Below are 57671 nucleotides of genomic sequence, written 5' to 3'. Positions count from 1 at the left end.
CCGACTTCACCGTCCAGGGTGGCGAGTCCGCGACGGCCAACCTGCTCCAGGCCGCGCCGGAGATCGACGCCATCTGGAACCACGACGACGACCAGGGTGTCGGCGTCATGCAGGCCATCGAGAACGCCGGCCGTGACGAGTTCTTCGTCGTCGGTGGCGCCGGTTCGGCCAACGTCATGCGGGACATCCAGTCCGGCGAGTCGCTCGTCGAGGCCACGGTCGTCTACCCGTCGACCCAGGCTGCGGACGGCATCCGCCTCGCCCGCCTGCTGGCCCAGGGCAAGGCCATGTCCGACCTGGTCGAGGTCGAGGTCCCGCGCCTCGTCCAGCTCTACGCCCCCGTCGTGACGGCGGACAACGTCGACCAGTACATCGACTCGGCCTTCGAGTCCTGAGTCACCCCAGGATCCGGGGGCGCCGGCTGGTCCGGCGCCCCCGGTCCCACATCTGAAGGAGCATGATGAGCGAGGACAAGCCACGGATCGGTGTGGCGATGATCGGGTACGCCTTCATGGGGCGCGCCCACTCCCAGGCGTGGCGCAACGCGCACCGCTTCTTCGACCTGCCGCTGGAGCCGCACATGGCGGTCCTCGTGGGGCGGGACGAGCAGCGTGCGACGAGCGCCGCCCGCCAGCTCGGGTGGGACGCCGTGGAGACCGACTGGCGTCGGGTCATCGAACGTGAGGACGTCGACGTCGTCGACATCTGCACACCGGGGGACACACACGCCGAGATCGCGGTGGCCGCGCTCGAGGCCGGCAAGCACGTGCTGGTCGAGAAGCCCATGGCCAACACCGTCGCCGAGGCCGAGACCATGGCCGCGGCCGCGAACGCCGCCCGTGGCCGTGGTGTCCACTCGATGGTGGGCTTCACCTATCGCCGGGTGCCCGCCATCAAGCTGGCGCAGCAGATGGTCGCCGAGGGACGGATCGGCGAGGTCCGCCAGGTCCGCGCCCAGTACCTCCAGGACTGGCTCGCCGACGCCGACGCGCCGCTGTCCTGGCGCCTGGACAAGGAGAAGGCCGGCTCGGGCGCGCTGGGCGACATCGGCGCCCACATCATCGACCTCACGCAGTTCGTCACCGGCCAGCGGATCGCCGGGGTGTCGGGCATGCTCGACACCTTCGTCGCCGAGCGCCCCGTCGCCGAGAGCTTCAGCGGCCTGCACGGCACCGGCGGCACCGAGCGTGGCCCGGTCACCGTCGACGACGCCGCGATGTTCCTCGGCCGGCTCTCGAGCGGTGCGCCCGCGGTCTTCGAGGCGACGCGCTTCGCCTGGGGCCGCAAGAACGCCATCCGCATCGAGGTCAACGGGTCGACGGGCTCCCTCGCCTTCGACTTCGAGGACATGAACGTCCTCCACTACTACGACGCCACCGAGTCGACCGAGACCGCCGGGTTCCGGCGGATCCTCGTCACCGAGCCGGACCACCCCTACATCGAGGCCTGGTGGCCCGCCGGACACGGCCTGGGCTACGAGCACGGCTTCGTCCACCAGGCCGTGGACCTCGTCCGGGCCCTCGGCGCCGGGGAGGACCCGACGCCGTCCTTCGAGGACGGCCTGCACGTCCAGCGTGTGCTCGACGCGATCGAGCGGTCCAGCGCGCAGCACAGCACCTACACGGAGATTGGAGACTGACATGGCACGACCGATCACTCTCTTCACCGGCCAGTGGGCCGACCTGCCCTTCGAGGAGGTGGCCCGGCTCGCCGGCGAGTGGGGCTACGACGGCCTCGAGATCGCCTCGTGGGGCGACCACCTCGACCCGTGGCAGGCCGCCGAGGACGACGCCTACGTCCAGAACCGGCTCGACATCCTCGAGAAGAACGGGCTGAAGGTCTACGCGATCTCCAACCACCTCAAGGGCCAGGCGGTCTGCGACGACCCGATCGACCAGCGCCACCGCGACATCCTCCCGGACCGCATCTGGGGCGACGGCGAGCCCGAGGGTGTGCGCCAGCGCGCCGCCGAGGAGATGAAGGTGACGGCTCGTGCGGCCGCTCGCCTGGGCGTCAAGACGGTCACCGGCTTCACCGGCTCGTCCATCTGGAAGTACGTGGCGATGTTCCCGCCCGCCTCCGAGGAGCTCGTCGAGGCCGGCTACCGGGACTTCGCCGACCGGTGGAACCCGATCCTCGACGTCTTCGACGAGGTCGGCGTGCGCTTCGCGCTCGAGCCGCACCCCTCGGAGATCGCCTACGACTACTGGACCACCCAGCGCACCCTCGAGGCGATCGGTCACCGGGACGCCTTCGGCCTCAACTGGGACCCGAGCCACTTCACCTGGCAGGACCTGGACCCGGTCTCCTTCCTCCTCGACTTCAGGGACAAGATCTTCCACGTCCACTGCAAGGACTCCAAGCGTCGGCTCAACGGCCGCAACGGTCGCCTGGGGTCCCACCTGCCGTGGGCGGACCCGCGCCGTGGCTGGGACTTCATCAGCACCGGCCGCGGCGACGTGCCGTGGGAGGACGCCTTCCGGATGCTCAACCACATCGGCTACGAGGGTCCGCTCTCGGTCGAGTGGGAGGACGCCGGGATGGACCGCCTCATCGGTGCGCCCGAGGCCCTTGAGTTCGTCCGCAAGCTCTCGTTCAAGCCCAGCGAGGCGGCGTTCGACGCGGCCTTCTCCACGCGCTGAGCCCGACCCCCACGGCGGCAGCCCGCACCGACTCGGTGCGGGCTGCCGCGTCGGCGTGTGTGGCGAACGTCAAATTGTCACGGTTCGATCACGCTCTTATCGTAGACAGCCGACGATCACAACCTCAGGGGGACCGACCATGACGGTACGACGCACGCTTGCTGCCGGGCTCACGCTCGGCCTGCTCCTCGTGGCGGCTCCTGCCGCCGGCAAGGGCGGAGACCTCGACGGCGAGGGCGACCGCTACCACCTGACGAACGGCTGGGCGGGAGTCACGCACCTGTCCTTCTCCTACGGCCGCGCCACCGACATTGTGTACGTCGGCAACTGGAACGGGCGGGGGACGGACTCCCTGGCCGTCCGCCGCGACGCGACCTACCACTTCCGCAACAGCCTCTCCGGCGGGGCCGCCGACACGGTCGTCACCTACGGCCGCGCCGGGGACGTCGTCCTCATGGGCGACTGGGACGGCGACGGCGTCGACACCCCCGTCGTGCGTCGTGGCGCGCAGTACCACGTGAAGAACAGCCTGCGCGGGGGTGACGCCGACGAGGTCATCACCTACGGCCGCCCCGACGACGTCGTCCTCATCGGAGACTGGGACGGCGACGGCACCGACACCCTCGGGGTGCGCCGCGAGAACGTCTACCACCTGAAGAACTCCATCAGTGGCGGGGACGCCGACTCCGTCGTCACCTACGGCCGCGCCGACGACGAGGTGCTCGTCGGCGACTGGGACGGCCGGCGCGGGGACTCCCTCGGCATCCGCCGCGGCGACGTCTTCCACATCAAGAACTCCATCAGCGGCGGCAACGCCGACATCGTCATGGCCTACGGCAACGAGGGCGACGCCGCGTTCGTCGGGGACTGGGACGGCAACGGCACCGACTCCATCGGCCTGCGCAGCCCCGAGAGGTACCCCGCCGCCCCGCCCGTGGGCAGCATGCGGGAGTACGACGAGCGGATGATCGAGATGATCAACGCCGAACGCCTCTCCCGGGGCATCGGTCCCGTCCGCGCCTGGCCCGAGCTGCGGGCCGCCGCCGTGCGCCAGTCGCAGGCCATGGTGGAGCTGGGCCGCATCCAGCACGCCGCCTGGGACACGATCAGCTCCGAGGCGCGTGCCGCCGGCTGCTCCCCGGCGTCGGAGCACATCGTGCGGACCTGGCAGCAGCGCGGGGAGACCCCCGACCCGCGCGCCGCGATGGACTGGTACATGAACTCCGAGGTCCACCGCAGCGGGATCCTCAACCCCGAGTACCGGTACGTCGCCACCGGCTCGGTGGAGGCCGGGAACTACGCCTACAACACCCAGCGCTTCTCCCGCGCCTGCTCCTGACGTCGCGCCCCTGAGCGGGGGCGTGGCCCGGCGCGGCTAGGGTGGGGACCGTGGAGGGAGCGCGCGAGGGCAGACCGTTGCACGTCGTCGTCGCCACCCGGATCTTCGCCCCCGAGCCCGCCGCCGCCTCCCTGCGGCTCGGCGCGCTCGTCCGCGAGCTGGCGGCCGCGGGCCACCGCGTCACCGTCCTCACGACAACGACCCCCGACGACGCCGGCTACGTGCCTCCTCCGGGCGTGCGGGTGCTGCGCCGGCCGGTGCTGCGGGACAGCGACGGGTACGTCCGCGGCTACGTCCAGTACCTCAGCTTCGACCTCCCGCTCGCGCTGCGACTGCTCACCACCCGGCGCCCCGACGTCGTCGTCGTCGAGCCCCCGCCGACGACGGGACTCGTGTGCACGGTCGTCTCCCGGCTGCGGCGGGTCCCGGTCGTCTACTACGCGGCCGACGTGTGGTCCGACGCCGTCGTGACGGCGGGCATGCCCCGGGTCGTCGCCACGGTGCTGCGCGGGCTCGAACGCGTCGTCCTGCGTTCGGCGCGCGCCGTCCTCGCGACGTCCACCGGCGTCGTCGAGCGGGTCCGAGCCCTCGGGGCGCAGGCCACCGTCGTCGGCAACGGCGTGGACACGACCGTCTTCCACCCCGGCGGCCCGGCCGTCGAGGGCGAGCGCCCCTACCTCGTCTACACCGGTACCGCCTCGGAGGTGCACGGCGCCGACGTCTTCACCCGTGCCATGGGCCGGGTGGTCGCCGCGCGACCGGACGCCTTGCTCGTCTTCATCGGGCAGGGCAGCGACGTCGCGGCCATGCGCCGTCAGGCCGAGGAGCTGGCGCCCGGCGCGGTGACCTTCCTGCCGCGGATGCCGCCCGAGGAGGTCGCGCGCTGGATCCGCGGTGCTCGGGCGTCCCTCGCCTCGGTGCTGGCCGGGGCCTACGCCTTCGCCTTCCCGTCCAAGCTCTACGCCGCGGCCGCCTGCGGGACGCCGGTGCTCTTCGCCGGCGTCGGGCCCGCGCGCGAGCTCGTCAGCGAGGGGCGCCTCGGGCAGGTGGTCGAGCACGACGTCGAGGCCGTCGCCGCCGCCATGGTTGCCGCCCTGGACGACGTCGACGGTGCCTCCGCACCGGCGTCCCCCGAGCGCCGCCGGCGGGCTGCCTGGGCCGCCGCCCACGTCTCCGCCGCGGCCGCTGCCCGCCGCGCCGTCGACGTCGTCGAACGGGCAGCGAGGAGTGCGCGGTGACCGACCTTCCCCGGCCCGACGGGCGCGCCACCCGGGTGGCGATGCTCGTCTACAACGACGCCCATGCCGACTCGCGCGTCCTCAAGACCGCGCACTCCCTGCGCGAGGCCGGCGCGGAGGTGACGATCCTCGCCGTCTCCCGCGCCCACCTGGGCTACCCGGCCACCGCCGAGCGGCTGCCCGACGGCGTCGAGCTCGTCCGCGTGCCCGAGCCTGCCTTCATCACCTGGGTGCCGCGCCTCAAGCGCACCCTGGCCCGAGTAAGAACTCAGCTCTCGGCGCGAAAGGGAGGCGGCGCCCGACCTACCGCCGACAGCGCACTTACCGCCGACAGCGCACTTACCGCCGACAGCGCACTTACCGCCGACAGTGCACTTACCGTCATGGCCTCGCCGCGGCCGGCGGTGCGGGGCGCCGTCCTCGCGAGGGTCCTCGACCCGGTCGACCGGCTCGCCCGCACCGCGATCCTCGTCCACTACTGGGTGATGGCCGTGCGGGAAGGTCGCCGCCGCCTGCCCGACGTCGTCCACGCCAACGACGGCAACACCCTCGTGCCGGGCCGTCTCATCGCCCGGCGCACCGGCGCCCGCCTCGTCTACGACTCCCACGAGCTGTGGCGCCACCGCAACGTCCGCGACCGGCCGGTCGGCAAGCACGTCGAGGCTCTCGTCGAGCGCGTGGTCGTCCGCCGCGCCGACGGCGTCATCACGGTCTCCCCGTCCATCGCCCGCTGGCTGCAGCGCACCTACCGGCTGCGTGAGCTGCCCACCCTGGTGCGCAACATCCCGGCCGCCGGGGAGCCGACCGACCCGGCGCACGGCCGGCTGCGCCAGCTCGCGGGTCTCGCGCCGAGCGACCAGGTCATCGCCTACGGCGGGCGCATCACGACGAGCCGCGGGCTGGAGGAGACGATCCAGGCACTCGCCCTGCTGCCCACTCACGTCCACCTCGTCGTCCTCGGCTACGGGGACCCCGGCTACCTCGCCCAGCTGGACCGCCGCATCGAGCAGGCCGGCGTGCGCGACCGGGTCCACATGGTCGGCAAGGTCGCCCCGCACGAGGTCGCGGGCGCGCTCGCGGACGCCGACCTCTCGATCGTCTTCGTGCGCCCCACGTGCCTGTCCTACGAGTACTCCCTGCCGAACAAGCTCTTCGAGGCGATCCACGCGGGCCTGCCCGTCGCCGCCGCGGACCTGCCCGACACCCGCGAGGTCGTCGAGCGCTACGGCGTCGGGGAGATCTTCGGCCTCGTCCGCCCCGACGACGACGGCGAGGTGCCGCCGTCGTCCACCGACGCCGAGGCCGCCGCGATGGCCGCCACGATGACCCGCATCCTCACCGACCCGGACGCCTACCGGCGCGCGGCCCGCACCGCGGCGACCGAGCTGACGTGGCAGCACGAGGAGGAGTCGCTCCTCGCCCTGTACCGCCGCGTCCTCCGCGCCGGGCCCGCCCGCCCGTAGACTCCCAGCGTGAGGAACGTCCTGAGCATCGTCCGCCCGCTGCTCAGGGTGCTCCCGGACGGGAGCCGGCGCTTCCTCCTCACCTACGGGATCCTCACCGCCGCGCTCGCGCTGCTCGACCTCGTCGCGCTCGGTCTCGTGGCCACCATGCTCCAGGCGGTCGTCGGTGACGGCGCTGCCTCCCTGCCGCTCATCGGTGACCTCACGACGACCGCCGGTCAGGTGACGGCGCTGGTCACCGTGTGCGCCGTCATCGTCCTCAAGGGCGTCTTCGCCGTCGCCCTGCTGCGCGTGGCCACGCGTCGCTTCGCCAGCCACGAGGTCGCCATCGGTGACCGGCTCTTCGCCGCCTACCTCGCCTCGCCGTGGGGCGACCGGCTGTCGAAGAACACCTCCGAGCTCGTCCGCACCGTCGACGTGGGCGTCGGTGTCACGGTCGCCGGTGTCCTCATCCCGACGATGACGCTCTTCGGCGAGGTCGGCACGATGCTCGCCGTCGTCGTGGCCATCGTCGTCTTCGACCCGCTCATCGCCGCCGTGACGATCGTCTACCTCGCGCTCGTCGCGCTGCTGCTCGCCGGGATCATCTCCCCGCGCGCCGTCGCGGCCGGACGGGAGAACCGGAACTGGTCCCAGCGCACCGTCCGGGTGCTGTCCGAGGCGCTCGGGGCGCTCAAGGAGGTGACCCTCGCCGGGCGCACGCCCGACGTCCAGGCGCGGGTCCACGAGACCCGCGGCCACTCCTCCCGGGCGCGCGCCGAGGCCAACTTCCTCGGCCAGGTGCCGCGCTACGTCCTGGAGACGGCCCTCATCATCGGCTTCGCGCTCATCGCCGGCGTCGGCTACCTCACGGGCGGGGCGGAGGGTGCCGTCGCCGCCATCGGCATGTTCGGCATCGCCGGCTTCCGCCTCGTGCCCTCCCTCACCCGCATGCAGACCGTCCAGTCCACGGTGAACTCCAACGCCGCCTACGCGCGCCAGGTGGTCGCCGACATCGACAGCTCCGAGGCGCTGCTCGACCGCCGCGCCGCCGACCGGCCGCAGCACGAGCTCGCCGTCGAGCACCCCGACATCGTGCTGGACGGCGTCACCTTCGCCTACCCCGGCGCCGAGACCCCCGCGCTCGACGGTGTGAGCCTGCGCATCCCCGCCGGCGCGCACGTCGCCTTCGTCGGGTCCTCCGGCGCGGGCAAGTCGACGATGGTCGACATCCTCCTCGGGCTGCTCGAGCCCACGGCCGGTCACCTCGAGGTGGGCGGGGAGCGTCTCGAGCTCGTCCTGGACTCCTGGCGCCGCCGCATCGGCTACGTCCCCCAGGACGTCTCGCTCTTCGACGCGACGGTGGCCGAGAACGTCGCGCTCACGTGGGAGCGGGAGAAGGTCGACGACGACAAGGTGCGCCGCGCCCTGCAGCGCGCCCAGCTCATCGACACCGTCGAGGCCCGCGAGGGTGGCATCGACGCCCGCATCGGGGAGCGTGGCCTGGCCTTCTCCGGAGGGCAGCGCCAGCGTCTGGGCATCGCCCGCGGCCTGTACAACGACCCGCGCGTGCTCGTCATGGACGAGGCGACCAGTGCCCTGGACACCGCCACCGAGGCGGCCGTCACCCGGGCCGTCCGCGACCTGCACGGGGAGGTCACGGTCATCACCGTCGCCCACCGGCTGGCGACGATCCGCGACTCCGACATCGTCTTCTTCCTGCGCGACGGCCGGCTGGTGGCGCAGGGCAGCTTCGCCGAGGTCGTCGCCCAGGTGCCCGACTTCGCCGAGCAGGCAGCGCTCGCGGGCCTCAGCTGACCCCACCGCCTCCCCCCACCGCCTCCCGCCGGGTACGCACATACGGTCAGGCTGGGGGCGGCGGCAAGCGCTTGCCCCTGACTGTCGGTGCGTACTCGGCGGAGAGGGTCAACGCAGGCCGCGGAGCACGCCGGCGACGGGGCGCTGCTGCTCGCCCTGCTGAGCCGACAGGACGACGATCGTCCCGGTCAGCGCGGGGATCGCCCACTGCGTCAGACGCAGCCGGCGCTGGGCCTTCTTGAGCTTGCGCGAGGCGCCGGGTCGGGGCTCTGTCGCGCCCGCGCCGCCCTCGTCGGCGTGCTTGGCGACCTTCGCGCCGAGCACACCGCTGTAGGCGGTGGCGAGCATGGCGGCGAGCGTCACCGCGGTCTTCACGGTGGTGTTGGCCTGCACCTCCGGCTGCTTGGCGAGCCGGGCCTTGTTGCCCTCGAGGAGGATGATGCCGCCCACGGCGTGCGCGCCGATGGCGAGCGCGTTGACCGGCGCCCACCGGCCCCAGCCTGCCGAGGACAGCTCGAGCCGTTCGCGCGGGTCGCGGGCCTCGGCCGCGGCACCGTTGAGGCCGATCGCGCCCATGAGGGAGCCACCGAACCAGGCCGCGAGGCCGACGTCGTGAAGGCTGCGGGCGAGGGTGTTGCGCTCAGACATGAGGGGTCCTGTCGTCGTCGGGTCGCTGGGACGTCGTCCAGTGTGCGTCACGTCACAGGCTCGCGCGCGTGGAGAGGACGTCAGCCGAGGAGCCGGTCCAGCACGCCGTCGGCGACCGCGGCCTCCGTCGCGAAGCTCAGCTCCCGGCTCGCCGCGTGCGCCGCGTCCTTGAACCCGGCCACGCGCTCGCGCGAGAGCCGGGCGAGGGACGCGGCGGCCGCCTCCGCCGAGAAGTCCTCCGCCACGACCCCGAGCCCGTGCTCGGTGACCACCCGGGCCATCTCCGGGCTCGGACCGACCGCGACGGCGAGGCGCGCCTGCACGAAGTCGAAGAGCTTGTTGGGCAGCGTCCGGGCGGCGTTGGCGTTGAAGGGCGGGATCCAGAAGACGCCGACGTCGTAGCGGTTGAGCGTGGCCGGCAGCGCCTCGGGGGCGACGGGGTCGTGGAACGTCACCGCCGGCAGGCCGGCCGCGCGCTCCTGCAGGCTACGGAGGTAGCGCCCGCCGTCACCCCCCGGCACGAGGTAGAGGTCCAGGGACCAGCCCTCGCCGAGCTGCCCGACGACGTCGAGCATCGTCTCGAGGCTGCGGCCCGGGATGGCCCCGCCGGAGTGGACGAGCCGCACGGTGGAGCCGGCGACGGCGGTGGGGGACAGGTCCGCCCACGGGGCCGCGTTGCGCATGACCTGCGGACGCACGCCGTAGCGCTCGGCGTAGAGGTCGGCGATGGAGGCGGCGACCGTCGTCGTCGCCGCGCAGCGTGGCAGGTAGGTGCGGCAGAGGTGGTCCATGAGCGGGGCGACGAGCAGCCGCCAGGACGTGACGTGGCTGCGCTCCTGCGGCGCCCACTCGTGCAGGTCCGCCCACACGGGTGCGCCGGCAGCGAGGCGGTGCGCCACCGGCAGGGCGCGTGCGTCGTTCGCGACGACGGCGTCCCACCGGCCGCCCGCCGCCAGCCGCAGCGCCTGCTGGGAGGCCGGGGCAGTGAGCTCGGCGGCACGCCAGCGTCGCGCCGCCAGCAGCGCCACCCCGCGGGGTGTCTGGGGCAGGGAGGCGGCGCCGTCGGGAAGCCGGAGGTGCTCGTCGGAGCCGGCCGGGCGCGGCCCGTACCCGATCGTCGTCACGTGGGCCCGGCGGGCGACGACGGACAGCTGGCGCAGCACGCGGGCGTCGGAGTGGATCGGGGAGAAGGAGACCACGAGGACGCGGGGACGATCGGGCACCGCCTGAGGCTATCCGGTGACACGATGGTCCGGTCGCCCGGACGGAAGGACTGCGGTGGACCCTCGGATCAGCGTCGTCACCCTGGCGGTGCACGACCTCGCCGCGAGCCGTCGCTTCTACCTCGAGGGCCTGGGGTGGACGGCCGTCGTCGACGTGCCGGGCGAGGTCGTCATGGTGCAGGTCGGTGAGCACGTCGTGCTCTCGCTGTGGGACGAGGCCGCCTTCGAGGCGGAGGTCGGCCCGGTCTCCCGCGGCGACGGCGTCCCGCCGGTCACCCTCGCCCACAACGTCGCCACCGTCGAGGAGGTCGATGCCGTCCTCGCGGCTGCCGGGGCCGCCGGTGCGTCGCGGGTGAGCCGCGGTGAGCGCCGCGAGTGGGGCGGGTACTCGGGCTACTTCGCCGACCCGGACGGCTTCCGGTGGGAGGTCGCCTACAACCCCGGGCCCGTGGGGCGGCTGCTCCTGCCCTGAGGTCCTCGGCCGGGGTCAGTCCCCGGCCAGCTCCTCGACGACGGGCACGAGCTCGCGGGCGAGCACCGGCGTCAGGGAGCGGACGTAGGTGTCGGTGAGGTGGGAGCCCTGCCGGTAGACGAGGACGTCACCGATGACGGGCACGCACTCCTCGGCGGGGCACACGTGCTCGGTGAGGTCGACGACGCGTGCCGTGTCCACCCGCTCGGCGGCCGCGCGCTGCGTGAGGGCGGCGCTCTCCGCGATCCCGGTCTCCCGGTCGAAGGCGCACTCCTCGAGGGACTGGAGGTTCTCGGCCACGCACTCGTAGACGCTGAGGTCGGGCGGAGCGGGGTTGTCGAGAAGGACGGCGACGGGGATGCCGAGCTCGGCGAGCTCCTCCCACCGCTCGACGAGCCCGTCCTCCATCGCCTCGGTGGTGCGGTCGTCCGGGGTCTCCCGGCTCGTCGGGGCGAAGGGGCTACGTTGGGAGGTGAGCACGACGTCAGGCTGAAGGTCCGCCACGGTGGCGAGGGCGTCATCGTTCCAGGTGACACAGGTGTCGTTGACCGCCCCACCCGCTACCGGCAGCGCGGCCGTGAAGGGGCAGGCGGACTTGATGAGGTAGACGAGGCGCCAGCCCTGCTCCTCGGCCACGGCGTCGATCGCGGACTGCCACTGGAAGATCTTCGAGTCCCCGATGACTGCCACGGTGAGGTCGCCGTCGGGGTTCCCGTACTCGCAGACGACGAGGTCGTCCTCGGTGACGTCGACGTCACAGTCGTCGGCGTAGCCGACCGGTACGTCGTCGGGGGCGTCGACCGGGGCCGGGACGAAACCCTCGACCTCGGCGAGCGAGGCGAGCGACCCTGGGCCCGTCGTCTGCCCTGCGCCGTCCTCGAGGGCGGCCGCGCCGCTCGCCGCGCCGGCCGAGGGAGCTGTGATCGGTACCGCGAGGACGAGAGCGAGCCCGGCGGCGACGCCCACGAGGGAGAAGTTCGCGCCGATGGACAGCGCCAGACCGTCGGACCGCGAGACGCTCCCGGAGAAGCGGATCGGGTTCTCCACGAAGCGGTAGCTGAGGTAGGCGGGCACGACGGCAGCCGCCATGACGAGGAGCCCACGCTTGCCGCCGAGGTCCCCCCACAGGGCCGTGGCCGCGACGATGAGGGGCCAGTGCCACAGGTAGAGGGAGTAGGAGAGGCCGCCGACCCAGACGGCGGGCTTCCACGCGAGCAGCCGGGCCGGCCCTCGGTTGCCGTGGACGAAGCCCGCGACGATGACTGCGGCGGTGCCGAGGGTGGGCAGCAGCGCGGCCGAGCCGGGCCAGGTGACCTCGGAGGTGAGGAGGAGTCCGCTGAGCACGACCGTCGCCAGCCCGGCCCACCCCAGCACGGTGGCCACCGCCCGGGGCAGTCGGCCCCACTGCGTGGCCCCGATCGCGACGAAGGCGCCGATCCCCAGCTCCCACAGGCGCGTGGTCGTGACGAAGAAGGCGGCGTTCGGGCTGGCCTCGGAGTAGTGGACCGACCAGAGGAAGGACGGCACGACGATGAGGAGGATCCCGACCGCCATGACGGGACGGACGCGCAGCCGTGCGTGTCGCCGCACCAGCAGGGCGACGAGGACGAGGAGCAGCGGCCAGACGATGTAGAACTGCTCCTCGACCGCGAGGGACCAGAAGTGCTGGACCGGGGAGGCGCCGACGTCCTCGGCGAGGTAGTCGACCGAGCGGCCGGCCAGCACCCAGTTGACGACGTACAGCGCCGCGCCGACGATGTCCCAGCCGAAGGCGCGCCGGTCCACGACCGGCAGGGCCCACAGGGTGAGCGCCGCGGTGACGACGAGCACGAGGCCCGCCGCCGGCAGCAGCCGCTTGGCGCGGCGGGCGTAGAAGCGGCGCAGGGAGACCCGTCCGTCGCGCTCGATCTCGCGGATGAGCAGGCCGGTGATGAGGAACCCGGAGATGACGAAGAAGACGTCCACGCCGACGAACCCGCCCGGCAGCTGGTGCACGCCGGCGTGGTAGACGAGCACGAGGCCGATGGCGACGGCGCGCAGGCCCTCGATGTCGGGCCGGAAGGCCGAGGGACGGGCCGCCGGTGCGGGCCGTGCCATCTGCGTGTCGGTGCTCGTCACCCGTGGCTCCTTCTGGCGCGTGCGCACGGCTGGCGGAGAGGGAGGGAACGTGCCACGTGCCGGGCGAGCGTAGCCGTGCGGCTGACGTCGGCTCAACTGACACCACCTCACCCGCGTGGTCGCCGCCGCCGATATCGTGAGTCCCGGGTCCGGACCGGCCGGGCCCGGAGCTGAGGAGCACCATGCGGATCGCCGTCGTCGCCCTGGGGAAGATCGGTCTGCCGTTGGCGGTGCAGTTCGCCGACGCGGGTCACGAGGTCGTGGGGGTGGACGTCCAGCAGTCGGTGGTGGACCTCGTCAACGCCGGGACGGAGCCGTTCCCGGGTGAGGCGCACCTGCAGGAGAAGCTGGCGGAGCTGGTGCCGGCGGGACGGTTGCGGGCGACGACGGACTACGGGCAGGCGGTGCCGGGCGCGGACGCCGTGGTGCTGGTGGTGCCGCTGTTCGTGGACGAGGAGACGGGGCAGCCGGACTTCGGGTGGATGGACGCGGCGACGCGGTCGCTGGCCGAGCACCTGAGGCCCGGGACGCTGGTGTCGTACGAGACGACGCTGCCGGTGGGCACGACCCGGGGCCGGTGGAAGCCGATGCTCGAGGAGGTGTCCGGGCTGGCCGAGGGGGAGGACTTCCACCTGGTGTTCTCCCCGGAGCGGGTGCTGACCGGGCGGGTGCTGGCCGACCTGCGCCGCTACCCCAAGCTCGTGGGTGGGCTGAGCGAGGCCGGGACGGTGCGGGCGCGGGACTTCTACGAGGCGGTGCTGACCTTCGACGAGCGCCCGGACCTGGCCCGGCCCAACGGGGTGTGGGACATGGGCAGCGCGGAGGCGGCGGAGATGGCCAAGCTGGCCGAGACCACCTACCGGGACGTCAACATCGGGCTGGCCAACCAGTTCGCGGTCTTCGCCGACAAGGCGGGCATCGACGTGTACGCGGTCATCGAGGCGTGCAACTCCCAGCCCTACTCCCACATCCACCGCCCGGGCATCGCGGTGGGTGGGCACTGCATCCCGGTCTACCCGCGGCTGTACCTGTCGACGGACCCGGACGCCTCGATCGTGCGCACCGCGCGCGAGCACAACGCCGGCATGCCGGCCTACGCGGTGGACCGGGCGGCGGAGCTGCTGGGGGACGTGTCGGGGCTGCGTGCGGTGGTGCTGGGTGCCGCCTACCGGGGCGGGGTGAAGGAGACGGCGTTCTCCGGGGTCTTCGCCACCGTCGCGGCGCTGCGCGGGCGGGGTGCGGCGGTGTCGGTGCACGACCCGATGTACACCGACGCCGAGCTGAGCGCCTTGGGCTGGGAGCCCTACCACCTGGGTGAGCCGGCCGACGTCGCGATCCTCCAGGCCGACCACGCCGACTACCGTGCGCTCACCCCCGCCGACCTGCCCGGGGTGCGCCTGCTCGTGGACGGGCGCCAGGTCACCGACCCGGCCGCCTGGGCCGGCACCCCGCGCATCGCCATCGGCGCGGGCCGTTGAGCACCGCATGAGCTGGTGGGCCCTGGTGCCGGACGCCCTCGCCCTGGCACTCCTCGCGGTGGTGCCGGGCGCGCTCGCGCTCCGGCTCCTCGGCGTCCGCGGCCTGGCCGCGCTCGCCGGGGCGCCGCCGGTGACCGTCGCGGCGCTGGGCGTGCTCAGCGTGCTGCTCGCCCCCCTCGGCGTCGCCTGGCGGCTGCCCGCGGTGCTCGCGTGCCTGGCCCTCCTGCTCGCCGTCCTCGGCGCGCTCACGTGGCTCGTCTCCCGCCGTCGTGCCACCACACCCGACGGCGGCGCCTGGCGTCCCGGACCACTCGGGACCCGCCGGGCCCTCGCCGTGGCCGCCGGCACCACAGCCGCCACCGTCCTCCTCGCCGTCCCCTTCGTCGCCACGCTGCCGGCCCCCGACGCGCCCCTCCAGCAGTGGGACGCGGTCTTCCACCTGGGCGCGCTGGTCACCGTGCGCGAGACCGGCGTCGTCACCCCGCTCGGGGGGCTGGCCCCGCTCTACGGCGACGGCACCCTGGCGCCGTACTACCCGACGGGCTGGCACGCGCTCCTCGCCCTCGCGCCCGGCGCCTCGGTGCCGGCGGTGACCAACGCCGGGGTACTCGTCCTCGGCACCGGGGTGTGGGTGCTGGGCCTCGCCGGCCTGGCGCGCGAGGTCTTCCACCGCCGCACCCTGCCGGCCGTGCTGGCCCCGCTGCTCGCCGCCGGCTTCGTCGCCTACCCCGTCGTCCAGCTCACCGTGCTGGCCCAGCTCGCCAACGGGCTGTCGACGGCGCTGCTTCCCGGCGCGGTGCTCCTCGTGCTCCGGGCGGTCCGTGCGGTCCGCGCCCGGGCGGGGGCGCCGGCCGTCGCCGGGACGCTCGTCGCCGCGGCCGCCGGGGTGGGCGGCGTCGTCGTCGCGCACGCGAGCGGCCTGTTCTCCCTCGCGCTCGTGGCGGGCCCGCTCGTCGTCGGGGCGCTGGGTGGCTGGGCGCTGCGGCTCGTCCGGGCCGGGCACAGGGCCGCCGGCGGCGGGGTGCTCGCGGCGCTCGCCGCCGCCGTCGTCGCAGTCCCGGTGGTCCTGGCGAACCTCGACGCGCTGTCGTCCGTCGTTGGCTTCGAGCGCGCCAGCGGCCGCAGCCACCTCGCCGCGCTGCGCGAGGTCCTCCTCGACCAGACCCTCGCCTACAGCTACCCGGGCGACGGCAGCGGACATCTCGCCGTCATGGCAGCCACCGTCGTCGGTGCCGTCCTCCTCGTCCTGCACCGTCGCCACCGGTGGCTGACGGCCGCCCTCGTGCTCCCGGTCGCGCTCGCCGTGCTCGCCGCCGGCCCCGCCGACCACCCGCTGCGCTGGCTCGCGGCCTTCTGGTACACCCAGGCGGGCCGCATCGCCCCGGTCGCGGTCGTCCCCGCCGTCCTCCTCGCCGCCTACGCGTTCACGACGGCGGTGGACGCCGTCCGACGTCGCGTCCCGGCCCGCACGGCCGGGCACCTCGCGCTCGCGGCGGTGCTCGTGGTCGTCATCGGGACGGCGGTGGCGCGCCTGCCGCTGCAGGCCCGGGTGGTCGCGAGCGCCTACGTGCCGGGCGAGCTGGCCTGGGGGACGATGGCGACGGCGCAGGAGCTGGCGATGATGCGGGAGCTCGACCTGCCGGCCGGCGCCGTCGTCGTCGGGGACCCCTTCAACGGCTCCGCCCTGCTGCCCGCAGTGGCGGGGGTCGACGTCGTCTTCCCCCAGCTGGGGGCGAGCGGGATGTCCCCGGCCCAGCGCGTGCTCCAGGAGGGGCTCGCCGCCATCCACGAGGACCCGGCCGTGTGTGCGGCGCTCGCGGACGTGGGGGCCACCCACCTCTACCAGGACACCGCCACGGGGCAGGACGGCGCCAAGGTCGACGACCGCACCGCCGCGATGCGTGACGTCAACGTGAGCGAGGGCTTCACCGAGGTCGCCCAGGCCGGCACCGCGGCTGTCTACCGGATCGACGCCTGCCGCTGACGTCCTCGGGCGCGGGGTGGTGGCAGGATGTGGGGACCATGAGCACCACCAGCCGCGAGGTCGACGTCCTCATCATCTCCGACCTCCGTTTCCCCGGTGGGACCTCCCACAGCATCGCCACGGAGATCGAGGCCCAGCACGCCGCCGGCTACACCACCGGCCTGCTCCAGCTCAACGGCCCGCTCGTGCGCAAGGCGCGGGGCGTCAACCCCGCCATCGCCGCGCTCGTGCGTGACGGCAAGGCGCGGCTCCTCGTCGGCCCGCGGCCCGTCGCCGCGCGCCTCGTCGTCGTCCGCCACCCCGGGGTGCTCCAGGCTGCGGCCGCGCAGCTGCCGCCGGTCACCGCCGAGCACGTCGTCATGCTCGCCAACGCCGGACCTCGTGACACCGACGGCACGGTCGTCTACGACGTCGCCGCCGCGGACCGCGCGGCACGGGAGCGGCTGGGCCGCGAGCCGCTGTGGGCCCCCATCGGCCCGCTCGTGCGTGAGGAGATCCGGGCCGAGGTGCCCGCGGACCGGCTCATGGAGCAGGACTGGGTCAACGTCATCGACGTCGACTCCTGGGCGCGGCCCCGCACCGCGTGGGCCGCGGACCGCCCGGTGGTGGGCCGCCACAGCCGGCCGTCGGCGCAGAAGTGGCCGCGTGACGCCGAGACCCTCACGGCCGTCTACCCGGTCGACGGCTCGTGGACCGTGCGCGTCCTCGGTGGCGCCGACCCGGTCGAGCGGGTGCTCGGCCGCGTCCCCAGGGCGTGGGAGGTGCTGCCCTTCGGGGCGATGACCCCGCAGGACTTCCTCGCCGGTCTCGACTTCTTCGTCTACTACCACGACCCCCGGTGGGTGGAGGCCTTCGGCCGGACCATCCTCGAGGCGCTCGCCAGCGGCGTGCCGGCCGTGCTGCCCCCGCACTTCCGGGCCCTGTTCGGGGACGCGGCGATCTACGCCGAGCCCGGTGAGGTGCGCGGCGTCGTCGAGCGGCTGCGCGCGGACCGGGCCGCCTACGAGGAGCACGCCCGCCGCGCCGGTGAGGTGGCCCGCGAGCGTTTCAGCTACCAGACCCACGTGCGCCGCGTCGAGGCCCTGGCCGGGCCGCCCGCCGCCGCCCCGGACGCCGAGGGACCCGCGCCCGCGACGCCCGCTCCCGCGGCGGGCACTCCCCTCGTCCACACCCGCGCCGACGACGACGCCCCCCGCGTCCTGCTCATGTCGAGCAACGGCGCCGGGATGGGCCACCTCACCCGGCTGTTCTCCTACGCCCGCCGCCTCGACGGCGACGCGCGCACCTACCTCCTGTCGATGTCGCAGGCCGTGCCGGTCGCGGCGCGGCTGGGCCACCCCTTCGAGTACCTGCCCTCGGCCAAGGCCCTGGGGATGCCGCCGGGCCGGTGGCGCGGGATGTTCGTCGACCGGGTGAGCGAGACGATCCGGCGGGTGCGTCCCGACGTCGTCGTCTTCGACGGCACCTGGCCCTACCAGGGCGTGGACGAGATCCGGGAGAAGAACCCCGACGCCCGCTGGGTGTGGTCCCGGCGTGGGATGTGGCGCGCCGGTCTCAACACCGAGCAGATCGGCAAGGCCGCGTGGTTCGACCGCGTCCTCGAGCCGGGCGACCTCGCCGCCGAGTACGACGCCGGCGCCACCGTCGGCGAGCCCGCCCACCGGGTCGGGCCGGTCACCCTCCTCGACGGCGCCGACCTCGAGAGCCGCGAGGAGGCACGTGCGGCGCTCGGCCTGCCGCAGGACGGCCCGCTCGCGCTCGTCTCGCTCGGTGCGGGCAACATCAACGACACCTCCGGGGACCTCGGGGCGGCCGCCGCCGCGCTGGCGGCGCTCGGCGTCGGGGTGTGCGTGACGGTCCCGGAGATCGCGGCGTCCGGCGGTCCGGGCGGCGACGTCCACCTCGTGCGCGACTACCCGCTCTCCCGCCGCTACCGGGCCTTCGACCTCGTCATCAGCGCCTCCGGGTACAACTCCTTCCACGAGCTGCTCCGGCTCGGCGTCCCCGCGCTGTTCGTGCCGAACACGGCCACCTCGCTGGACGACCAGGAGGGCCGCGCCCGGTACGCCGCCGACCACGGCTGGGCGCACACGCTGCCGGCGCTCAGCGTCGGTGGGGCCCAGCCGCTCCTGGCGGACCTGCTGGCCAACGGCGCGGCGATGGCCGCCCGCGCCCAGGCCGCCGACCCCGGCAACGGCGCGCCGGAGGCCGCCCGGCTCCTGCTCGACCTCGCGACGGGAGAGACCCGATGAGCCCGTCCCCCGCGAGCCGTGCGGCTCGCCTCGCCCAGACCGTCGCCCGCCGGGTGCGGTCCAACCCCACCGCCGAGAAGCTCGGGGGCCGTGTCGCCGGGCGGGTGCGGGACAGCCGCACCGCCCGCGAGGTCGTCTCCCGCGTCTTCGACCTCGACGTCACCGTGGGCGGCTCGGTCTTCCTCTCCGCCGGTCGGCTCCTCGGCGGGCAGGGGCTGGACAACCTGCCCGTCGTCCTCGTCCTCCTCGTCGGGGCCACCGACGACGACGTGCCCCAGCTGCTCGAGAGGGTCGCCCAGGAGCAGGTGCTCACCGGCGGGTTCCGGCCCGTCGTCGTCCTCGACTCCGACCACTTCGGCGCCGTCCGTGAGTACGGCTGGCCCGTGGACTTCGTCGTCCCGGAGGGCGCCTGGACGCACCCCGAGGTGGCGTGGCGGGACTACCTGCGCGAGCGTCTGCGTGCCATGCGCCGCGGGTACGGGGCCGTCGCGCTCGTCGAGCTCAGCGAGCCGGACGGCCTCGGGCTGGACGTGCTGGCGAGCATGGGGGCCGGCGCGTGACCGCCGGCCGGCGTGCAAGAATCCGAGCGTCGAACGCTCTGAGCCGTGGGAAGGACGCATGAAGGCAACGCTGCGACGGCCGCTGGCCGCGGCTGGGATCCTCCTCGTCGCGGGCCTGTGCGGGGTTCTTGCCGCCGCGGGGCACACCCCGCTGGCTCTCGGCGTCATCGCGGCACTGTCCGCGGTCGGTGCCCTGACCGGTGTCGCAGCCATGCGGCGTGAGCGTCAGCTCACCCGCCGCCTCTCCGAGGCCCTGTCCGCCAGTCGCAAGATCCAGACAGACCTCACGCGGATGCGGGAGAGAGCGACGGAGCGGGACCGAAAGGTGGTCGAGCGGGTCGAGGAGCTCGAGCGCCGACTGCTGGCCGGGTTCGAGGCCGAGCGTCAGCGCGCCGCCGAACGGCACAGGGAGGAGCTCGCGCTCCTGCGGGCCGGTTCGGGCACCCGGTCCTAGAGCAGCGCGTCCTGCTCGAGGAGCGAGGCGACGAGGCCGGCGTACCTGCGCGGCCCGAACTGCTCGTCGACGTAGGCGCGCGCCGCCGTCGACCGCGCCCGGTAGGCGGCCGGGTCCGCGTAGAGCTCGCGCACCCTGGTCGCGGCCTCCTCCTCCGACGCGTACACGGCAGCGGGGCCGAACGTGGCCTCCAGGTGAGGCGGCAGGACCGCCACGCACCCCGTGGCGATCGCCTCGAGGGTCGAGCGGCCGAACGCGTCGTAGGCCTGCGGGTGCTGGTAGTAGACGAAGAAGTCGAGACTGGCGAGGAAGGTGCGGACGTCCATGTAGTTGTGCGGGAAGACGACCCAGCTCCTCGGCACGTCGCCGAGCACCGACACCAGTGACTCCCCGCCCCCCATGACGCGGACGTCGACGCTGCCGTCCGTCGGGTAGACCGTCCGGACCGTGGCCTGGTCACCGGGCCACTTCATGGGGTCGTCACGCGAGTGCCGGCCCACGACGGGCCGGTCCGAGCGCCACGACTCCCGCTCGGTCCACCACTCCTCGACATCGATGATGCCGGGCATGTCGAAGGAGGCGAGCTCCTCGGTAGGGAGCAGCGGCGCGAGCGCGCCGCGCACCGTCGGACCCTGGGGCACCCACAGCGCCGTCCGGCCGAAGAGCTGCTCGGCGTGCGCACGGCAGTCGTCGACGTTGTAGCGGATGTCGGAGCCGTCCCGCTCCGCCGGGGCCTGGTTGGCCAGGACGATGAGCCGCTCGGCCCGCACCCGGGGCGTCACGTGTGGGAGGAACTGCAGGACGGGCGGGTACCGCACGACGAGGAGCCGGGCGGTGACGTCGTCGTCGAGGAAGACCTCCTCGACGTCGCCGCGGTTGAGCATGTCCTGGAGCGGCCGACAGTGGCGGCCGGCGTTGAGGGAGATGAACCGGGTGGCGGCGAGCTGCATGACCCCGACGCGCATCCCGGCAGCGCGCAAGGCCTTGATCTCCTCGACCATGGACTTCTGCGGCCCCCCGAAGCGCCGCCACTCCGAGGCGAAGACGACGTCGTAGGTGTCGTGCACCGGCGGGGTCGGCGCGAAGCGCCGCGGGAGGGGGAAGGGACGCGGCTCGCGGGGCAGGTGCCCGTCGCGCGTGAGATCGGCGTCGCTGTGCCAGCGGCGGTAGGCGCTGACGTACGAGCGCCGCGCCTCGTGGCGCCACTTGGCGCCGAAGTCGCCGCGCGAGAGGGAGGCCGGGACGACCCGGACGACGGCGAGGGGCTCGGCGACCTCGAGGGTCGGCGCGGTCGCGTCGCTGAGGCGCTCCATGAACTCGGAGTCCGCGCCCATCCGGGAGTGGTCGTAACCGCCGACGACGTCGAGCACCGAACGGCGGTACATGAGCGAGGAGACGTTGGCCCGCGAGGGCGTCTGCCCGGGCCGGACGTTGACGAGCTGCTCGGACATCGTCAGGGCACGGCTGCGCGTGCTCGTCACGGCTCCGTCCTCGAGCATCGGCCGGACCTGGCGCTCGAGCCGGCGCGGGTGGGACCAGTCGTCCGAGTCCTGGCCCGTGACGAACTCGCCCCTGACGTGAGGGAGTGCGGCGTTCCGCGCCGCGTAGGTGCCCTGGTTGACCGGCTGGCGCAGGAGGCGCAGGCGGCCCCCGGCGAGGTCGACGGCGCGTTGCAGGACGTCTGCGTGCTCCTCCGGGGAGGCGTCGTCGACGAGGAGGATCTCCAGGTTCCGCCACGACTGGCCGAGGATCGAGCGCACCGAGTGGAGCAGGGTGTGGTCGGGGCGGTACGTCGTCATGACGACGGAGACGAGCGGGCCGTCGACGACGTCCTCCGGGGTCGCCCGCAGTGCGTCGAGGGGGGTCGGCGCGCCGGGGGAGAGGGTCGGCGCCTCCAGCCCGTGGCGGGTGAAGCGCTGCTGGACCAGCTCGAGCCAGTCCGCTGCCCGGTCGGTGGTGCCGCAGACCGCCGGGTTGAGGGTGTCGATCCAGAGGTAGTCGTCCTCCAGCTCGCGCAGCTCGGGCATCGTCTCCAGTGCGCCCCGCGCTCGTGGCGCGTCACCGTGCCGCAGGAGGAGCTCGACGTAGGTGCGCCGCTGCTCGAGCCGCTGGGGGTTGTCCGGCAGCTCGCGCAGCACCTCGTCGTAGAGCGCGATGGCGTCGGGCGTGTCCTGGGCCTCGACGTTCTGCAGCCCGACGACGTAGGCGAGGTTCGCCGCCCACACCGGGTCGAGGGCCGGCCGCTCACCGCCGCGCAGGGAGTCACGCAGCGCGGGCCACACCAGCTGGTCACCGGTGGCGACGTAGCTGAGGATGTCGCGCATCTGGACCGACCGCTGCCGCAGCGCCGTCATCGCCGTCGCGCGGGGACCGCGGGCGCGGGCGACCGCGGCGTAGTCGACGAGAAGGTCGTGGCGACGGGTCTCGCGCGGCTGGGTCGTCGGCAATGTCGTCACTCGTTCTGTCCTCGGGCCGGTAGGGGCCCGGCCATTCTGCCAGGCAGGTGGGCCACGGCTGTCGGTCAGCCGCGCAGGCGCGGCAGCCCGGCGGGGAACGGCGGCACGGACGAGGTCGGTGGCACCGCGGTGTGGAGAGCTCGAGCGTGGGGGCCGTGGAGGACCGCGTACGGCCGGCCACCGGCGAGGTCGAGCTGGAGCCGTGCCTCGGCGCGGTCGTACAGGTCCCCGAGCCGCTCGTCCCACTCCCGCGTGAAGGTGCCGGAGTCACCGGGCAGCGGCGTCAGCTCGCCGAGGACCACACCGTCCTCCGTGCCGAACACGTCGACGCGGACGACCGGGAGGGGGACCGCGGTGGACAGGACCTCGGCGACCCCCGTCATGACGTCGTAGTGCCGCGGCAGCTGGATCGACCCGTCGTAGGGCCTCCCGCGCAGGACGTGGCCGAGGTCCTCGCCCTCGGCGTCGACCAGCCGGACCCGCGACTGCTGGGTGTCCCCGTGGACGCGCATGCGCCGGATGATGGCGAGGACCACCTCGCCGTAGAAGGCGTAGATCTTGATGTCGTCGGGCAGGCGCTCGTGCGAACCGGGCACGACACTCTCGGCGAAGTAGGGGGCTCGCGCGCTGCGGGCCTGCGCGTAGTGCTCGTGGATGGACTCGACGGTGTACGTGCGGGTGCCGTCGAGGAGTGCGAAGCCCGCGTCCGTACGCTGGAGCGGGAGCACTCCCCGGCTCGTGGAGCCACCGTTGCTCTTGAGGACGAACTCCTCGGGCAGCGCGTCCCAGTCGACGTCGTCGAGGCTCTGCCACGTACCCAGCACCCGCGGCGTGCTCACGCCGTGGCTGCGGGCCACCTCGTAGTTGTGCAGCTTGAGGAAGAGGTTGTGGCGGGGGTGGTCGGCGTGCCGGGTGTCTGCCGCGATCGCCCGCTGGACCCGCTGCTGCTCCATGACGCGTACGTGCCACGAGGGCTTCTTGGGCGTGAAGCGCGGAGGCGGAGGTGGTGGGGGCGGTGGCGGCGGCGCGAGGCGGCGTTCCAGCCGTCGTTCCAGCCGGCGCACCTGCTTCCGCAGCTCGGCGACCTGCTCGTCGCGTCGGGCGATCGGGGGAAGACGGCGGAGCTGGTCGCGAAGGGCCATGTGGCAGCCTCTCAGACCCCGCCGCCGGGACGGGGGATGCGCAGCAGCACGGCGTCGCGGCTGAGGTGACGTTCGTGCTCGACGCGGCCGTCCTTCACCCACCGTTCCACCACCGCACGCTCGTCGGGCCGGCCGGCGTCGTCGACCACGATGCCGGCACCGGCCACGAGCCGGTCGCCCAGGAGCGGGACGGCCGGGTAGCGGGCGAGCGGTCCGGTGCTCTTCGGCGGTCCGTCGACGAGGAGCATGTCGACGGCGTGCAGGTCCTCCACGCGGACGGGGTCGTACCAGCGGAAGGTCTGCCCGCCGACCTCGACCTCGGTGAGCGGGGCGTGACGGACCTCGACGACGTCCTGCAGTCCGTGCCTGGCGAGCATGGCCCGCGTCTGGCGGGCGTAGTCGGCCTGGTGCTCGAGGGAGACCACCCGGCCGGCGCCGGCCGCCCGGGCCGCGTACCCGAGCCAGACGGAGGAGCTCCCGCTGCCGCACTCGACGATCTGCGCCGGCCGGTCGCGCTGGACGACGTCCCAGACGGCCAGGATGGTGCTGGCGGACAGCGCCCACCCGCCCAGGTCGGGGAGCGGAGGGGCGTCGGGAACCCTGCGGAGCAGCTGGAGGAGTGCCTGGACCTCGGTGACCGGCTCGTGGTCGAGGCGGGTCAGCCGCCACGCCGTCTCTCCGTGCCGGGCTGCCGCGGCTTCCGCCTCGGCGTGGACCTCCTCGCGCAGCTCCGCCAGCGCGGCTGTGGTCTCCTGGACCGCCCGCCCGAGCGTCTGCAGCTGCGTCGTGTGCGAGGCGTCGCGCTCCGCGAGTGCCTGCTCCAGCCGGCGCTGCCGGCGCGAGAGCGCCCGCTGCCGGTGACGAAGGTCGAGGACCGCGACGGCGGTCGCGCCCAGGACGACGGCGGACAGCGCGATGCTCCAGCCGTCGTGCCCGCTGAGCGCCGTCACGACAGCGGCCAGCACCAGGAGGAGGGTCCCCGCGGCAAGGGCGCGCTGCCGGGGCGTGGAGAGCGGCATGGTCGGTCGTTCCCGTCGGAGGCGGGTGGCGGGCTGGGGGCGATGCTAGCCGACGGAGGGTGCCCGGACGGTCGAGTCCCGCTGTGTAACCTGGGGCAGTCGCTGGAAGGGGTCACCTGTGTCCAAGAAGCTCGCTGTCGCAGCACTCGGGGTCGTGCTGCTCGTCGCCGGTGCCGCCGTCGCGTTCGACCGTGGCGCGGGCGTGGTCGCCGTGGTCCTGCTCGGCCTCGTCGTCGGTGTGGGCACCGTGGCCGCGATCGACACCAACCAGAAGGTGCGGTGGCAGCAGCGGCACTTCACCCGGTGGCAGCGGGCCTCCGAGGAGCGCATGACGGTCGTCGAGGACGAGCTGCTGCGTCGCGGGGCACACGTCGAGGCGGCCACCCAGGACGACGTCCTCGGCACCGTCCGGCTCATGCAGGAGCAGTACGTCGCGCGGCTCGACCGTGCCCAGACCGACCTGGAGCAGGCGGCTGCGGCGCTACGCGCGGCGACGGGCGCCTCGCGCCAGGAGTGACCGGGTGACTTCCGACGTCGCGCGCGCACACGTGACGGAGAATCCGCAGGCGCTGACCCGGGCGCTCATCCGGACGAAGTCGCGCCACGGCCGAGAGCTCCTGGCGTCCCTCGCCACGGGGCGGCGAGCCGGAGCCCGCGAGCTCGAGGAGCTCGGCCGCGGCTACCGGCGCGGTCGTCGCCCGGGGATCGCGCTCGACCCGCTACGGGTGCTCGACTACGCGCGTGTCGTCGCCGTCCAGACGGACGAGCCCGAGGACCGTGTCGCCGCCCTCGGGCTCCTCCAGTGGGTGCTGTCGGAGCACCCGCGGCTCCTCGAGCAGCGGGAGGCGACCCTGCTCCTTCAGCTCGCGATCAAGGAGCGCGACCTGGATCTCGCGGACACGCTCACGCGCACCGTTCCCGTGGCGCCGGGCGCCGGGCGGCTGGCCGCGGCCGACCTCGCCAACCCGTGGCTCCGGGCCGGTGGCGACGAGACCCACTGGCTCGAGGCGCTCAACGCGGCTCTCTTCGGCCCCGACGTCGTCCAGGCCGGGCTCCTGCCCGTGGGCGACACACCCTTCGACCGGCTGACGACGACGAGCGAGCACCGGGTCAGGCACGAGAAGAAGATCACCGTCGTCATCAGCTGCTTCAACCCCGACCGCCACCTCCTCACCGCGGTCCGCTCCGTCCTGGAGCAGACGTGGCAGAACATCGAGCTCTTCGTCGTCGACGACGCCTCGCCGTCGCCCACGCCGGGCGTCCTCGAGGAGGTCGAGGGCATGGACGAGCGGGTCACGGTCATCCGCAAGGCCGTCAACGGTGGCACCTACCGCGCGCGCAACACCGCGCTGCGCCGGGCCACGGGCGACTTCTTCACGTGCCTCGACTCCGACGACTGGGCCCATCCCCAGCGCCTGGAGCTCGGGGTGCGGCCGATGCTCGAGGACGAGACGCTCGCCGCGACCCGGAGCCTGGGCGTGCGGGCCACCGAGGAGATGGAGCTGAGCAGGGTCGGCTACGGCGGGCGCTTCACGGCCGCCTCCTCGCTCATGATCAGGGTCTTCCCCGTCGTCAACCGCGTCGGCTTCTTCGACCCGGTGCGCAAGGCCGCCGACAACGAGTACGCGCTGCGGGTCGAGGCCGCCTTCGACGGCAAGGTCGTCGACGTGCCGACCCACGCGCTCACCGTGCTCCTTGCCGACGCAGGCTCCCTCTCCGCGTCGGACTACTCCTCCGGCTGGCGCCACCCCGCGCGCTCGGAGTACTTCGAGGCCTACTCCGAGTGGCACCGCCAGGTGGGCTGGCGCGACGCGGCGAGGTTCCTCCCGCCGCACGGGCCGCGCGCCTTCCCGGCGCCGCGCCGCTGGGAGCGCCACCCGCAGGACGGGGAGCCGGGCCGGGCGCTGGACGTCGTCGTCCTCGCGGACTGGCGCGAGGACTGGCTGCAGCCCGGCACCCTCGACCGCCTCCGCGCCTACGTGACCGACGGCCGGCGGGTGGGGATCGTCCACCACGAGTCCCTCGTCGATCCCGTCGCCGAGGAGCGCCCTCTGGCGCGCCCGGTTCGCGAGCTCGTGCAGCGGGGCGAGGTCGAGCGGGTCTACCTCGACGACGCCCGGCACAGCACGCTCACCGTCCTCGCCGACCCGCGTGTGCTGCAGTTCCCGCCGCTGCTCACCCCGCGTCTCACGAGCGGGAGCGTCGTGGCGGTCGAGCAGTCCGCCGGGCAGTACGCGACCGCGGACGTCACGCGGCACGCGCGGGAGATCCTCGGCGCCGACCCCGAGTGGGGTGGCTGGCCGGCGCCTCCTGCCCCCACACCGGGTGTCGAGGTGAGGGCCGTCTCCGGCACCGTGGAGCTCGGCGACGCCCCCGAGGCCACGGGTGACCTCACCGTCGACTCCTGGCTCCTGCGCGAGCCCGCCGACGCGGAGCGCGGTGCCCGGCTCAGCGTCGTCCGCCGGGCGGGTGCGCCGGGCAGCGGCCCGGAGACGCGTGAGCTGCGCGACGCGTGGGCCGCCGGCACCGCGCCCTGGGAGGAGACGGCCGCGGACTGGCTCGACCGCTCACCCGGCGCCCTCGCCGTCGCCGTGCGGACGACCGGCGCGCTGCGCGTCGTCGTGGCCGCCGGCGTCCACGCCGAGGCCACGGGGGACCGCACGGTCCACCTCGTGCGCGACGGCGCCGGCACCGGCCCGCGCCTCCTGCTCCTGCGCGGCTGACGGCCCGCTGAGCAGGCGCGGTGAGCACGACTGGCCCCGGCCGGCTCGGCGTGATCGGGGGCCGTGGACGCTCCTGGCCGCCGTGGTGCTCCGGGCGGGTCAGCGGCCGGCGGTCAGCCTCCGCCTGACCCTGCCGAGCACCCGTCGGACGCGGGCACTCGCAGGCACCGGCTTGGCCGCGGGTGCGGCCTTCGCGGCCGGTGCTGCCGGCTTCTCACCGAGCGCGATCATCCCCTGCGCGGTCACGTGGAAGACGGCGGGGACCACACCGAGCGACTCGGGGCTCACCGCCACGGGCGCGGGCACGGTGCCCTCTCCGGTGGCGTGGGCGCGGCGCAGCACCGCGCGGGTCGTCTCGACCGTGAGGTGACGGCCGGGAGCGACCTCGGCGCGCACGCCGCCGCCCTCGCGGACCGCCTCCAGCGCCCGGCCCAGGGCCGCACGGTCGAGCACGAGGCCCGCGCTCACCCGCGCGGTCACGGGGGAGGGGTACCCCGAGGCCGGGGCGTCGTCGGTGAAGGTGACCCGGCCGTCGGCGGCGAAGTAGTCGTGCAGCCAGCGGGGCAGCGTGGCCGCGCCGGGCAGCGTGACCGCGAGGTCGGTGTGCCCGGAGGCGAGCAGGCTGTCGGTGGTGACCTGGACGTCCTCGGGCGCCGCGCCGTCGGTCTCGACGACGACGTGCGCCCCCGGCACCGTCCACTGCCGGCCGGTGTTCTGCGGCCGGAACAGCGGGATGGGGAGCAGGTTGGCCGCCAGGCCGGTGCGCTCGCGCTTGATCTGGTCGCCCTTGGAGGTGAAGCTGCGGGCGCCCTGGTGGTAGGCGTCGGTCTCCCAGTCGGGGATGACGACGCCGCCGGAGGTGAAGGCGCGGTAGCCGAACTCGGTGTCGACGATGCCGCGCAGCCCGAGGGAGGCGAAGCCGCCGGAGCGCAGGTAGAGCTCGCGGCTCACGGACACGTCCGCGCCGACGACGGCGACGAAGGTGTCCTCGACGTCGGTGGTCAGCTGGCCGCGCTCCTTGACGAAGACCTCCTGCCAGCCGTGGCGCTTGCTCGGGCGCCCCTCGAGCAGGGCCGGCAGCCCGGACCCGGCGACGGCTGCGGCGACGTCCTGCGGGGTGATCCCGTCGAAGTCGACGAAGCGCTTGCGGCCGAGGACGACGGCGTGCGGGGTGAGGTGGTGCCAGCGGGCGTGCGCCTCGAGGTGGGTGGAGCTGACGACCATGTCGGCGTCGAGGAAGAGGACGACGTCCGCCTCGGTGCTCCGTGCCCCGCGGTCACGGGCGCGCCCGGAGCCGTGCTCCTGGGCCTCGTCGACCCGAAGCACCCGGGCACCCGCCGGAGCGAGGTCGGGGACCGTCAGCGGGACCGGGGAGGCGTCGTCGACGACGACGACCTCGGTGAGCTCGGCGGGGTAGGACTGCCGGCCGAGGGCGGCGAGCGTCCGGTCGAGGTCCTCCTGGCAGTCGCGGGCCGGGATGACGACGCACACGCGGAGCGTCGGCTCCAGCTCGCCGAGGGCGGGGACGGGCAGGTCCCGCCACTGCTGGCCGGTCACCGTGTGCTGAGTCATGACACGCGCTCCTTCCGCAGCTCGGCCACCCGCTCGGCGATCTGCCGCGCGCGGGCGTCGAAGGTGTGGTCCCGCCGGACGAGCTCACCGAGCTCGCGGCGCGCCCGCTGGCGCTCGGGGCTGTCGGCGAGGACGTCGCGCACGAGGGCGGGCAGGTCGGCGGGGTCCCGGTAGGTGGGGACCGCGTCGCCGAGCACCTCGGGGATCTCGGGCAGGTGGTCGCTGACGAAGCGGGCCTCGCAGGCGGCGAGGTCGAAGAGGCGGTTGGACAGCAGCCCGTCGCGGCGCATGTCCTCCCAGTGGTCGTTGAGGACGACGCCGGCGGCCCGGTACACGCCGGGCAGCTCGTCGTTGGGCACGTTCTCGCCCTTCCACGCGCCGGGAGGGAGCAGCCCCTTCCAGCGGTAGCCGTAGACGGCGGGGACGATCCCGCCGTCGAGCGCGGCCGCGACGGCGGGGCGCGGGCCGCGGGCGTTGGCGACGGCGAGCACCTCGTGGACGCGCTCGGTGTCGGGCGGGCCGGGGGCGAAGCGGCGGTGGTCGGTGCACTGGAGGAGCGGGACGGCGGGCTCGTCGAGCCTGCGGCTCACCCGCTCGCACCAGCGTGGGGAGGCGCCGAAGACGGCGTCGAACTCGCGCAGCTCGGAGACGGTGACCTCGTCGGGGTGGCTGATCACCCAGATGAGGTTCACGTGGGCGGGGTTGACCCGGTAGGGGCCGCGCCCGCGCAGGACGAGGGTGACGTCATCGAGGTGGGCGGTGTCGCGGTACCACGCGTCGCGGCAGTCGATCGTCACCTCGTGGCCCAGGCGCTCCAGCGAGTCGCGCAGGGCGACGGCGAAGTGCCAGTCGCCCCACCGCGCGCGCCGGGGCACGTCGGGCGCTCCGATCTTGATCGCCCAGCGCAGCGGGCGCTCGGGACGGTCGTGGACGAGGAGGGCACGCAGGCGCTCGTCGGCGTCGCGGGTGAAGCCGGCGACCGCATAGCCGGCGAGGTCCGCCGGCTCGGCGGCGTCCCACCCCTGCGCGAGGCGGTGCTCGTTGTCGGCGGCCGAGACGAACCGGGAGGCGCGGGTGCGCGGCAGCTCGTCGGTGGTGAGGGCGACGACGCTGGTGCCGGCGAGCCCGCTGGGCCGCCCGGTCCGGCGCGCGAGCCGCACGGACAGGTCCGGGCCGACGTGGTCCTGGACGAAGAGCGGGTCGAAGCCCTCGACGGCGAGGAAGTCGGTGGCCCGCACCGCCACGGCGAGGGGCGTGACGGCAGGGACCTCGCGGGTGCGGCGCAGCTCGGGGGCGTCCCCGGCCAGGCCGGCGAGCAGCGGGGCGGCGTTGCCGTCCCGCGTGCGCAGCGCGCCGGCCGACCACACGGTGCCCTCGCGGGCGAGCACGAGCGGCTGGACGGCGCTGTGCCCCTCGAGCGCGTCGACGAGCGGGGCGTCCCAGCCGGGCTCGGGCCACAGCGCCTCGGGGAGGAAGACGAGAGTGCCGCCACGCGCTGCGCAGGCACCGACGTTCCGGGCCACCTCCATCGGCAGCTCCTGGCTCAGCCGCACGACGCGGGCCCGCGGCTCGGACCACAGGCTGAGCTGGAGCCGGGTGGCGTCCCCGGCCTCCAGGCGGCTGTCGACGACGACGACCTCGACCGCCCGCTCCGCGGTGCGCAGCAGGCGCCGGACCGTCGTCACGACCGTGGCCGGCTCCTCGTTGGCGACGACGACGACGGAGGTGAGCCCCGGGTCGCGCTCGGCGGCGCGGGCGGCGTCCCAGTCGACGAGGCTGCGCTGGCGGATGAGGTAGCGGTAGCTGGCGAGCTCGTCGGTGGTGATCCGGTCGGTGCCCGTCTCCCACAGGTCGTAGCGCGTGGCGATGAAGGGGGCGAAGCCGAAGTCGGTGGCCCGGGCGAGGCGGATGAGGTAGTCCCAGTCGACGTTGCGGCGCAGGGACTCGTCGAAGGTGCCGACCTCCTCGAGCAGGCCGCGCTCGTGCAGGATGACGATGCAGTCGATGTAGTTGCGCTCCAGCAGCGCCTCGCGGGAGTACGGCATCCCGCGGAAGCGGCGGCGCTCCTTGCCGCCCTGCTCCTCCAGCCCCGACATCGCGTAGGCGGCGCGCAGCCCCTCGCGCTGCACGAAGCGCACCATGAGCTCGAGGAAGTCCGGCTCCCACGTGTTGTCGGAGTCGAGGAAGGCGACGTAGTCACCGGTCGCGGCGGCCAGGCCGGTGTTGCGTGCGGCTGCCACGCCACGGTTCGTCTCGTGGGTGACCAGGCGCACGCGCGGATCGCGCAGGAAGGGCACGAGGGCCTCGGGGGTGCCGTCCCGGCTGCCGTCGTCGACGACGACGAGCTCCCAGCGCGTGTAGGTCTGGTCGAGGACCGACTGGATCGACGTGGGCAGGACGGTGGCGCGGTCCTTGCTCGGCAGGATGACGCTGACGAGGGGCTCCTCGGTGAGCGGCGTGGAGCGCAGCCCCGCCTTGAAGGCCGCCTCGGCCGCGGTGTCGAAGGAGCCCGCCTCTCGCGGCAGGTGCTCGTACCCGCGGGTGGCCAGGATGCTGCGGGACGCCTCGCGCGCGGCCTCGAGGAACGCACCGGGGGAGGTGAGCTCCGGCAGGTCGCGCACCGCCACGGGCGGTGCCTCGTGCCCGGCGAGGAAGTGGCCGAGCGGGCCGCCCGGGTGACGGACCGCGTCGGCGTGGGCCTTGGCGTAGTGGTCGGCCCGGAAGCCGGGGTGCGGGGACACCCGCGCCCGCGCGCCGACCCGGAGGTAGTGGACGAGCGCGGGCCCGCGGAGGGTGTCGGGGGTCTGCGGCTGCTCGACGTACCAGTCGGCGTCGAAGCACGGGTGGGGGGAGCGGCCCTCGCGGTAGCCGTCGGTCAGGTAGTGCTGGAGCGCGTCGGCGGCGCCGGGAACCTGCTCGCGGTACCACGCCTCGTCGAAGAGGCCGCCGGCGCGCACGACCTCTGCCTGGTCGGCGAGGCTGCCGTAGTCCAGCTCGTCCGGCTCGGGGTTGTTCGCCCGGGGGACGCGGCCACCCAGCTTGGCGACCTCCTGCTGCAGCGTGCGGTTGCGGCGCTTGAGCTCCTTGAGCTGGGCGTCGCGCCGGGCGATCGGTGGGATCCGGCGAACCAGGCTCGTGAGCCGCACGTGGGGACCTCCGTAGACGACGGGTGATGACGGGCGGGACGCCTGCCACGACTGTACCGGGCGGCGAGAACGCGCTGGTCAGGGGTCGCGAGGGTGGCGTCGGTCGACGGACCCTCGGGCGGTCCCACCGCCCGAGGGTCCGGCACCCCGTCGCTGCGGGCGAGCGCGGGATCGGGCTACGTGTGCTCGCCTCTGCTGGTCCCGCCGCTGTGCGTCCCGGGGCGGGACGGCACGGTGCCGGTGGACGAGACGTCGATGAGACGGTCGAGCTCGGTGCGGAACGTCCCGTGGAGGCGGTCGGCGTGCTCCCGCCCGCGCCGGATCTGACCGGCCTGCACGTCCGGGCTCGCGTACAGCCCTTCGACGGTGCGCACGCACTCCTCGGGGGTCGCGTAGAGCGCGGCGTCACCGAACTCGTGCGCGGTCGACGGGTCCAGCACGACGGGGCAGCCGGCAGCCATCGCCTCGACGACGGACTGCCGGGCGCTCAGGGGCAGCGGCGCGGGGAGCGGGAGGACGAGGACGTCGAGCTGCGCCAGGTAGTCCCGGACGGTGACCTCCGCGGGGGCGTAGACCAGCCAGTTCGGGGGCAGGGTCCGCTTGCCGAGTGACCGCTGGACCGCTCGGGCGTCCCCGCGGTGCCGGACGTCGAGGGCGTCGTCGTCGGGGAACGCCTCCAGCACGGCGTCCCAGGTGCCGAGGCTCTCCGCGAGCAGCTCGACCGGCTGCGCGCCGACGACAGGCCGGCGCCCGGCTGGGCGACGGGAGGCGCGCAGGTGCGGGGAGGCTACGGCGAGCGGGGGACGGACCGGCACCAGCGCCGCGCCGTCGACCGCGGTGAGCTCGGCGTGCGCCGCGTCGTCGCGCGCCAGCCACTGCGCCGTCAGCCCGAAGGTGCGCTGCACCTGTGCCTGGCACTCGGCGACGGTGGGGCGAGGTGTGGGGTCCAGGTCGGGCACGGGGTCGTCCGCGGTCGCCAGCTCGACGACCACGGCCTCGGCGCCGAGCTCCGCGGTGTCGGGCAGGAACTGGGCGACGTCCGGGTGTGCCACGTACAGGAGCCTGGCCGCGACGTCCTGGCTGAGATGGACCAGAGGCACGGTCCCCGCGTTGAGGAGGCGCTGGAGCGCCGGTGCGAGGGGAGCGCGACGCGTGGCGAGCGGGAGAGGTGTCTCGACGTGTGCGACGGCCACCCGCAGGCCCGACTGCTGCATGAGGGTGAGCTCGTTGAGCCGACGGCGCAGACCGGGCCGTCGGGCGCGCCAGTCGTTGACCACGACGACGTCGACGCGTTGCGGCTCGACCTCCCGCCGCTCGGGCGCCCATGACGTCTCCGGGAGCGGGAAGGGGCGCGTCGGGCCGAGCGTCGCGGAGGCGCGCCCGGACCGGATGGACTTGTGCCACTGCTGGTAGGCGTTCCGGTAGGCGATGCGCGACCAGCGGATCCACCCGGGTGTCGCGTCGGCCCGCGAGAGGGAGTCGTGCCGCAGCTGGACGACGGCCAGCGGAGCGCCGTCCATGTCCAGGAGACTGTCGCGCACCACGGCCCGCAGGCGCTGGGGGAACTCGATGTCCGCGGACTTCCGGACGGCGTCGAAGCCGCCGAGCCGCTGGAGGACCGACGTGCGGCGGAAGAGCAGCGAGGAGGCGTTGAGCCGTTCGGGCGAGTACCCGGGGTAGGTGAGGCTGAGATCGGGGTAGGCACGGACGGCGCGACTCCGGGTGGCCAGCAGCGCAGGGTCCGCGACGAGCGGGGCGACCTGGCGCTCGATCCGCCGGGGGTGGGACCAGTCGTCGGCGTCCTGGAAGGTGACGAAGGTGCCGCGTGCCTCGGCCAGGCCCCGGTTGCGCGCCTGGTAGGTGCCACCGTTCTCCGGTAGGTGGACGACCCGCACCCGGTCATCGAGCCCGGCCACCTGCGCGAGGACGTCGTCGAACTCGGGCGGCGAGGCGTCGTCGACGACGATCATCTCGACGTTCGTCCACGTCTGGGCGAGCACCGACCGGACGGCGGTGAGGATGCCGTTGTCGGGCCGGTAGACCGGCATGACGACGGAGACGAGCTCGCCCTCGTAGCGCAGCGCAGGGGCGAGGCTCCGCAACCGCTCGAACGGGGTGCCGGCCGTCGGGTCCGCCAGCTCCACGGGCTCGAGCCCGTCGGCCGTGAACATCTCGTTGAACGCACCGAGCCAGGCCTCGACGGTCCCCCCACCCGTGAGGAACGGGTTGAGCCGGTCGCTGCGCACGGACCGGCGCACCGCGGGGGAGAGGGGCAGGTGGTCGAGCAGCTCGTCGAGCCGGTCGAGCTGGTGCGTCCGGAGCAGGACCTGGGCGAAGACGTCGGCGTTCTCGACCTCGAAGTCCTCGAGCCCTTCGAGGTCTGCGGCGGCCTCGAAGAGAGCCGTGGCGCTGCGGGCGGTCTCCGGCGTGAGCAGGGCCAGGACGCGCGCGAGGTGGCGCACCCACGGCGCGGACGTTCCTCCCGGGAGCGGCCGCCCGTCCTCGGCCGTGCCGAGGATCGTCGCCGCGTCCATGGCGCCGTCGCTCGCGGCACGCGCCATGACGTCCAGGCCTACTCGGCTGCGGGTGCGGAGCACGTAGGCGGCCATCCGACCCGGGCTGCTGGGGGCGTTGAGGGAGGAGGCGAGCTCCGTCGCGAAGGAGAAGCCCGGGTGGTCGGCGTCAGTCATGCACCGGCCGGACGGATCCGCTCGTACAGATCGGCGTACCGCCGCCCGTTGCTCACCCACTGCCGCTCGGCGACGACCCAGTCACGCCCGCGTCCGGCGAGAGTGTCGCGGCCACCCGGGTCCGCGTGCAGTGCCGCGAGCGCGTCCGCGAGCGAGTCCGCGTCGCCTGTGCGGAAGGACCAGCCGCGCTCGCCGTCGCCGGTGATCTCCTGGAGCGCAGGGAGGTCGGAGACGACGACGGGCACCTGCGCGGCCATGGCCTCGAAGGGCTTGAGCGGGGTGACGAGCCGCGCGGCGCGCTCGTCGATCCGGGGCACGACGAACACGTCGAGAAGGCGGTAGTAGTCGAGGACCTCCGTGTGGGGCACCTTCCCCGTGAAGATCACCGAGCCCTCGACGCCCTCGTCGGCGGCGATCCGCTCGAGCTCGGCGCGGCGGCGTCCGTCACCGATGATCATCGCGACCGCGGGCACGCCACGTTCGCGGAGCCGTGCCGCGGCGCGGACGAGAAGCTCGTGCCCCTCGCGGCGGTGGTCGAGGTTGCTCACGTACCCGAAGACGAAGGAGTCCTGCAGGCCCCACCTCTCCACGAGCGCCGTCGACCGCTCACGCGGGTGGAACTGGTCGGTGTTGACGCCGTTGGGGACGACCGCGACCTTGTCGGCAGGAACGCCCCGCGCCACGATGTCCGCCTTCATCGACTCGCTGAGCGTGACGACTGCGTCCGCCTGGTTCATGCACCACGTCTCGCGGGCGATGCGCCGGGCGTAGGTCTCGCCGCGCTCGTTCCAGGCGGTGTCACCGCTCCACAGCGACTCGAAGAACCCGCGCACCTCGTAGACCACGGGCACGTCGTAGGCACGACCGAGGGCGAGGGCCACGACGGCGGTCTCGAAGCCGCGGTGGCCCGAGTGGGCGTGGATGACCGACGGGCGGATCTCGGGCATGCGTTCGGCGACGGCGGTGGCGTACTTCTCGAGGTAGACGTCGGGCAGACCGGTCACGACGTTCTTCGGTGCCGGCAGCCGGTGGAACGTGGTGCCGTCGACGATCTCGGTCCGGGGTGCCTCCTCCCCCTCGGGGAAGCCGAGGGCGGTGACGCCCACCGGCTCCAGCCCCACGGCGCGCTGGCTCTCGATGACGTAGTGGCTGCGCATCGTGTAGCCGCTCTGCCGGTAGGGCATGGAGACCTTGAGCAGGTGCAGCACCCGGCCGGGCTCGGCAGCCGGCGGTGCCGCCGGCGTGGGCACGTCGGGCAGCCATGCCGGCTCGAGCTCGTGGAGCTTGCCGACGAGCTTGGCCTCCTGCCGGGCCAGGGTGGCGGTGTCCGCCCGTGCCCGCTTGGCGCGGACGGCGGCGATCTGGGACGTCAGTGCGCCGGTCCGGGTGAAGGCCTCCAGGGCCGTGTCGAGGAACTCGGCGTCGTCGCCGCGTTCGGGCAGGAGCGCCGTGCCGAGCGCCGTCGCCTCCGCGTAGCGGCCCTCTGCCACCAGCTCGGCGAGCGTGCGGAGGTCGGCCTTGGCGACGGCGTGCCGGCGCACACTGCGGTACCCGCGGGAGAACGCCGCGGGGTAGAGGTGGACGCGAGCGCCGTTGCGGCGGGCTCGGCGCCACCCTCGGCGCAGCCGCTGGGACAGGGGCAGCTGCCGCTCCGCCTGGGCGACGGCTTCCTCGAGCCTGGCGTGCATGGCACCGAGCTGGGCCAGCGCCCCCTCGGCCAGGACGTCGGCTCCGGGCAGGGGGCTCGGCGCCCCGTGGTCGAGTCGGGGAACGGATGCCATGGGCGACAACGATACCCTCCCCAGGAGCCCTGCTCCGGGGCCGGTTCGGCCGCTCGTCCATCGACACAGAGGTTCTCGGTATGCCGCATCTTGTCCTGCACGTCACGGGCGCTCGCCCGAACTTCCCCAAGTGCGCCCCCGTGCTCGAGGCACTGGCGGAGAGGGGTGTGGAGCAGCTCCTCGTCCACACCGGCCAGCACTACGACGACGCGATGTCGGACGTGTTCTTCCGCCAGCTCGGCATCCCGCGACCCGACGTCAACCTGGGAGTGGGGTCCGGCAGTCACGGCGCGCAGACGGCGGCGATCATGACGGCCCTCGAGCCGCTTTTCGAGGAGCGCCGGCCGGACATGGTGGTCGTCTACGGTGACGTCAACTCCACGGTCGCGGCCACGCTCGTCGCCGTGAAGATGGGGATCCCCGTGGCCCACGTCGAGGCCGGCCTGCGCAGCTTCGACATGTCGATGCCGGAGGAGGTCAACCGTCTCGTCACGGACCGACTCTCCAACCTGCTCCTGACGACGAGCGTCGACGCCGTGGCGCACCTCGGCAACGAGGGTGTCGATCCCGCGAGGATCCACTTCGTGGGCAACCCGATGATCGACACCCTGCTTCGCAACCTCGACCGGTTCGACGCCGGCACCGCCCGCGACCGCTTCGGCGTCACCACGCCCTACATCGCCGCGACGCTCCACCGGCCCGGCAACGTCGACCGGCACGAGGACGTCGTCGAGCTCGTCCAGGCCGTGCACCGCGTGGCCGACCAGGCGCCCGTGGTCATCCCGCTGCACCCGCGGGGGCGGGGGCGGCTGGAGTCGGCGGGTCTGCTCGACCACGGCGGGGTGCACGTCGTCGAGCCCCTCGGGTACCTCGAGTTCATGGGCCTGGTGCGCGGGGCGGCGGCGGTGGTCACCGACTCGGGCGGGGTCCAGGAGGAGACGACGATCCTCGGTGTCCCGTGCCTCACGCTGCGTCCCAACACCGAGCGCCCTGTCACCATCACCCACGGCACCAACAGGCTCGTCACCCGGCACACGCTGGCGGACGAGGTCCGCCGGACCCTGGCCGCAGGACGACTCGACACGTGGCCGGTGCCGCCGCTGTGGGACGGCAGGGCGGGCGAGCGTATCGCGGACGTCGTGCTCGGTGCGCTCGCGGGCTGATCCGTCAGTCGGCCGGACGCACTCGCTCGGTGAGGTCGGCCAGCTGGACGCGGGTGCTCTCCTGTGCCGCAGTGAGCCGGGCGTCCAGGTTGGCGATGTGGCGGTTCGTCGTCGCCAGCGTCTGGGAGGTCTCGGTGAGCGTCTCCGAGACTCGGCGCAGCGCCCGCTCCTGGCGGCGGGCGGCCTTGAGCTGACGGACCACCGGTGCTCGCCCGTGCCGCATCACGAGGAGGAGCGTGGCGCCCTGGAGGAGCGCCAGCACCACGACCGCGACCTGCCAGGCACCGAGGACGGACGCCACGCACACGGCGAGGACCGCTACACCGACCGCGAGCACAGCGAGTCGCTTCCTGGACAGACGCACGGTGGATCCCCCTCGGTTCGGTGTTGGCCGGACAACCCTACCGGCGGGGCCGGCAGGAGCTGCGGACGAGCGAGGAGGTCCGGGAGATCCCCGAGCAGGACGCCTCCGCGGCAGCGTGACGACCCCCACGCTCCTGGGTACTAGGGCCCGCTGGATGCCCCGGAGCGCGCGTGTACGATGCTTGTCGCAGATCGGCACACGCGGGTGACCCGCGGCGTGCCACGGTGCGGGCGGCAGGTTCGCTCCGGAACGTGCGAGACGACTTGGAGTTGCACATGACCGTGGACCTTGCCGTTGTGGGGCTGGGGTACGTGGGGTTGCCGCTGGTGTTCGAGGCGGTCCACGCCGGGATGTCGGTGCGTGGTTACGACGTCAACCGGGGTGTGGTGGACGGGCTCAACGGGGGCGTGTCGCACATCGACGACCTGTCCGACGAGCAGGTCGCCGACCTCGTCTCGCGCGGCTTCGCCGCGACGACCGACGCGTCGGTGCTGGCCGAGGCGAAGCACATCGTCATCTGCGTGCCCACCCCGCTGGCCGAGGACGGTGGCCCGGACCTGGGCCCGGTGCGGGCCGCGGTGGGCGACATCGCCCGTCACCTCCAGCCGGGGCAGGTCGTGGTGCTGGAGTCCACGACGTACCCCGGGACGACCGAGGAGATCGTGCAGCCGTTGCTCGAGGCCGGTGGCCTCAAGGCCGGCACCGACTTCCACCTGGCGTTCTCCCCCGAGCGCATCGACCCGGGCAACGAGAAGTTCGGCGCGAAGAACACCCCGAAGGTCGTGGGTGGGGTGAGCCCGGAGTCGACCGAGGCTGCGGCCGCGTTCTACGGGCGGGTGGTGGACACGGTGGTGCGCACCAAGGGCACCCGCGAGGCCGAGATGGCCAAGCTGCTGGAGAACACCTACCGCCACATCAACATCGCGCTGGTCAACGAGATGGCCCGGTTCTGCCACGAGCTGGACATCGACCTGTGGGACGTCATCGACGCGGCGAAGACCAAGCCCTTCGGCTTCCAGGCCTTCTACCCCGGCCCGGGCGTGGGGGGCCACTGCATCCCGATCGACCCGAACTACCTGTCCTACAACGTGCGGGCGCGCCTGGGCTACCCCTTCCGGTTCGTCGAGCTCGCGCAGGAGATCAACGCGACGATGCCGTCCTACGTCGTCAAGCGGGCGCAGGACATCCTCAACGAGGACGGCAAGGCGATGAAGGGGGCGACCGTGCTCCTGCTCGGTGTCACCTACAAGCCGAACATCGCCGACCAGCGTGAGTCGCCGGCCGTGCCGGTGGCCAAGCACCTGCGCGAGAAGGGTGCCGCGGTGGTGTTCCACGACCCGCACGTGGAGCAGTGGCGCACCAACGGCTCGGTGACCGAGCGTGTGGCCGACCTGGACGAGGCGATCGCGAACGCGGACCTCGTCATGCTCCTGCAGCACCACCGCGACTACGACATCGAGGCGCTGGCCGGCGCGTCCAAGCGCTTCTTCGACACGCGCGGCGTCGCCGCCGAGAGCCCGACGGTCCAGCGTCTGTGACGGCACCCGCACCGGCGACAGGGGGGGACTCCCCCCTGTCGCCGGACGCCGCGGCGCAGGTCGCCGCCAAGTACGGACTCGAGCGAGGCGGGGTCCGGCCCCGACTGGGGCGCTACCTCAAGCAGACGTGGGCGCAGCGCCGCTTCCTGTGGACGCTGTCCTCCGCGCAGTCCTACGCGCGGAACCAGGACAACTACCTCGGCCAGCTGTGGGGCGTGCTCAACCCACTCCTCCTCGCCGGCGCGTACTTCCTCATCTTCGGTCAGCTGCTGGACCTCAAGGACGGCGTCGACAACTACGTCGGCTTCCTCGTCATCGGCCTGCTCGTCTTCATGTACAGCGCCGGCACGATGACCTCGGCGTCGAAGGCCATCTCGGGGAACCTCAGCCTCGTCCGGTCGCTGCGTTTCCCACGCGCCGTGCTGCCGCTGTCGGTGACGCTGACGGAGTTCATCGCCTTCCTGCCATCCGTGGCCGTCATCCTCGTCCTCGTCCTCGTGACGGGGGAGCCGCTCACCGTCCACTGGCTGCTCTTCCCCGTGGCGATGCTCCTCATCCTCGCGATCAACGCGGGCATCTCGCTCATCGTCGCGCGGATCGTCCACAGCTCGCGGGACCTGCGCAACCTCATCACCCTCGTGGTGCGGCTGCTGCGCTACGTCTCCGGCGTCTTCTTCAGCATCACCGCCTTCGCCGGCCACGGCCTGGTGGGGACGGTCATGCTCTACCAGCCCTTCGCCGTCGTCCTCGACATCGTCCGCCAGTCCCTGCTGTCGGGCACGCCCTTCAACGCGACGACGTGGTACGTGGCGCTCGGGTGGGCGATCGTCCTCCCGGTCGTCGGGTTCATCTTCTTCTGGCGGGCAGAGGCGACCTATGGCCGTAACTGACGAGCGCGTCCCCTCCCTCATCTCCTCGCACGTCGACGTCATCTACCGCGTCTACGGGGCGAAGAAGATGGGCACCGTGAGCGGGGCGCCGGGCAACGCGAGCCTCAAGCGCCTCCTCAAGGGCCGCGGGTCCATCGGTGGCGTGCGTGAGGTGCACGCGGTCAAGGACGTCTCCTTCGTCGCCTACCACGGCGAGTCCATCGGCATCGTCGGACGCAACGGCTCGGGCAAGAGCACACTGCTGCGCGCGCTGGCAGGCCTGATCCCGCCCACCAACGGGGAGATCTACACGGCCGGCACGCCGGCCCTGCTCGGGGTCAACGCCGTGCTCATGCGCGAGCTGAGCGGCGAGCGCAACGTCATGATCGGCGGCCAGGCGCTCGGGCTCACGCCCAAGCAGGTGCGCGAGAAGATGGACGACATCGTCTCCTTCGCCGGGGTCGAGGACTACATCGACCTGCCGATGAAGGCCTACTCCTCGGGCATGGCGGCACGCTTGCGCTTCGCGATCTCCACGGCGGCGGTGCCCGACATCCTCATGATCGACGAGGCCCTCGCCACCGGTGACGCCGAGTTCCAGGCGCGCAGCCGCGAGCGGGTGGCCGAGATCCGCGAGGCGGCGGGGACCGTGTTCCTCGTCAGCCACAGCGACTCCACCGTCCGTGCCATGTGCGACCGCGCCCTGTGGCTCGACAAGGGCCGCCTCGTCATGGACGGCCCGGCGAACGAGGTCTGCGACGCCTACCAGGCGGCCCGGTCCAAGACAAGTCCGAAGAAGGCGGGAGCCAAGAAGCCCGCCCCCAAGGCCCCGGCCACGAAGACCCCCGCTGGGGCGTCGGCACCTGCTGCCGAGAAGTCCGCGGCCACCAAGCCCGCACCGGCCGACAAGCCGGCATCGGCCGAGAATCCGTCACCGGCCGAGAACCCCGCGCCGGCCGAGAAGCCCGCGCCGGACGCCGGCACCACCTCGGCGGAGGACGCCCCGCGATGACGTCGCAGCGGCCGTCGGTCCTGGTGGTCACGGTCGTGCACCACCCGCAGGACGCGCGCATCCGCCACCGGCAGGTCCCGGCACTGCTCGCAGCCGGGTGGGACGTCACCTACGCCGCCCCGTTCAGGGGCTACGACCTTCCGGTGCCGCCGGACGCGACGCACGGTGCGGGCCGCCTGCACTGCGTCGACGTGCCCCGGGCGACCGGTCGACGCCGGCTCCGCGCCCTCCGGGACGCCCGCCGTCTCGTGCGCGGGCTGGGCAGGGCGCACGACGTCGTCCTCGTCCACGACCCCGAGCTCCTCCTCGCCGTTCCCCGCTCGCTGCGCCCCAGAGCCGTGTGGGACGTCCATGAGGACACCGCCGCCGCGGTCGTGGCCAAGCCCTGGCTGCCCCGTCCCGCCCGTGCCGTGGCCGCCGGCCTGGTGCGCCGCGCGGAGCGGTGGGCGGAGCGACGCCTCACGCTCCTGCTCGCCGAGTACGGCTACCGGAAGCGCTTCACCCGCGAGCACGTCGTCGTGCCGAACACGGTGCCGGTGCCCGCCGACGCCCCGGTGCCCGGGACCGACCGGGCGGTCTACCTCGGGAGCATCACCCTCGAGCGCGGCGCGCTGGAGGTGGTCGAGACGGGCCGCCTCCTCCGGGAACGCACCGCCGGCGCCCTGACCACCCACGTGGTCGGGCCCGCGCACGGCCCCGCCGAGGCGCTCGTCCGGGAGGCGCACGAGCGCGGCGACGTGCACTGGCACGGCTTCGTCCCCAACGACCGTGCCGGCGAGCTCCTCGACGGCGCGCTCGCCGGCCTGTCGCTCCTGCAGGACCTGCCCAACTACCGCCACAGCATGCCGACCAAGGTGCTCGAGTACATGGCTCACGGCGTCCCGGTCGTCACCACCCCGCTGCCGCTGGCCCGTGACGTCGTCACGACGGCGGGTTCCGGCGTCGTCGTCCCCTTCGCGGACCCTGCCGCGGCCGCCGACGCCGTCCTCGCCCTGCGCGCGGCGCCGGGGCGTGCGGCCGACCTGGGCGCGGCGGGACGAAGGGCCGCGCGCGAGCGCTACGACTGGGCCACCGTCAGCGACGACTTCGTCGCAGCCCTCCGCGGCGCCGCTCGCCGCTGAGGCGTCACCCGTCTTCGGTCAGCCCGTGGACAGAACGTTGACGCACGGGTCACCACATCAGTAGTGTGACGAACGCAATAATGTCGTTGCGCGAAACTTAATGACGAGCCTCGGGCAGCGGCAACCCGCCCACACGAAAGGTCTGCAATGAAGCAGAACGTCTCACGAGTACGCGCGGCGGTCATCACCGCCGCAGTCGCCCTGGGAGCAGGTGTCGTCGCCCCGTCAGCGACGGCCGACACTCCCGGCGAGGAGCCCGCCGAGGACTACCAGGTGCTGGTGGTCGGCAAGACGCTCGGGTTCCGCCACTCCCACATCGTCCCGACCACCAACGCCCTCATCGCGCTCGGCGAGGAGCACGGCTTCGACGTCGACGTCTGGGACCCCGCACAGTCGGACCTCACCCTCGAGTCGACCCCGTTCACCTCGGCCGAGGACCTGTCGAAGTACTCCGCGATCATCTTCAACTCCCCGGTCGACGGCACGAACAACATGGACCCGGCCCGCCCCCGGCTGCTCGACGACGCCGAGGTCGCCGCCTTCCAGGGGTACATCCGTGGCGGCGGCGGCTTCGTGGGCCTGCACGCCGCGACGGACACCCTCCACACGGTGCCCTGGTACAGCGAGCTGACCGGTGGCGGCGCCCGGTTCCGCAACCACCCGCAGCAGCAGCAGGCGACGATGCGCGTGGAGAACCCGGCGCACCCCTCGACCGACGGTCTGCCCGTGGAGTGGTCCCGCTTCGACGAGTGGTACAACTACACCGTCAACCCCCGCGAGGACGTCCACGTCCTCATGACGCTCGACGAGTCCACCTACAACCCGGGATTCGGTGCGATGGGTGAGGACCACCCGATCGCCTGGTGCCAGAACTTCGAGGGTGGCCGCTCCTGGTACAGCGGCGCCGGCCACACCGACGCGTCGTGGCAGGACCCGCTGTGGCTCGGCCACGTGCTCTCCGGCATCGAGTGGTCGGCCGGCCTCGTCTCCGGCGGTGGCGACTGCGTGACCTTCCCCGAGGTCGAGGCGATCATCGCCGGCGACACCGCCGGGGACGCCGACGCCAAGGCGGCCATCGCGGCGCTCCTCGCCTCCGCCAAGGGTGCGGCGGCCGGGGGCGACCACGACGGCGCGCTGGCCTCGCTCCTCCAGGCCCGCGTCGGGGCCGCGGACGCGGGTGTCGCCGGCCTCGAGGACAAGGTCGAGGACCTCATCGTGTGGCAGCGCGCGCTGTCCGGGAGCGGCGGTCCCAGCGACGCCGACGGCATCCCGGTGGACGTCTCGATCGTCGACAAGCCCGGTTCCCTCACCCTCACCGTCGGCGACTACGGCGACGGCGTGGAGCTCACGCCCGCGGGCGAGCGCCCGGACCGCTGGCGCTACACCGGTGACCTGCCGACGGTGACCGTCACCGACGCCCGCAACGCCGAGCAGGCGGGGGGCGGGGGATGGGTCGCGTCCGGCCAGTCCTCGGACTTCGTGTCGGACTCCGACGTCATCGGGGCCGAGCACCTCGGCTGGATCCCCCGTGTGCTGAGCCCACGTGAGGGCGTCAGCGCCGGACCGGCCCAGGCCACCGCGGTCGACGGCGGCACCGGACTGTCCACCCCCTCGCGCCTGGCCTCCGCCGCCAACGAGGGTCGTCGCGGCACCGCCGAGCTCGACGCCCGGCTCGTCCTCGACGCGCCGGTCGGTTCCGCCGAGGGTGACTACAGCGCGCGGGTGACCGTCTCGCTGTTCCCGGTCGACTGACCACCCCGCAGGCGGGCGGGGCGGAACCGCCCCGCCCGCCTGCACCGACTCCTACACTTCCGAGGATGACCGTGCTCCGTCTTTCCAGGTTCCTGGCCACCGGTGCGCTCGTCGTCGGCGCCGCCGCCCTGCCCGCCGCGGCCGCGCTCCCGGCGGCGACCGACACCGACGACGCCGCTGCCGGGACGACGTGGGCGCTCGAGCCGGCTGGCGAGGACGGCGCGGACGGCCGGGTCTCGCTGCGTCACGAGATCGAGGCCGGCACCTCGGTCTCGGACTTCGTCGTCGTGACGAACTTCAGCGCGCACGACGCCACCTTCGCGGTCTATGCCAGCGACGGACTCGTCGACGACGACGGGAACTTCGACCTCCTCCCCGCCGAGGCACCGCCGCAGGACGGGGGGAGCTGGGTGGAGATAGGGGAGGTCGACGGCGCGACGCCCCGCGACGGCGGAGGCATCGTGCTGGAGGCGCCGGCCTCCTCGAGCACCGTCGTCCCCGTGGAGATCACCGTCCCGTCCGAGGCGACCCCCGGTGACCACCCGGCCGGTGTGGTCGCCGAGCTCGTGCAGGGCGGGGACACCTCGCTGCAGATGAGCTCGCGCGTCGGGGTCCGGCTCCACCTGCGCGTCGCTGGAGAGGTGCTCGCCGAGGTCACGCCCGAGGTCGAGGCCACCTACTCCCCGTCCTGGAACCCCTTCGCCCCCGGGACGGTCACCGTCGACTACACCGTGGACAACACGGGCAACGTCCGGGTGGGCGCCGACGTCGACGCGACGGTCACCGGGCTCTTCGGAGTCGGTGGCGGGGAGGTCTCCGGCGAGCACCGCGAGGTGCTTCCCGGTCAGAGCGCGGCCGGCACCGGTGAGATCGAGGTCTGGCCGCTGTTCCTCGGGCGCGGCGAGGTCGTCGCGACGCCCCTGGGTGTGGGGGAGGACGAGGTGCCCGCGGTCCTTGAGCCGGGCACGGTGGAGTTCCGGGTGTGGACGGTGCCGTGGTCCCAGCTCGTACTGCTCGCCCTCCTCGTCGCTGCCCCGCTCCTCGTGGTCAGGGCGCGCAGGCGGTCCGCCGCGCGCATCCAGGCACGCATCGACGCCGCGGTCGCCGCGGCGTCCGCAGAGGCGGAGGATGAGGATCCCGCCGCTGAGGGCTCGGACACCGACGCGACTGCCGTCAGATGAGGTACTTGAGCCCAGCCCGCACGGCGTAGTTCCCGAACGCCCACAGCGCTCGCGGGAGGGGCAGCTCCTCGACGTGGCGGTAGATGTGCCAGTTGTACCGCGCCGCGACGAGCTTGTTCGCCGACAGGGAGCCGGTGCGGCCGGCCCGGTAGAGGGCCAGCGGCTCGTCCAGCCCGCGGGCGACGTGCCCGTCGCGGAGGATCGCGAGCATGAGGGCGTAGTCCTGCCGGCGCTCGATCGAGGGCAGCAGCCGCTTGCCGAGGGCCCGGGTGTCGTAGACGGCCGTGAGGAAGCCGATGTAGTCCTGACGCAGCAGGTGGTGGTACTCCAGCCGCAGCGGGGCGCGCACGACCCGCCCGTTCGGCTCGAAGTCGACCGCCTCGCCGGAGAAGTCCGCGTCCACCTTGTAGTAGGCGCTGTAGACGAGGGGGGCGCCGGACACCTCGAGGAGGGCGAGCTGCCGCTCGAGCTTGGTCGGCAGCCACAGGTCGTCGCTGTCGAGGAAGGCGATGTAGCGGCCTCGTGCCGCGTCGATCCCCACGTTGCGCGTCGGGCCCGCCCCGCTCGGCCCGTCGTTGCGCAGCACCCGCACGCGGGGGTCGGTGGCCGCGGCGCGCTCCGCGACGGCGTGGGAGTCGTCGCTGGAGGAGTCGTCGACGACGAGGAGCTCCCACTCCTGGACGGTCTGCGCCTGGACCGAGCGGATCCCCGCGCCGACGAAGGCCGCGGCGTCGTGCATCGGCATGATGACCGAGACGAGCGGCGGTGTGGGGCTCAGCACCGCACGGCGGCGCGCTCGGCGGCCTGGATCGTGTCGAAGCGGCTGGAGCCGACGTCCTCGCCGAGGAGCACGAGGGAGCCGCCCGCGCGCCAGGCGGCGACGGCGTGCGCCAGCATCTCGACGTGGTCGCGCGGCGCGCACAGGACGCGCGGACGCTCCTCGTCGCGGTGGCAGGCCGGGGTCTGCTCCCGGCACCACTCGGCGAGCTCGCCGTAGGGCACCGGCCCCCCGGTCGAGCCAGCGACCTCGGGACCCGAGAGCGCGGCGTCACCGGCGCCGGGCTCCTGGACGAGGCCGAGGTGGTCGCCGTAGGTCATGAGGGCCGCAGCGGCGTCGACGGCGCCCGCGGGGATCGGCTCCTCGACGTGCATGGCGAGCGCCGGCAGCGCGACGACGAGCACGAGACCCGCGCTCGGCGCGCCGGACGGTCGGGAGGTCACCGCGATGTCCGGCTCCTCGGCCGTCTCGTCCGGCACGAAGACCGACTCGTCGTCGTCCAGCGGGTCCTCGTCCTCGTCCAGGTCACGCAGCTCGGGCTCGTCGTCGGTGTCGTCGCCGGAGACGTCGTCCTCCTCCGCCGGGAGCACGAGCTCACCACCGGCGCACCACGTCGCCATCGCCCACACGAGGGCGCGCCAGTGCACGGGCACGTCGAGGAGCACCCGCGAGCCGGGCGCGACCTCCCCCTCCTCCACGAGGAGGTTGGTGGCCTTGGTGACCCAGTTGGCCAGGACGCGGCCGGACAGCTCGACGCGCTCGTCGTCCGGGCCGTACCAGGTCAGGCGGGGCTGGTTGGGCTCGTCCCCGGTGAGGAGGTCGAGCACCTTCGTCGCGATGCTCATGACCTGAGCGTAGTCTGCGGCGCGCCTGCGGCGGGAGGGCGGCCGGGCTCCGGCGTCGTTAGGCTGTGCGGACCTTGGTCGGCGGCTGTGAGGGTGCCTCGCGCGAGGGGCTCGCGCCCACCGCCGGTACCCTCGTGGCCGCCGGCACCACCCACGGGAGGGGCACCATGAGTCCACTGAGCCGACGGTCGCGTGACACCGCGCGCGTCGCTGACGCCGTCGAGCACGTCGAGGAGCCGGAGCCGGCCGGGCGCGCCGCCCCGGGCCTGTGGTCCGACGGCTTCGGCCGGGTCGGCACCCGCTCCCTGCAGGTGCTGGCCGTCACCGCGGTCCTCGCCGTCCTCGTGTTCGTGCTCACCCGGCTGACGCTCGTCGTCATCCCGGTGCTCATCGCGCTCGTCCTCTCCGCCGCGATCTCCCCGCTCGTCTCCTTCCTGCGGCGCAAGGGCCTGCCGTCCCTCCTCGCGACGTGGATCGCGCTCGTCGCGATCATCGCCGTGCTCGGTGGTGTGGTCTGGCTGGTGACCCTCGCCGTCGTGGACCAGTGGGACGAGCTGCGCGACCAGGCGCTGGAGGGCTTCGCCGAGCTCCAGGAGTACGTGCAGGGGCTGCCCTTCGAGATCACCCAGGAGCAGATCGACTCGGCTCAGGAGTCCGTCGCGGGCCTGCTGCAGTCCAGCGCCGTCGGCTCGGGCGCGATCGCCGGCGCCTCGCAGACGGTCGACTTCATCGCCGGCTTCTTCATCATGATCGTCGTGCTGTTCTTCTTCCTCAAGGACGGCCCGAAGCTCTGGGAGTTCCTCCTGCGCCCCTTCGAGGGCCACCGCTACCGGCGGGGCCAGCGCGTGGGGGACGCGACGGTCCGCACGCTCGGTGGGTACGTGCGGGGCACGGCGATCATCGCGGCGGTCGACGCCGTCGCCATCGGCATCGGCCTGGCGATCGTCGGCGTGCCGCTGGCGATCCCGCTGTCGGTGGTCGTGTTCCTCGGCGCGTTCGTGCCGCTCGTCGGCGCGACCATCGCCGGCATCTTCGCGGCGCTCGTCGCCCTCGTCGCCGTGGGACCGGTGGAGGCGCTCGTCGTCGTCGCGATCGTCGTCGGCGTCAACCAGCTCGAGGGGGACCTCCTCCAGCCGATCGTCATGGGTAGAACCTTGAGCCTGCACCCCCTCGTCATCCTCGTGGCGCTCACCGCCGGCACCGTCCTCGCCGGCCTCACCGGGGCGGTGCTGGCCGTGCCCGTGACCGCCTCGATCTGGCGGGCGATCCAGGTCTGGGACGGCCCGGACCTTCCCGCCCGCTTCGCGCGGAAGAAGCGCGAGGAGTCCGTCTAACGCGCTCGGTGAGGCCGGTGGGACGCGTGTGACCCGGCGACGGCGTGAATAAGCCCTCATAGCACCGTTCCGCTTGACGGAAGGCGTATGACACGCGTGTAATTCATCGAAGGGCAAGTGACCGGTCGACGATGGGAAGAGCAGTGTGGAACATTCTCGGTGATGGTCCGCTGACGACCGGAGTCACGGCGGCCGCCCCGCAGCAGGGACTGTACGCCCTGGACGAGGTGTCGGACGAGGGTCTGCTCGGGTGGCAGGAGCGTGCGCTGTGCGCGCAGACCGACCCCGAGGCCTTCTTCCCGGAGAAGGGCGGCTCCACCCGCGAGGCCAAGCGTGTGTGCACCTCGTGCGACGTCCGCGCCGAGTGCCTGGAGTACGCCCTCGCCAACGACGAGCGCTTCGGCATCTGGGGCGGCCTCTCGGAGCGGGAGCGTCGCAAGCTCAAGCGCCGGGCTGTCTGATGCTTGATGTCGGCCACTGACGCCGGCGCCGCCACGACGCTCGCCGTCGTGGTGAGCCCCGGCGTCTCGCCGTACCTGCCGCGGACGCTGCGGGGCCTGGCGGAGCAGACGCGCCCGGTCGGGACCGTCCTCGTCGTCGACACCAGCGCCCCGGGCCGCGAGGTGGGCACGGGCGTGCCGGTCCACGAGGCGATCGACGCCGCCGGGCTGCGTGAGGTGTCCACCGTGCGGGTGCTCCAGGTCCCTGCGCCTCGCACCTTCGGGGCGGCCGTGCGGGCCGCGCTCGCCGAGCACGGGCAGGAGGGGCAGGCGGCGCCCTGGCTGTGGCTCCTCCACGACGACTCCGCACCCGAGCCCCGGGCCCACGCCGAGCTGCTCCGTGCGGGGGAGTCCGGCCCGTCCGTCGCGATCGCCGGTCCCAAGCAGCGTGACTGGGCACAGCCCGACCTCCTCCTCGAGGCCGGCGTCCGGGCGACGGCCACCGGCCGGCGCGTCCCGGACATCGAGGACGGCGAGATCGACCAGGGGCAGCACGACGCCCGCGAGGACGTGCTCGCCGTCGGGACCGCCGGCGCGCTCGTCCGGCGCACGTTCTGGGACGAGCTCGGCGGGCCCGACCCCGCCCTGGGCCCCTTCGGTGACGGCCTGGACCTGTCGCAGCGCGCCTGGCTCGCCGGCCACCGCGTCGTCGTCGTCCCCGGCGCCGTCGTCCACCACGCGCGGGCCTCCTACCAGGGTCTGCGTGACCTCTCCTCCGCGCGGCCCGACCCGCAGACCGTGCCGGACCCGCGCCGCTCCTTCGCCGCGCGCCGCCGCTCCCAGCTCTTCGTGTGGCTCACCACGACCCCCTGGTACTGGGTGCCCCTCGTCGTCCTCGCGATCCTCGCGCTGGCACCGGTCCGGGCGCTGTGGCGCGTGGCGACCAAGGAGATCGGGCTCGTGGCCGCCGAGATGCGCGCCGCGGCCGAGGTGCTGGCCCGGCCGGCGGCCGTGTGGCGTGCCCGGCGGCGCCACCGGGCCACGCGCCGGGTGCCGCTGCGCTACCTGCGGCCGCTGCGCGCCTCCTGGCGCGACGTCGCCCGCGCCAAGCGCAACGAGCGCCGGTCCCAGGCGGCGGGGCGCGCGCACCGCGTGGCGCCGAGCGAGCTGGAGATCCGTGAGCGCGCCGCCCTCGCCCGGCAGCGTCGCGGCACCCTCGCCCTGGTGCTCCTCGGCCTCACCACCGTCGCGCTCGTCGCCCTCGCGCCGCTCCTCACCGCTGGGGCGCTGCGGGGCGGCGCCCTCGCTCCGCTCGACGCGGCCGCCCGCGAGCTGTGGCGCACCGCCACCTCGGCATGGGTCCCCGCGGGCCTCGGCCACGCCGGCCCGGCCGACCCGCTGCTCACCGTGCTCGCCGTCGCCGCGCTCCCGCTCGGCGGCGCCGGCGGCAACGTCCTCACGACGGCGGTGCTCCTCCTCGCCGTCCCGCTCGCCGGCCTCGGTGCCTGGTTCGCCGCCGGCGCCGCCACCCGCTCGGTGCTCCTGCGCGCCTGGGCGGCTGTCGTGTGGGCACTCGCCCCCGCACTGCTCGTCGGGCTCGGACAGGGCCGCCTCGGCGCCGTCCTCGCGCACCTCGCCCTCCCGTGGGCCGCCCTCGGTGTCGCCCGCGCCGTGGGCGTGCACCGCCGCGACGTCATCGTCTCCGGCCTCGCCGACGCGAGGCGCAGCGACGACGGCGACGACGAGCCCGCCGCCGGGCCGCTCCCCGCGGCAGCGGCCCCGGAGGCGGTCGCTCCCACCGCCGCCGGGTCCATCTCCGCCGCGGCCGGCGGTGGCCTGGCGCTCGCCGTCGCGTGCGCCGGTGCGCCCGTGCTCCTGCCGGCGGCGGTGGTCGTCCTCGTCCTCCTCGCGCTCGTCGTGCCGCGCCACCGGCGCCTGCTCGCGCTCGTCGTCGTCCCCCCGCTCCTTCTCCTCGGCCCGCTGCTGACCGCGGCTCTCGGCACCCTGCCCGACGGCGGCTGGCGGCTGCTCGTCGCCGACCCGGGGGTGCCCCTCGCGTCCGACGCCGGAGCCGCCTGGCTCGCCGCCCTCGGCTGGCCCCTCGCGCTGCCCGGGCTGGCCGGCCTCGGGGAGCCCTGGCTCACCGTCGTCGCGCTGGCGGGCGGCGCCGCCGTGGCCCTCGTCGCGGTGCTCGCGCTGCTGCGCGGGACCGGCCGCGCGCGGGCGGTGCGCGCCGGCTGGGTCGCCGTCGTCGTCGGCCTCGCGACGGCGCTCCTGTCCACCCGCACCCCGGTGGCCGTGGGACGCGACCTGGCCGGTGAGGCCCAGGTCGTCCACGGCTGGGCGGGGGCCGGGACCTCCCTCGCCCTCCTCGGGCTGCTCGTCGCCACGACGGCGGGTGGGGACGGACTGCGGGAGTGGCTCACCGAGCGCAGCTTCGGCTGGCGCCAGCTCTCCGCGGGCGTCGTCACCGCCGTCATGGTTCTCGGTCCGCTCGTCACCGCGGGTGCCTGGCTCGCCACGGTCGTCGACCAGCGGGGCCAGGAGGGGCCGCTCCTCGCGCTCGAGGGCCGGGAGGCACCCCCCGTCCCCGCCCTCGCCCGCGAGCTCCAGACCGGCCCCGAACGCGCGCGCGTGCTCGCGCTGAGCGCCGAGGGCGAGACCGTCCGGGCGGAGGTGTGGCGCCACGCCGGCCCCCAGCTGAGCGAGACCTCCACAGCGGTCGCCGCGCGAGGCCTCACCTCCGCCGGAGCGCCCGCCGCGCCCGACGACGCCACCGCAGAGCTGTACGAGCTCGTCGCCGAGCTCGCCACCGGCACCACGGACGCGGCCGGCGAGCAGCTCGGGCGTCTCGCCGTCGGCGTCGTCCTCGTCCCGCCCGTCACGGACGCCGACGACGCGACCACCCGCCAGGACCTCATCGCCCGGCTCGACGCGACCGCCGGGCTGGAACGGGTGACGGAGAACGACTCCGGGGTCATCTGGCGTACCTCCCGGTCCACGGGCGCCGCCGGTGCGGCGCAGTCCGTGGCCCGTGCCCGCGTGGTGTCCGCGGAGGGGCAGGTCCTCGCCACCGTGCCCGCGCGTCCCGTCGGCGCGAGCGGCCGCGTCGCCGCGGGGGAGGAGGGCCGCCTCGTCGTCCTCGCCGAGCGCGCCGACACCGCCTGGCGCGCCACCTACAACGGCAGGTCCCTGCGCGCGACCACGGACGGCTGGCGGCAGGCCTTCGAGCTGCCCGCCCACACCGGCCGCCTCGAGATCAGCTACGAGCCGGCGTGGCTCACGCCGTGGCGCGTCGCGCAGGCCGTGGGCCTGGGGCTCACCGTGCTGCTCGCGCTACCGGTGCGCCGCCGTCGGGAGGAGACGACATGAGCGCCCCCACGAGCCGCCGGGTCCTGCGCCGGGTGAGCACCGCCGTCTCCGGAGCCGTGCTGCTCGCCGCGGCTGCCGGCGTGGCGCTCGAGGGCAAGACCCTCCCCGTGGACGCCGCCGCGGTCCGGGACGTCGTCGTCCCGGTCGACGCCGCCCGCGTCGCCCAGGTCTGTCCCGGCCCGCCGCGGCTCGCTACCGCCGTGGACGGTGAGGACCTCGGCTACGACGAGTTCGACCCGGAGGGCTCGGGCACGAGCACGGTGCTCGACGTCGTCACGCTCGCCCGCGGCGAGGACGAGCCGCCGGGCGCCCTGCGCCTGCGGCCGAGCCTCGGCGCCCCTGCCGGGGAGGAGGTCTCCCTCGCCGGCAGTGCCCGCCTGGCGCAGCTCACCGACGCCGGTGAGGCCACCGTCCTGGAGGCGGACCCTGTCGAGGACGCCGTGGCGCTCGCCGCGGGGACCAGCGTGGCCGTGACCGGGTCCGGGGACCTGCGCGGCCTGGCGGCCACCTCCTGCCAGACCCCGTCCACCTCGGCGTGGCTCGTCGGCGGCTCCACCCAGCCCGGGGACTCCGCCCAGCTCGTCCTGTCGAACGTCGGACAGACCCCGGCGTCCGTCACGCTCGCCGGGTGGGGCAGCACCGGGGCACTGGACCTGTCGACCGCCGGCACGGTCCTCGTCCCGGCGGGCGGTCAGCGCATCGTCCTGCTGGAGGCCCTGGCCGCCGACCCGAGGGTCGCGATCCACGTCGCCGCGGCCGGGGGTGAGGTGACCGCGCTCGTCCAGGACAGCCGGCTGCGGGGCCTGGTCCCCGGCGGCACCGATCTCGTCGCCCCGTCGGTCCCGCCCGCCGAGACCGTCGTCGTCCCCGGTATCTTCCTGGGCGAGACCTCCGGGGAGGAGGCGGATGCGCCCGCCGTGCGCGTCGTCAACCCCGGCGAGGAGACCGCGACGGTCAGCCTCGAGCTGCTCGGGGCCGACGGTCCCGAGCCCGTCCCCGGTGCCGAGGACCTCGTGCTCGATCCGGGTGCCGTCGTCGACGTCTCCCTCACCGGGATCCCGGGGGGCCCGTGGTCGGCGGTCGTGAGCGCCGACCGCCCCGTCACCGCGGCCGCCGTGACGACGACCGTCGGCACCGCGAGCGAGGAGGACCCCGGCACCGCGCCGGTCGACCGGGCCTGGTCCCCGGCGGTGCCCGCCCTCGCCTCCGGCGTCGTCGCCGTCCCCGGTGACGCCGTCACCTCCAGGTACCTCGTCCTGGCCAACCCCGCCGACGGCGACGTCGAGGTCGAGCTCGTCCCCGTCCTGCGCGACGGCACCCGTGGCGCACCGGTGACCCGCACGCTCGGCGCCCGCACGACTCTGCGCGAGGACGTCGCGGCACTCGCCGACGGGGAGGTGGCCGCGCTCCAGGTGCGGGCGGCCGACGGCGCCGTCCACGGCGGGGTCATGCTCACGGCGGCCGCGCCGGACGGCAGCCTCATGTCCTTCGTGCCGCTGTCCGAGGACGCCCGGACGGCCAGTGCCGTCCCCCTCGCCCCGGCCCCGCGCCCGCTGGGCTGAGCCCGGCTCAGAGGTCGTCGGGGTCGCGGCCCAGGAGGTGGGCCACCTGCTCGCGCACGACCTCCTCGACGAGCGCGTGGAGCTCGGTGGCGTCCTCGCAGCGGGACTGGATCGGCCGGCGGTAGAGGACCACGCGGTCGGTGAGACCGGCGGCCGGGTCTGCCGGGAAGTAGCGGCCCAGGGCGACGGCGTCCCGCTCCCACGGGCTCGGGTCCGACGGCGGCACCTCCTCGACACCGAACTCGACCGCCGACAGCTGGCGCGACCAGCGCTTCTCGAGCCGCTCGACGGCACCCAGCACGGCGTCGTCGAACTCCTCGCTGCGGGTGCGCCACCCGGGCAGGGTCGGCGGCAGCAGGGGGCCACGCAGTCCGCGACCACGGCGGTCCCGGCGGCGCGCGGAGCGCCGGGAGGGGATCACGAGGTCGTCGGGCATCCCTCGATGCTATGCCCCCGGGGTGGCACCGGCGTGGTTGTCCCGGTGGTGCCCGCGCGACGTTGTACCGTCGGGGCGTGAGACCTTCCCGCCACTGCACGCGCGCCGCCTGCACCCGCCCCGCCGTGGCGACCCTCACCTACGTGTACGCCGACTCCACCGCCGTCCTGGGCCCGCTCGCCACCCAGTCCGAGCCGCACTCCTACGACCTGTGCGAGGAGCACGCGCACCGGCTCACCGCGCCGCGCGGCTGGGAGGTCGTCCGGCTCGCCACCGAGTTCGTCCCCGCCCCGCCCAGCGCCGACGACATCGAGGCGCTGGCCGACGCCGTGCGTGAGGCCTCCCGGGCCCGCCCCGGCCCCTCCGTGCCCGCCACCCGGCCCGGCACCGTCACCCCGGCACCGGTCACCCACCGCCTGCCCGAGCCCGAGCTCGGACGCCGTGGCCACCTGCGGGTGCTGCCCGGCGAGGCCGACTGATCCGGCGACTACGCTGGGAGGCCTGCGCACCGGGCGCAGGGAGACGGAGCAAGTGATGAGTGCGAGCGAGCAGCCGGCGACGATCGAGCCCTGGGTGCGCGACATCCTGCGCTGCCCCGTGACGGGCGCCGAGCTCGTCGAGGGCACCGCCCCGGACGGCACGCCCGAGCTGCGCTCCACCGCCCCGCAGCGCCCGCTGGCCTACCCCGTCCGTGACGGTGTGCCCGTGCTCCTGGCCGAGGAGGCCCGCGAGCTCTGACCCCGGCGCCCGTTCAGCGCGCGAGGAGCGGGGTGATCGTCTCGGCCAGGCGCGGAGCCAGCGTGCGGGCGTAGGTCGCCGTGAGGTGATGGGCGTCCGAGAAGGTGAGGACCCCGCCCACGACCGGGACGCAGCTCTGCCGCGGGCAGACGTACTCCGTGAGGTCGACGAAGTCCACCTCGGGCACCTGCTCCGCGGCAGTTCGGAGCAGAGCCGCCCCGGAGCGTGACATCGCGGCGTCCCGGTCGATCGCGCACGCGTCGATGTCGTCGAGGTGCTCGGCGACGCACTCGGGAGCGTCGACGGCGAGCCGCGGGGTGTCGTTGATCGTGAGAACGTCCACGCCGGCGTCCTCCAGGGCCCGCCAGTTGCGTGCGCTTCCCTCGGCGAGCCCGTCGAGCGACTCCTCGCGCGACAGCGGCTCGCCGTCGCCGGGCAGCCGATACGCCCCGCTGGTGCTCACCACGACGACGTCGGGTCCCTGGGCGGTGAGCTGCTCGCGGACGGTGTCCTGCCACTCCTGGCAGCTGACGTACGGCTCGGACGCGCTGCCGCTCCACACGAGGACGTCGGCGAAGATGCAGGCCGACTTCGTGTACGTCTCCAGCCGCCACCCGTTCTCCTCGGCGAGCACCTCGAGCGTCGGCTGCCAGTGGGCGGCGTGGGAGTCGCCGACGAGCGCGATGACGGTCTCGGACTCGGTGTCGCCGTAGACGCAGGAGGTCACCTCTGCGCTGCGCTGGTCCTGGTGGCAGCCGTCGCCGTACACGTCCGCGACGTCGTCGGGGGCGTCCGCGAGCGGAGGGGTGATCGACGTGACCTCCTCCGGCTCCCCGGCGTCGGCGGCGGCCGGGTCGTCACCGAGGACCGCGGCGCCACGGCCCGCCCCCTCGGGGACGCTCGCCCTGGTGGATGCCACGGCGAGCAGCCCCGCGGCGGTCAGGCCCACGGCCACGCACACGAGGCCGAGCACGCCGGCGCGCCACGGCACCCCGAACCGGGGGGACTGGTGGAAGGGACGCTCGACCAGCCGGTAGGTGAGCCAGGCCGGGAGGACGGAGGCCGTGACGACGAGCAGGCCCGTCGTCACGGGCAGCGTGCCGTCGGCGCCCCACACCGCCGTCGCGACGACGATGAGGGGCCAGTGCCACAGGTACAGCGAGTAGGACCAGGCACCGACGTGCTGCATGGGGGTGGCCGTCAGCGGCCCGAGCTCCCCCCGACCGTCGCCGCTGCCGGCGAGGAGCACGGCGGCGGCGCCCAGGGTGGGGACGAGGGCGGCGGCGCCGGGGAAGGTCGTGGAGGCGTCGAAGGTGAGGGCGGCGTAGCCGATCGCGGCCAGTCCGGCCCAGCCGAGGACAGTCCGCACCGTGGGGGAGAGCCGGTCGGCGTGGACGACGCCGACGGCGAGGACCGCCCCGACGGCCATCTCCCACAACCGGGTGGTCGTGACGAAGTAGGCGGCGCCGGGGTTCGCCGTCGTCAGGTGCACCGACCACACGAAGGAGGGGACGGCGATGACGGCGAGGCCGAGGAGGAGCCGGCGGGAGGCGCTGCCGCGGCGCCAGCGCCAGAAGAGCGCGACGATGAGCAGCGGCCACACGATGTAGAACTGCTCCTCGACGGCGAGGGACCAGAAGTGCTGGAGCGGGCTGGCTGCGGACTCGGCGGCGAGGTAGTCGACCGAGCGGTCCGCCAGGCGCCAGTTGACGAGGTACACCGAGCTGGCCGCGATGTCACCCGCGATGTCACGCCAGCGGGTGACGGGGAGGAACAGGAGCGTGAGCGCGGCGACCGTGACGAAGACGACCGCGGTCGCCGGCAGCAGTCGCTTCGCGCGGCGCGCGTAGAAGCGGCTCAGGCTGAGCCTCCCGGTGCGCTCGACCTCGCGGACGATGAGGCCGGTGATGAGGAAGCCGGAGATGACGAAGAAGACGTCCACCCCGACGAACCCGCCCGGGAGAAAGGGCACCCCCGCGTGGTAGAGCAGGACGAGCCCCACGGCCACGGCACGCAGGCCCTGGATGTCGCCGCGGAAGCGGGTCGTGGGGGCGGACGCGTGGGCCGCGACGGGTGTCGTGGCTGCGGTCATGCGAGAGCCTCTCCTGTGCTGCACGAAGTCGCCGGGCGCGTGGTGGCCGCGTGGCGGCCGACCGCGTCCACGGCCCCACAACTCTACGTCGGTCCGGGGCCAGTCGCCCCGGCGCGTCAGGTGAACTGCGCGACGAAGGAGGCGTCCGGGGCGATCGGGCCGGCGACGTCCAGGAACGACTCAGCTCTCGGCGCCAGGGGTCCACCCCCTCGCGCCGAGAGCTGAGTTGTTACTGGTGGCGGGGTCAGCCGGTGATGGAGTCGACGAACTCCTGGTTCTCCTCGACCCACTGGTCCACGGCGGCGTCGTTGTCCTCGCCCTCGAGCTCGTTGAACATGATGTTCTCGAGCTCGTGGAGCTGGTCGTCGTCCATCGTGAAGTTCGCCATCCACTCGGCGACCTCGGGGTAGGTGTCGGAGAAGCCGGCGGTGCCGTAGGTGTAGATGTCGTCCGGCTCACCGAGCGCACCCTCGGGGTCCTCGAGGTCCTTGATGGGGAACTCGTCGTAGGCCCAGTGCGGGCGCCACAGCGTGACGACGACGTTCTCGCCGGCGTCGACGGCCCCGCGGAGCTCGGTGAGCATGGCGGGCGTGGAAGAGACGAGGTAGTCCATGTCCTCCAGGCCGTAGGTCGGGATGACCTGCTCCTGGGTGATCTTCGTCAGGCCGGCGCCGGACTCGATGCCCACGAGGCGGTTGTCGAAGAGGTCGGCGTTCTCGGCGAGCTCGGCGAGGGAGTCGATGGGGGCGTCCTCGTTGACCGCGATGGTCAGCGGGGCCTCCTGGAACCAGCTGCCCAGCTCCTCGAGGTCGTCGCCGTACTGCTCGAGGTAGTGGCCGTGGGTGGACGGCAGCCAGGTGTCGAAGTTGACGTCGTA

The 57671-nt window shown here is 74.0% G+C and carries 44 protein-coding genes (2 of these 44 running past the window's edge); 28 read left to right on the top strand and 16 right to left on the bottom strand.

What is annotated here, in order from left to right; genetic code table 11:
• The 7 genes from DSZ44_RS11200 to DSZ44_RS11170 form a co-directional block, all read left to right on the top strand.
• Window positions 1-395: the 3' portion of a substrate-binding domain-containing protein gene (locus DSZ44_RS11200; protein WP_110852713.1), read on the top strand. The gene continues 667 nt to the left of window position 1, outside the view; the window shows 395 of its 1062 coding nt (coding positions 668-1062); the start codon falls outside the window, past its left edge; it ends in the stop codon at window positions 393-395.
• Window positions 396-457: 62 nt separating this feature from the next.
• Window positions 458-1639, top strand: coding sequence for a Gfo/Idh/MocA family protein (locus DSZ44_RS11195; protein WP_258369435.1), 1182 nt, complete (start codon window positions 458-460; stop codon window positions 1637-1639).
• 1 nt (window position 1640) lies between these two features.
• Window positions 1641-2642 carry a sugar phosphate isomerase/epimerase family protein gene (locus DSZ44_RS11190; protein WP_110852711.1) on the top strand — a complete coding sequence of 334 codons (1002 nt, stop codon included), beginning with the start codon at window positions 1641-1643 and terminating at the stop codon, window positions 2640-2642.
• A 139-nt stretch (window positions 2643-2781) separates the two neighbouring features.
• Window positions 2782-3981 (top strand): CAP domain-containing protein, encoded by a 1200-nt coding sequence (locus DSZ44_RS11185; protein ID WP_110852710.1) that lies wholly within the window; start codon window positions 2782-2784, stop codon window positions 3979-3981.
• Between the two features lie 50 nt (window positions 3982-4031).
• A complete protein-coding gene (locus DSZ44_RS11180; RefSeq protein WP_258369434.1) occupies window positions 4032-5219 on the top strand; it encodes a glycosyltransferase family 4 protein in 1188 nt (395 codons plus the stop codon).
• The gene (locus DSZ44_RS11175) at window positions 5216-6682 is read left to right on the top strand and encodes a glycosyltransferase (protein WP_110852709.1); all 1467 of its coding nucleotides are present in this window, start codon (window positions 5216-5218) and stop codon (window positions 6680-6682) included. The genes DSZ44_RS11180 and DSZ44_RS11175 overlap by 4 nt, the downstream gene beginning before the upstream one ends.
• A 9-nt stretch (window positions 6683-6691) precedes the next feature.
• On the top strand, window positions 6692-8479 hold the full coding sequence (locus tag DSZ44_RS11170; protein ID WP_110852708.1) for an ABC transporter ATP-binding protein: 1788 nt from the start codon (window positions 6692-6694) through the stop codon (window positions 8477-8479).
• Window positions 8480-8587: 108 nt separating this feature from the next.
• On the opposite strand, the gene DSZ44_RS11165 is transcribed toward DSZ44_RS11170, so the two are convergent.
• Window positions 8588-9127: a hypothetical protein gene (locus tag DSZ44_RS11165; protein ID WP_110852707.1), complete on the bottom strand. Its 540-nt coding sequence runs from the start codon at window positions 9125-9127 to the stop codon at window positions 8588-8590.
• Window positions 9128-9207: 80 nt separating this feature from the next.
• The gene (locus tag DSZ44_RS11160; RefSeq protein WP_146237529.1) at window positions 9208-10350 is read right to left on the bottom strand and encodes a glycosyltransferase family protein; all 1143 of its coding nucleotides are present in this window, start codon (window positions 10348-10350) and stop codon (window positions 9208-9210) included.
• 55 nt (window positions 10351-10405) lie between these two features.
• Between DSZ44_RS11160 and DSZ44_RS11155 the strand changes: the two genes are divergently transcribed.
• Entirely contained in the window at window positions 10406-10822 is a 417-nt protein-coding gene (locus DSZ44_RS11155) for a VOC family protein (RefSeq protein WP_110852705.1), read from the top strand.
• 15 nt (window positions 10823-10837) lie between these two features.
• Here the strand turns inward: DSZ44_RS11155 and DSZ44_RS11150 are convergent, their stop codons facing one another.
• On the bottom strand, window positions 10838-12940 hold the full coding sequence (locus DSZ44_RS11150; protein WP_110852704.1) for an acyltransferase family protein: 2103 nt from the start codon (window positions 12938-12940) through the stop codon (window positions 10838-10840).
• Window positions 12941-13122: 182 nt separating this feature from the next.
• Here DSZ44_RS11150 and DSZ44_RS11145 point away from each other — a divergent pair, with 182 nt between their 5' ends.
• From DSZ44_RS11145 to DSZ44_RS11125, 5 genes are read left to right on the top strand one after another with little or no spacing between them, the layout of a single operon-like run.
• Window positions 13123-14418 carry a nucleotide sugar dehydrogenase gene (locus DSZ44_RS11145; RefSeq protein WP_110852703.1) on the top strand — a complete coding sequence of 432 codons (1296 nt, stop codon included), beginning with the start codon at window positions 13123-13125 and terminating at the stop codon, window positions 14416-14418.
• 7 nt (window positions 14419-14425) lie between these two features.
• The gene (locus tag DSZ44_RS11140; RefSeq protein WP_110852702.1) at window positions 14426-16402 is read left to right on the top strand and encodes a DUF6541 family protein; all 1977 of its coding nucleotides are present in this window, start codon (window positions 14426-14428) and stop codon (window positions 16400-16402) included.
• A 38-nt stretch (window positions 16403-16440) separates the two neighbouring features.
• Window positions 16441-18654: a glycosyltransferase gene (locus DSZ44_RS18810; RefSeq protein WP_258369432.1), complete on the top strand. Its 2214-nt coding sequence runs from the start codon at window positions 16441-16443 to the stop codon at window positions 18652-18654.
• Window positions 18651-19214 (top strand): hypothetical protein, encoded by a 564-nt coding sequence (locus DSZ44_RS11130; protein WP_110852701.1) that lies wholly within the window; start codon window positions 18651-18653, stop codon window positions 19212-19214. Before DSZ44_RS18810 ends, DSZ44_RS11130 begins: the two co-directional genes overlap by 4 nt.
• Window positions 19215-19272: 58 nt before the next feature.
• Complete coding sequence (locus tag DSZ44_RS11125; RefSeq protein ID WP_110852700.1) at window positions 19273-19668, top strand: hypothetical protein; 396 nt, start codon at window positions 19273-19275, stop codon at window positions 19666-19668.
• On the opposite strand, the gene DSZ44_RS11120 is transcribed toward DSZ44_RS11125, so the two are convergent.
• The 3 genes from DSZ44_RS11120 to DSZ44_RS11110 form a co-directional block, all read right to left on the bottom strand.
• Complete coding sequence (locus tag DSZ44_RS11120) at window positions 19665-22124, bottom strand: glycosyltransferase (RefSeq protein WP_146237528.1); 2460 nt, start codon at window positions 22122-22124, stop codon at window positions 19665-19667. The two genes, DSZ44_RS11125 and DSZ44_RS11120, sit on opposite strands and share 4 nt — an antisense overlap.
• Before the next feature lie 65 nt (window positions 22125-22189).
• Window positions 22190-23266, bottom strand: a complete 1077-nt coding sequence (locus tag DSZ44_RS11115) for an ATP-grasp fold amidoligase family protein (protein ID WP_110852698.1) — start codon at window positions 23264-23266, stop codon at window positions 22190-22192.
• Between the two features lie 11 nt (window positions 23267-23277).
• Window positions 23278-24285, bottom strand: coding sequence for a class I SAM-dependent methyltransferase (locus DSZ44_RS11110; protein ID WP_110852697.1), 1008 nt, complete (start codon window positions 24283-24285; stop codon window positions 23278-23280).
• Between the two features lie 118 nt (window positions 24286-24403).
• On the opposite strand from DSZ44_RS11110, the gene DSZ44_RS11105 reads away from it, so the two are divergent.
• Both DSZ44_RS11105 and DSZ44_RS11100 read left to right on the top strand, forming a co-directional pair.
• Entirely contained in the window at window positions 24404-24802 is a 399-nt protein-coding gene (locus DSZ44_RS11105; RefSeq protein WP_110852696.1) for a hypothetical protein, read from the top strand.
• A gap of 4 nt (window positions 24803-24806) precedes the next feature.
• Window positions 24807-27008 carry a glycosyltransferase family 2 protein gene (locus DSZ44_RS11100; protein WP_181424614.1) on the top strand — a complete coding sequence of 734 codons (2202 nt, stop codon included), beginning with the start codon at window positions 24807-24809 and terminating at the stop codon, window positions 27006-27008.
• A gap of 99 nt (window positions 27009-27107) precedes the next feature.
• Here the strand turns inward: DSZ44_RS11100 and DSZ44_RS11095 are convergent, their stop codons facing one another.
• The 4 genes from DSZ44_RS11095 to DSZ44_RS11080 form a co-directional block, all read right to left on the bottom strand.
• On the bottom strand, window positions 27108-28580 hold the full coding sequence (locus DSZ44_RS11095) for a glycosyltransferase family A protein (RefSeq protein WP_110852694.1): 1473 nt from the start codon (window positions 28578-28580) through the stop codon (window positions 27108-27110).
• The gene (locus tag DSZ44_RS11090; RefSeq protein ID WP_110852693.1) at window positions 28577-31726 is read right to left on the bottom strand and encodes a glycosyltransferase; all 3150 of its coding nucleotides are present in this window, start codon (window positions 31724-31726) and stop codon (window positions 28577-28579) included. Before DSZ44_RS11090 ends, DSZ44_RS11095 begins: the two co-directional genes overlap by 4 nt.
• A 176-nt stretch (window positions 31727-31902) precedes the next feature.
• Window positions 31903-34416: a glycosyltransferase family 2 protein gene (locus DSZ44_RS11085; RefSeq protein ID WP_110852692.1), complete on the bottom strand. Its 2514-nt coding sequence runs from the start codon at window positions 34414-34416 to the stop codon at window positions 31903-31905.
• The gene (locus DSZ44_RS11080) at window positions 34413-36197 is read right to left on the bottom strand and encodes a glycosyltransferase family 4 protein (protein WP_110852691.1); all 1785 of its coding nucleotides are present in this window, start codon (window positions 36195-36197) and stop codon (window positions 34413-34415) included. Before DSZ44_RS11080 ends, DSZ44_RS11085 begins: the two co-directional genes overlap by 4 nt.
• Before the next feature lie 80 nt (window positions 36198-36277).
• On the opposite strand from DSZ44_RS11080, the gene wecB reads away from it, so the two are divergent.
• On the top strand, window positions 36278-37360 hold the full coding sequence (gene wecB, locus DSZ44_RS11075) for a non-hydrolyzing UDP-N-acetylglucosamine 2-epimerase (RefSeq protein WP_110852690.1): 1083 nt from the start codon (window positions 36278-36280) through the stop codon (window positions 37358-37360).
• 4 nt (window positions 37361-37364) lie between these two features.
• On the opposite strand, the gene DSZ44_RS11070 is transcribed toward wecB, so the two are convergent.
• Window positions 37365-37724, bottom strand: a complete 360-nt coding sequence (locus DSZ44_RS11070; protein ID WP_146237527.1) for a hypothetical protein — start codon at window positions 37722-37724, stop codon at window positions 37365-37367.
• Between the two features lie 275 nt (window positions 37725-37999).
• On the opposite strand from DSZ44_RS11070, the gene DSZ44_RS11065 reads away from it, so the two are divergent.
• The 6 genes from DSZ44_RS11065 to DSZ44_RS11040 all read left to right on the top strand — a co-directional run bounded on the left by DSZ44_RS11065 (window position 38000) and on the right by DSZ44_RS11040 (window position 45197).
• Complete coding sequence (locus tag DSZ44_RS11065) at window positions 38000-39262, top strand: nucleotide sugar dehydrogenase (RefSeq protein WP_110852688.1); 1263 nt, start codon at window positions 38000-38002, stop codon at window positions 39260-39262.
• On the top strand, window positions 39259-40152 hold the full coding sequence (locus tag DSZ44_RS11060; RefSeq protein ID WP_110852687.1) for an ABC transporter permease: 894 nt from the start codon (window positions 39259-39261) through the stop codon (window positions 40150-40152). Before DSZ44_RS11065 ends, DSZ44_RS11060 begins: the two co-directional genes overlap by 4 nt.
• On the top strand, window positions 40139-41143 hold the full coding sequence (locus tag DSZ44_RS11055; protein ID WP_110852686.1) for an ABC transporter ATP-binding protein: 1005 nt from the start codon (window positions 40139-40141) through the stop codon (window positions 41141-41143). Before DSZ44_RS11060 ends, DSZ44_RS11055 begins: the two co-directional genes overlap by 14 nt.
• Window positions 41140-42264 (top strand): glycosyltransferase, encoded by a 1125-nt coding sequence (locus DSZ44_RS11050; RefSeq protein WP_110852685.1) that lies wholly within the window; start codon window positions 41140-41142, stop codon window positions 42262-42264. The genes DSZ44_RS11055 and DSZ44_RS11050 overlap by 4 nt, the downstream gene beginning before the upstream one ends.
• A gap of 147 nt (window positions 42265-42411) precedes the next feature.
• Window positions 42412-44016, top strand: coding sequence for a ThuA domain-containing protein (locus tag DSZ44_RS11045; RefSeq protein ID WP_110852684.1), 1605 nt, complete (start codon window positions 42412-42414; stop codon window positions 44014-44016).
• Between the two features lie 65 nt (window positions 44017-44081).
• Window positions 44082-45197, top strand: coding sequence for a COG1470 family protein (locus DSZ44_RS11040; protein WP_110852683.1), 1116 nt, complete (start codon window positions 44082-44084; stop codon window positions 45195-45197).
• On the opposite strand, the gene DSZ44_RS11035 is transcribed toward DSZ44_RS11040, so the two are convergent.
• Both DSZ44_RS11035 and DSZ44_RS11030 read right to left on the bottom strand, forming a co-directional pair.
• On the bottom strand, window positions 45190-45978 hold the full coding sequence (locus DSZ44_RS11035; RefSeq protein WP_220035168.1) for a glycosyltransferase family 2 protein: 789 nt from the start codon (window positions 45976-45978) through the stop codon (window positions 45190-45192). The two genes, DSZ44_RS11040 and DSZ44_RS11035, sit on opposite strands and share 8 nt — an antisense overlap.
• Window positions 45972-46820, bottom strand: coding sequence for a TIGR03089 family protein (locus DSZ44_RS11030; RefSeq protein WP_110852682.1), 849 nt, complete (start codon window positions 46818-46820; stop codon window positions 45972-45974). Before DSZ44_RS11030 ends, DSZ44_RS11035 begins: the two co-directional genes overlap by 7 nt.
• A gap of 167 nt (window positions 46821-46987) precedes the next feature.
• Here DSZ44_RS11030 and DSZ44_RS11025 point away from each other — a divergent pair, with 167 nt between their 5' ends.
• From DSZ44_RS11025 to DSZ44_RS18290, 4 genes are all read left to right on the top strand, one after another.
• Window positions 46988-48154, top strand: a complete 1167-nt coding sequence (locus DSZ44_RS11025; protein WP_110852725.1) for an AI-2E family transporter — start codon at window positions 46988-46990, stop codon at window positions 48152-48154.
• A 143-nt stretch (window positions 48155-48297) separates the two neighbouring features.
• Window positions 48298-48615: a WhiB family transcriptional regulator gene (locus DSZ44_RS11020; protein WP_110852681.1), complete on the top strand. Its 318-nt coding sequence runs from the start codon at window positions 48298-48300 to the stop codon at window positions 48613-48615.
• Window positions 48616-48621: 6 nt separating this feature from the next.
• Entirely contained in the window at window positions 48622-51966 is a 3345-nt protein-coding gene (locus tag DSZ44_RS11015) for a glycosyltransferase (protein WP_110852680.1), read from the top strand.
• Window positions 51963-53528, top strand: a complete 1566-nt coding sequence (locus DSZ44_RS18290) for a DUF5719 family protein (protein ID WP_181424613.1) — start codon at window positions 51963-51965, stop codon at window positions 53526-53528. The genes DSZ44_RS11015 and DSZ44_RS18290 overlap by 4 nt, the downstream gene beginning before the upstream one ends.
• 7 nt (window positions 53529-53535) lie before the next feature.
• On the opposite strand, the gene DSZ44_RS11005 is transcribed toward DSZ44_RS18290, so the two are convergent.
• Window positions 53536-53964, bottom strand: coding sequence for a metallopeptidase family protein (locus DSZ44_RS11005; RefSeq protein ID WP_110852679.1), 429 nt, complete (start codon window positions 53962-53964; stop codon window positions 53536-53538).
• Between the two features lie 77 nt (window positions 53965-54041).
• Between DSZ44_RS11005 and DSZ44_RS11000 the strand changes: the two genes are divergently transcribed.
• A complete protein-coding gene (locus DSZ44_RS11000) occupies window positions 54042-54443 on the top strand; it encodes a DUF3499 domain-containing protein (RefSeq protein WP_181424612.1) in 402 nt (133 codons plus the stop codon).
• Window positions 54444-54498: 55 nt separating this feature from the next.
• On the top strand, window positions 54499-54702 hold the full coding sequence (locus DSZ44_RS10995) for a Trm112 family protein (RefSeq protein ID WP_110852677.1): 204 nt from the start codon (window positions 54499-54501) through the stop codon (window positions 54700-54702).
• A gap of 13 nt (window positions 54703-54715) precedes the next feature.
• On the opposite strand, the gene DSZ44_RS10990 is transcribed toward DSZ44_RS10995, so the two are convergent.
• On the bottom strand, window positions 54716-56794 hold the full coding sequence (locus DSZ44_RS10990; RefSeq protein WP_110852676.1) for an acyltransferase family protein: 2079 nt from the start codon (window positions 56792-56794) through the stop codon (window positions 54716-54718).
• A gap of 244 nt (window positions 56795-57038) precedes the next feature.
• Window positions 57039-57671, bottom strand: the 3' portion of a protein-coding gene (locus tag DSZ44_RS10985; protein ID WP_110852675.1) for a glycine betaine ABC transporter substrate-binding protein. 282 nt of this gene lie beyond the right edge of the window; the window shows 633 of its 915 coding nt (coding positions 283-915); its start codon lies beyond the right edge, outside the window — the gene reads right to left on this strand; it ends in the stop codon at window positions 57039-57041.

This window comes from Georgenia satyanarayanai, assembly GCF_900116375.1.
In the GTDB taxonomy this organism is placed as follows: domain Bacteria; phylum Actinomycetota; class Actinomycetes; order Actinomycetales; family Actinomycetaceae; genus Oceanitalea; species Oceanitalea nanhaiensis.
Note: the sequence above shows the minus strand (reverse complement) of the source record. Positions and strands in the feature narration are given on the sequence as shown.

Excerpts from the sequence above, each read along its gene's own strand:
- DSZ44_RS11095 (WP_110852694.1), bottom strand. The coding sequence starts at position 28,580 with ATGACTCAGCACACGGTGACCGGCCAGCAGTGGCGGGACCTGCCCGTC.
- DSZ44_RS10990 (WP_110852676.1), bottom strand. The coding sequence starts at position 56,794 with ATGACCGCAGCCACGACACCCGTCGCGGCCCACGCGTCCGCCCCCACG.
- DSZ44_RS11125 (WP_110852700.1), top strand. The coding sequence starts at position 19,273 with ATGAAGGCAACGCTGCGACGGCCGCTGGCCGCGGCTGGGATCCTCCTC.
- DSZ44_RS11110 (WP_110852697.1), bottom strand. The coding sequence starts at position 24,285 with ATGCCGCTCTCCACGCCCCGGCAGCGCGCCCTTGCCGCGGGGACCCTC.
- DSZ44_RS11140 (WP_110852702.1), top strand. The coding sequence starts at position 14,426 with ATGAGCTGGTGGGCCCTGGTGCCGGACGCCCTCGCCCTGGCACTCCTC.
- DSZ44_RS11185 (WP_110852710.1), top strand. The coding sequence starts at position 2,782 with ATGACGGTACGACGCACGCTTGCTGCCGGGCTCACGCTCGGCCTGCTC.
- DSZ44_RS18290 (WP_181424613.1), top strand. The coding sequence starts at position 51,963 with ATGAGCGCCCCCACGAGCCGCCGGGTCCTGCGCCGGGTGAGCACCGCC.
- DSZ44_RS10995 (WP_110852677.1), top strand. The coding sequence starts at position 54,499 with ATGAGTGCGAGCGAGCAGCCGGCGACGATCGAGCCCTGGGTGCGCGAC.
- DSZ44_RS11005 (WP_110852679.1), bottom strand. The coding sequence starts at position 53,964 with ATGCCCGACGACCTCGTGATCCCCTCCCGGCGCTCCGCGCGCCGCCGG.
- DSZ44_RS11065 (WP_110852688.1), top strand. The coding sequence starts at position 38,000 with ATGACCGTGGACCTTGCCGTTGTGGGGCTGGGGTACGTGGGGTTGCCG.
- DSZ44_RS11145 (WP_110852703.1), top strand. The coding sequence starts at position 13,123 with ATGCGGATCGCCGTCGTCGCCCTGGGGAAGATCGGTCTGCCGTTGGCG.
- DSZ44_RS11190 (WP_110852711.1), top strand. The coding sequence starts at position 1,641 with ATGGCACGACCGATCACTCTCTTCACCGGCCAGTGGGCCGACCTGCCC.
- DSZ44_RS11055 (WP_110852686.1), top strand. The coding sequence starts at position 40,139 with ATGGCCGTAACTGACGAGCGCGTCCCCTCCCTCATCTCCTCGCACGTC.
- DSZ44_RS11050 (WP_110852685.1), top strand. The coding sequence starts at position 41,140 with ATGACGTCGCAGCGGCCGTCGGTCCTGGTGGTCACGGTCGTGCACCAC.
- DSZ44_RS18810 (WP_258369432.1), top strand. The coding sequence starts at position 16,441 with ATGAGCACCACCAGCCGCGAGGTCGACGTCCTCATCATCTCCGACCTC.
- wecB (WP_110852690.1), top strand. The coding sequence starts at position 36,278 with ATGCCGCATCTTGTCCTGCACGTCACGGGCGCTCGCCCGAACTTCCCC.
- DSZ44_RS11165 (WP_110852707.1), bottom strand. The coding sequence starts at position 9,127 with ATGTCTGAGCGCAACACCCTCGCCCGCAGCCTTCACGACGTCGGCCTC.
- DSZ44_RS11115 (WP_110852698.1), bottom strand. The coding sequence starts at position 23,266 with ATGGCCCTTCGCGACCAGCTCCGCCGTCTTCCCCCGATCGCCCGACGC.
- DSZ44_RS11195 (WP_258369435.1), top strand. The coding sequence starts at position 458 with ATGATGAGCGAGGACAAGCCACGGATCGGTGTGGCGATGATCGGGTAC.
- DSZ44_RS11040 (WP_110852683.1), top strand. The coding sequence starts at position 44,082 with ATGACCGTGCTCCGTCTTTCCAGGTTCCTGGCCACCGGTGCGCTCGTC.
- DSZ44_RS11015 (WP_110852680.1), top strand. The coding sequence starts at position 48,622 with ATGTCGGCCACTGACGCCGGCGCCGCCACGACGCTCGCCGTCGTGGTG.
- DSZ44_RS11045 (WP_110852684.1), top strand. The coding sequence starts at position 42,412 with ATGAAGCAGAACGTCTCACGAGTACGCGCGGCGGTCATCACCGCCGCA.
- DSZ44_RS11130 (WP_110852701.1), top strand. The coding sequence starts at position 18,651 with ATGAGCCCGTCCCCCGCGAGCCGTGCGGCTCGCCTCGCCCAGACCGTC.
- DSZ44_RS11030 (WP_110852682.1), bottom strand. The coding sequence starts at position 46,820 with ATGAGCATCGCGACGAAGGTGCTCGACCTCCTCACCGGGGACGAGCCC.
- DSZ44_RS11080 (WP_110852691.1), bottom strand. The coding sequence starts at position 36,197 with ATGGCATCCGTTCCCCGACTCGACCACGGGGCGCCGAGCCCCCTGCCC.
- DSZ44_RS11085 (WP_110852692.1), bottom strand. The coding sequence starts at position 34,416 with ATGACTGACGCCGACCACCCGGGCTTCTCCTTCGCGACGGAGCTCGCC.
- DSZ44_RS11025 (WP_110852725.1), top strand. The coding sequence starts at position 46,988 with ATGAGTCCACTGAGCCGACGGTCGCGTGACACCGCGCGCGTCGCTGAC.